Here is a 57431-nt window from a genome sequence, read left to right on the forward strand (position 1 = left end):
GGTTTGACGCCGTGATTACCGCTGAAGATATCCAGCGAGCCAAGCCCGACCCCGAGCCCTATTTGAAAACAGCTGCCAAAGTGGGCTTGGATCCTAGCTTGTGTTTGGTGGTTGAAGACTCTGCCCACGGGATCCGCGCGGCTAAGGGGGCAGGCTGCCTTGCGGTGGGCCTCACCACTGCCTTTACACCACTAGAGCTGCGTCAGGCAGGCGCCGATGCTGTGGTGGACAGCTTTGCCGAATTGGCAGAACTTCTGGAGCTGGAGTAGGAAGAATCGTGGAGGCAGGACAAGTCTTCCAGAAGCGGAAAGCTTTAGCCCATCGTCATGCCGCCGTCGATGGCAAAGACTTGGCCGGTGATGTAGGCCGCCGCCGGGTCAGCCGCCAAAAAGCGCACTAGCCCCGCCACTTCCGCCGGGGATCCCAGTCGCCCCAGAGGAATTTGGGCCAGGATGGGGCCAGGATCCAGCTTTTCCGTCATCTGGGTAGTGATAAAGCCAGGGGCGACAGCGTTGACGGTGATGTTGCGGCTGGCCAGCTCGCGGGCTGCTGTCTTGGTTAGACCAATTACCCCCGCTTTGGCAGCGCTGTAGTTGGCCTGGCCGGCGTTGCCCACCAAGCCCACCACTGAGGTGATGTTGATGATGCGTCCCTGCCGCTGCTTGACCATGATCTTGGCGGCTGCTTTCAGGCAGAGGAAGACTCCCGTAAGGTTGAGATCCAGCACTGCCTGCCAGTCTTCCGGCTTTAGGCGCAACAAGAGGGCATCGCGGGTAATGCCAGCATTGTTAACCAGCACGTCCACCCGGCCCCACCGCTCCATCACCTGCTCAAAGAGCCGCTCCACTTCTAGGGGTTGGGAGACATCGGCGGCCAGGGCCATCCCCTCCCCTCCCACGGCGGCAATCTCCTGCACTAGCGCTTCGGCCTCGGCGGCAGAGTGGGCGTAGTTGACGACTACCTTGGCACCAATGGCTCCTAGATGCAGGGCAATGGCCCGGCCAATGCCTCGGCTGGCTCCCGTAACCACGGCCACCTGGTTGTGGAGCGAGGGCAAGGGGAGGAGTTCAGACATAGGCAGCAGCCTCCTTGCAAGGGCGACAGCCGCACTAGTATAGGACGCTTTGGCTTCCTTTGGAGCCTTGCCGTCGGCCACGGCCCGTTAGCTAGCCCCGCCGGGAGGCCCCGCCCTCTACTCGCCAGGGTGTTCGCGCTAGCGGCGCGGAGCGCTTGGAGCGGGAGTATGTCACGATAGAAAGTTGGCTTCTGGCAGAGAAACCGTCCATGCAAGTGGAGTTTCGGGAGTGCGATCCAGGCAACCTCTGGATTTGGTTTGAGTTTGCCGAGCCGCCCGTGCCGGCAGAGCTGGAGTACCTCAGGGAAGTGCTGGAATCGTGGTATGTGCTAGGCAAGCTGGGAGGATTTAACGCCGAGCGCTTGGTGGTTCAGGAGGCTGAGGCGGATCTCAGCTACCTGGAGTACCCCAGTGACTTGCCTCCCGTCACCTCGCTCATGCACAACATGGGATCCCTCGAGGAGAAGGGCAACTGGGCCCGCTGCTGGTTTGACCTGGGCACTGCCGACGCAATGGCGCTGGACGTGTTGATCAATGCCCTGCGCACCCTTAGCTTAGAGTACATTGGCCTTACCCGCGTCATCATCGGCGGGCAAAACGAGGATTGGCCAGCGCCGGATCTCGAGGAGACTGACGCCTACGATCTCCACAGCTACCTCCAGGATCACTGGGGGGAAGAAGGAGAGCTGGAGTAGCTTCTACTCTAGGTAGCCCAGCTCCTGCATCCGCCGCAGCAAGTCTGCATCGCTTTCCACATCCACCTTGCGAGGAGCCAAGCTGGGGCGGCGCGATTCAGCCCACTCCAGCCACCGCCTTAGCCCTTGTTGCAGGCGAATTAGCCAAGCTTGGGGAGAAAGGGATCCCAACGCCGGATCCCCAGGCTCAGCCAAGAGCAGATCCCGCTGCTCCGCCGGATCCTGCTCTAGGTTGTAGAGGCTAGGGCTCTCCCCAGTTTGGATGAGTTTGATCCCTCCTTCGTAGAGGGCGCGGCGGGTGGCGTAGCAGGCGCGGGCCTGCAAGAGGTTGTCGTTGCGGCTTTCCATGGCCCGCAAGAGAATCTGCGGCGGGAAGGCCTCGCTAAGCACTACGCCTTGCTCGGGATCCTCCCCAGCCAGGGTACGGCTTAGGCTAAGGCGGGCAACTTCGCGGCGGAGCCGGAGGCTAACCCGAGGGGTGCCGTCGGCTAGAGAAAGGCTGGGGCCAAAGCCGGCAGCTTCCAGGAGAGTGTGGAAGAGGCGGCGGGTGGAAACGGGGGTGGCCACCCGCTTTCCTGCAGGAAAGTGGCCGGGGTAGTGCAGGATCAGGGGCACGCGGATGAGCTCTTCGTAAACCACAAAGGCGTGGCCGACGAAATCGTGCTCTCCTAAGCCTTCGCCGTGATCGGCGACGATGGCCAGCAGAGTGTTTTGCTCCAGGCCAGTGTGGCGCAAGGTGGCAAAGACAGATCCCAGCAGGTGATCCTGGTAGGCTACTTCTGCATCGTAGATGTCCCGCAGCACCCGCGCCTGCAGGGGAGAAAGCGGCTGCGGTAGGGGTGCCATCCAGCGGTAGGGCTCAGCGTTGTACTGGCGCAGGAAATCCCGGGCCTCTCGGCTGCTCTTAAAGTAGGGGGCGTATTTCTGCACAAAAGGCTCTGGCGGCCAGTAGGGCAGGTGCGTCTCCATTAGGTTGACAAAGCAAAAAAAAGGAGGCGCCCCCGCAGGGCGGCGGGCCATTTGCTGGAGGTAGCGATTGAGGTCGGCAATGGAGGCAGCGGTGTTGCCCTTAAAGTTCATCAAGCAGGTCCAGAGGGAGGCAAACCAGGGGTGCAGGGCCAACTGAAAAAGGGTGTCGGAGCGAGCAAAGGCATTTTGCACGGGGTAGGAGAGGCGGCGCCAAAACTGGGTGTAGGCGGCCAGCCAGCGGTTGAGGGGAGGCGGCAGAGGGTTGCCCTCAGGGGGGCGGGTGGGCAGAGCCCCGCCGTAGTTGTAGAAGGTGTCAAAGCCGCGCCGCAGGCCATTTTTCAAGATCCCGACTAGGGGGTTGTTGCAGAAGCCAACGGTGGTGTAGCCAACCAGCTTCAGCAGCTCTGCCAGGGTGGGTAGGGTAGGACTCAGCTCTAGGTCTGCCTGAATGGTCTGGTGGGTGCTGGGGTACTCCCCTGTAAACAGGGAGGCGTGGGAGGGGATCGTCCACTGGGCAGGGGCAATGGCCCGTTCGAAGAGAGTGGATTCTGCAGCCAGCCGATCCAGGTTGGGGCTGGTGGGGACTTGGCGGGCCCGCTCTTCCTCTGACCAGTAGCAAGAGAGACGATCCGCCCGCTGGGTATCGAGCACAATCAACAGGATATTGGGGCGCTCCCCCTTCGGGATCTCTGCCATTTCTGGAAACCTCACCACAACCCACCCCAGAGGGTTCTTAAACTATCTTGACACGCTCCCGCCGGCCTTTTGGCCCTTAGGGCAGGGTGAGATGGGTTTGGCTGTTGCCTTGGATCCGGATGGTGTTGCTCTGCCAGTCGAGCAGGCCCCTGTCGCCACTCACAGTCAAAGCCTGACCAGGTTGGCGGTAGCGCACCTGGCCCAGAGCCTGCAGTTGGGTGGAGCCGATGCGCCACCGGATCTCCTGGGCCTCGAGGGACGCTGCCCTGCTGACGCGGGCGGTTTTGGCTTTCGCATTGCCCACCAGGCGCAGCTCAGTTAGAGGCAGGGGAGCCCGCAACTCCTCGCCACTAAGGCGCACGCTTTGCCGGGGGGCATACACCTCTACTGCTCCCAGCGCCTGCACTTCCCCCGCGCCAAACTGCCATAGGAAGCGCCTAGCAGCTAGCTCCAGCTCTGGAGCCCGATATTCTGCCCGTATCGGTTGCGTGGGATCCAGGTTCTCCACCTGCATCTGACCTTGGCCAAAGTCCATCAGCAGGCGGTCCCCCTGCAGGAAGCCCTGCCCCTCCAACAGCTCCACTTTTACCTCGCCTTCAGCCTTGAGCAAGCGCTGGGCCGGCAGCCACTCCAGCCGCTGGGCCTGCAGGCGCAGGTTATCCCGCTCGGACTCTACCTCGACTTGCCCCCTCAATTCCAGTCGCCGTTGGCTGGGGTAGGCAGATCCCTGCTTGGCCCGGACGCGAACGGCGCGGTCGTCTTCGTCAAAAAACTCTCCCTCGATGGCCTCCAAATGGGCGGATCCCAACTGCACGGGGGTAGCCTCTGACGGCGGCGGCTCGTACTTGGCTAGGCGTGCCTTCAAGCGCCAGAGCAGACCACCGTCGGGTTTGGCCTGGGTAAGAGTGATGTCTTCGTAGAGTAACTGGGGGGTGGGAAGGGAGGCTGCAGGTGTGGGATCCCTGCTTGCCGGCAGCTCCGGCCCACTACAGGCAGGGCCCAGCAGAGCGAAAGCCACAAGCCACCCTAGCATCCAAAGAGAATGAGGCTGCATGGATCTCTCTTGGGCGCCCTCCCCATACCCTAGCGCTATCCTACTGAGATCCGCCTGTGGCATCATCAGGCAAGAGATGGCGGCACAGCTGTGGAGCAACTGTTGCAACTGTTCATTTACGGCCTTGTGTTGGGCAGCATCTACGCCCTGGGGGCCATTGGCGTGTCCCTGACCTTTGGCATTTTGCGCTTTGCCAACTTCGCCCACGGGGATCTGATGACCTTAGGGGCCTATTTTGCCCTGACCTTTGTCGGCTGGGGCTGGCCCTTGGGGGTCAGTTGGATCCCGGCAGCCTTGGCAACGGCAGGGTGTGCGGTGGGGATCGACCAATGGGTCTATCGTCGCCTGCGCCGGGAGGCCCCCGTTATTTTGCTCATTTCCTCCTTTGGCACGGCCCTGATTTTGCGCAGCCTGGTGCAGATTCTCTGGGGGCCCGACAACCGGGTGTACCGCCAGGGCATCCAGATCCCCTGGGAGGTGGGTGGGCTGCGCATTAAGCCAGACTGGGTGGTGATTTTGGCGGGAACGGCGCTGCTGGTGGTGGCGCTGCACCTGTTCTTGCAGCACACGCGGGTGGGGAAAGCCATGCGGGCCATGGCCGACAACTTTGACTTGGCCAAGGTGACCGGCATCGATACGGAGCAGATCATTCTCTGGACCTGGACCCTCGGGGCGGCTTTGGCCTGTCTGGCGGGCATCTTTCTCGGCCTAGATACCCGGCTGCACCCTACGATGGGCTGGCGGCTGTTGCTGCCCGTTTTCGCTGCCGCCATCCTCGGCGGCATTGGTCGTCCTTACGGAGCCATTGCTGGGGGGTTGGTGATTGGCCTAGCGGAGGAGTTCTCGACCTTGGTGATTAGCCCAGCCTACAAGACGGGGGTGGCCTTTGCTATCCTGGTCCTCCTGCTGATCTTCCGGCCTACTGGGCTAGTGGGGGGGCGAGCCTGATGCTGAGCTATGCCATTTTCTTCTTGATTTTGGTCGGGATCTACAGCGTACTGGCGCTGGGCCTCAACATCCAGTGGGGCTACGCCGGTATGTTCAACATTGGCGTGGGGGCCTTTTTTGCCCTGGGGGCCTACGCCAGCGCTATTGTTACGACGCCGCCAAGCCCTGAACATCTGGGGGGCTTTGCGCTGCCCTTTTGGGTGGGCTTTGCGGTGGCAGCGGTAGTGGCGGGAGCCATTGCTTTTTTGATTGGCTTGGTTACCCTAAACCTGCGCTCTGACTACCTGGCCATCGCCACCATTGGCATTGCCGAGATCATCAGCCAAATCCTGAAAAACGAGGGCTGGCTAACCAACGGCGTACGCGGTATCACTCGCATCCCGCGGCCCTTTCGCGGTTGGATCCCAGGGCAGGATACGCTGCTGTACCTGGGCTTGGTGCTCTTGGTTTTGGCAGGCGTTTACTGGCTAAGCGAGCGGGCCTATCGCTCCCCTTGGGGACGGGTGCTGCGGGCCATTCGGGAGGACGAGCCGGCAGCCCTAGCTGCGGGCAAAGATGTCCTCCAGTTTCGTCTCCAGGCATTTGTCCTGGGATCCACGCTCATGGGGTTGGCAGGGGCCCTCTATGCCCATTTTGTCAACTTCATCAGCCCGGAAGCCTTTCAGCCCGAGTTTGCCACCTTCATTGTCTGGGTGATGTTGATTGCCGGGGGCAGTGGCAACAACCGTGGCGCTTTGCTGGGGGCGCTGGCCATTTGGGGGGTGTGGTCGGCCAGTGAACTGTTCACCAATCGTCTGCCGCCCCAGTGGGCTACGCGGGCTGGTCCTTTGCGCATTCTGCTCATCGGGCTCCTCCTGCAGGTTATTCTCCTCACCCGCCCGCAGGGTCTGCTGCCGGAACGTCCGCCCCAGCCGGTTGGGGATGCCTCTTCTTTGTCCAGGGCGAGCAGAACCCCTGAGGGAGAGTCCGCAGGATAGGATGGGGTCGGCTGCCCCCTCGCCAATCCCGCCTTATGACGATGTTGCCTCCAGGAAACCCTCCTTCCTCTGAGCTTGGCCCAGGCAGTTGCCCTGCAGAAGTTGGGGTTGACCTGGGTGGGATCCCGACTGCCCCCATCAAAGAGGGCTATGCCCTGCCCGAGCATTACTTTAACCGCGAGCTCAGTTGGATTGAGTTCAACGCCCGGGTGTTGCACGAGGCCCTGGACGAGCGCACTCCCTTGCTGGAGCGGCTGAAGTTTCTGGCTATTTTCGAGAGCAACCTGGACGAATTCTTTATGGTGCGGGTAGCAGTGATCCGCCGCCAGTTGGAAACAGGCGTGCTGCTGCCAACCCCCGATGGCCTCACCCCCCAGCAGCAATTGCGCCAGATTTCCCAGCACCTACGGCCCCTGATTCAAAAGTTGCACGAGTGCTTTCGGCAAGAGCTGGTGCCTAAGCTGGCAGAGCAAGGCATTCGCATCCGCAACTTTAGCGACCTGACGGAGGCAGAGCGGCAGGAACTGCGGGAGTATTTCGATCGCCGCCTGTTTCCCCTGCTCACCCCCCTAGCGGTGGATCCGGGCCATCCTTTCCCCTATATTTCCAACCTCAGCCTTAACCTGGCGGTGGTGGTGCGGGATCCAGAAACGGGCAAGGAGCATTTTGCCCGCGTCAAAGTGCCCAACACCCTGCCCCGCTTTGTGCCCCTGCGGGATGGGGTGAGCTTTGTGCCGCTGGAGCAGGTGATTGCCCACCACCTGGAGGCGCTGTTTGTCGGCATGGAGGTGCTGGAGTACCATCCCTTCCGCATCACCCGCGACGCTGATCTGGCCATCCAGGAGGACGAAGCCGACGATCTGCTTGCCGCCATTCAGGAAGAGCTGCGCAAGCGCCGCTTCGGCTCGGTGGTGCGCATGGAGGTTGCCAAGTCGATGCCCCCTGCCATCCGCCAGCGGCTGTGTGAGGAGCTCCACCTGGATGCCGACTTGGTGTACGAAGTGGATGGCCTTCTTAACCTGGGCGGGCTCATGGCGTTCCTCAACCTAGACCGGCCCGACTTGAAGGATCCGCCTTGGGGGCCCGTCACACCGCCCCGCCTGCGCACTGCTTCGGTGAGCGAGGAGCCGGTGGATATTTTTGCCGTCATTCGGGAAGGGGATCTGCTGGTGCACCACCCCTACGAGTCTTTTGCCGCCAGCGTAGAGCGATTTTTGGAGGAAGCGGCCAACGATCCCCAGGTGCTCACCATTAAGCAAACCCTCTACCGCACCTCCGGGGACTCCTCAGTGGTGGGATCCCTCATCCAAGCTGCCGAAAATGGCAAGCAGGTGGCCGCTTTGGTGGAGCTGAAGGCTCGATTTGACGAAGAAAACAACATCCTCTGGGCCAAGAAGCTGGAAAAAGCCGGGGTTCACGTGGCCTATGGCCTGCCGGGGCTGAAGATCCACTGCAAACTGGCTTTGGTGGTGCGAGAAGAGGAGGGATCCCTGCGCCGCTACGTCCACATCGGCACCGGCAACTACAACCCCAAAACTGCCCGTATCTACACCGACCTAGGCCTGTTTACCTGCAACGAGACGCTCTGCCACGATGTTACCGAGTTGTTTAACGTGCTCACTGGCTACTCGCGGCAGCGGCACTTCCGCAAGCTCCTGGTAGCTCCCCACACGCTGCGCCAGGGGATGGAAGCTCTCATTCGCCGCGAGATGCGCCACGCTCAGGCAGGGGGTCAGGGGCGGATCATCGTCAAGATCAACTCCCTCACTGACCCGGAAATGATTCGGCTACTCTACGAGGCTAGCCAGGCAGGGGTGGAGATTGACCTCATTGTGCGCGGCATGTGCTGCCTAAGGCCAGGGATCCCAGGCTTGAGCGAGCGCATCCGCGTCATCAGCATCATTGGGCGCTTTTTGGAGCACTCCCGCATTTTTTACTTCTACAACAACGGCCAGGAGGAGTACTTCATTGGCAGCGCCGACTACATGACCCGCAACCTGGATCGCCGCGTCGAGGTGGTTGCCCCCGTGGAGGATCCGGTGTTGAAGCAGGAGCTGAAGGTTATTCTGGACATCTGCCTGACAGACAACCGGCAGGCTTGGGAGCTGCGTCCTGACGGCACCTACGTGCAGCGACGGCCTAAGCCGGGAGAGCCTGTGCGCTCCACCCATCAACGCCTGATGGAGCGGGCTGCCGGTCGCGCTTAGCCCTCACCCGCAGACCTGAGGGAAGGGACCAGCTCAGGAGGGAGGCGGCGGAGGGGCTTCGGCCGCTTCTTTCTCCGCTGCCCTAACCTGCTCTGTAGCCGCTTGCAAAGAAGACTGCAAGCTCTCCAGCTTTTCTCGGCTAGCGCGGTTTAGCCACGATTCGATGGCGTTCACCAAAAGCTGATCCCCCGAAAACCAGCCGCCACCATTCACAGCAAAGGCCAAGAAGATGGCCGCGTAGATAGCTGATAGCTCCAGGTAGGAAACGCTGAAACCAGCCACCTTGATGTGGTGAAACATGGCCACCGCCATTGTTGCTACCAAGCTCAACGCGGCAGGCCGGGTGAACAGGCCGAGGGCTACCAGGGGGGCCGCGATCAGTTCAGTGTAGGCAGCTACATAGGAGAAAAAGATTGGGAAGGGCAAGCCGATGACTTCTACATAAGCCGTCGCAAATCCTTCGACATCCGCCAGTTTATCGAGGCCGTTGTGGATCATGAAGAGCCCTGCCACCCCCCGCAGGATTGTCCAGCCCACCTGAGACCACCGCGGGCCAACGCTGTCGTGACGCAGGACAGAAGTCAGCAGCCCGAGAAACCGCTGAAGGAGGGCCATAGGGGAAACCTGCTCTGCTAAGGAACGTAAACTACTGTAACGATTCTGAATGGTCTGCAGCAAGACGAAGCCGGAGCGTCGCCACTCCCGCTAGGAGAGGAGATCCCCTAAGGTTTGCCGGAGCAGTTCCCAAGGGGTACTGGCGCGGCTTTCCTGGCCAGCGATCCCTGTCTTCGCTCGCTTCTTGCGACTGCAGTCCGAAGTCCCCGTTCTGGCACAGCACCTGCTGCCGCAAGGAGCTCTTCTAGCGCTTCCGGCGTCGAGAGCAGATCCTGCGCCGTCTTTGGGCTAGGGCCCTCGACCCTCCACTGCCCTACCGTCCTAGACCGGAGTGGAGCTGCGGTTCAAACTTTCCGGTAAGAGAGCAGGAGGGCTCCATCTGCAAACTGAGATCCGACTCTTCCAGTAGCAGGGGCACCCGCTCGGCTACTTCCAGGCCAAATCCCCTCAAGCCGCTGATGTGGCGGGAGGTGTTGCTGATAAGACGCATCTTTCGCACCCCCACATCCCGCAAAATCTGGGCGCCAATGCCGTAATCGCGCAGGTCCATTGCCCCTGCTGGCACCGTCTCGGCAAGACCTAGATCCTGCCGGGCATAGGACTGAATTTGCTCGATGAGGCTAAGCTCTGGGCGCCGCAGGTACACCAGCACCCCCTTGCCCTGGTGGTCGATCATCTTCAGGGCAGCAGTCAGCTGGCGACGACAGTCGCAGCGCAGGGATCCCAATGCATCCCCCAGGGGGCACTCCGCTTGCACACGCACCAGGACAGGCTCGGCGGCAAATTGGGTCGGATCCCCTTTCACGAGTGCTAAGTGTTCTACCTGGTTGAGGGTGTCGCGGTAGCCGTAGACCTGAAACTGGCCAAACTCCGTCGGCAGGGTGGCGGTAGCCCCACGATGGACCAACCGCTCCGTGCGCAGCCGGTACTCGATGAGATGGGCAATGGTGATGATCTTAAGATTGTGCTTGCGAGCAAACTCAACCAACTGGGGCAAGCGAGCCATGGAGCCATCCGGGTTTTGGATCTCGCAGAGCACGCCTGCCGGGTAAAGCCCTGCCAATAAGGCCAAATCCACCGCTGCTTCGGTGTGCCCGGCCCGCTTGAGCACCCCACCTTCTCTTGCCCGCAAGGGAAAGACATGCCCCGGTCGGCGCAGGTCTTCCGGCCGCGTATGGGGATGGATGGCCGCCTGGATGGTACGAGCGCGATCGGCAGCGGAAATGCCCGTGGAAACCCCTAACTCTGGCCCGGCATCGATGCTGACCGTAAAGGCAGTCTGGTTGCTGTCAGTGTTCTGCCCCACCATCAGCGGGATCTTCAGCTCGTCGAGGCGGGATCCCTGCATGGCTAGACAGATAAGACCCCGCCCATGGGTGGCCATGAAGTTGATCACCTCTGGCGTGGCAAACTGGGCAGCACAGATGAGATCCCCTTCGTTTTCCCGATTCTCGTCATCGACCACGATGACCATGCGGCCACCCCTAAGGTCTTCCAGGGCTTCGGGGATGGAGTGGAAGAGTGTTTCCGTCTCCGCTGGCAAAATGGCGCTCATGGGGGTAAAAAGAGCCCTCCAGTCTATCCTAGGGCGGACCACCAGGGAGGGCCAGAGCTATGGACTACTAGTATTTAGGAATGGAGGGATCGTAGGCTTCAGCCCAGGCAAGGATACCACCGCGCAGGTTTTTCCCCTCGATCCCGGCTGCCTTCAGGATCTTCAAGGCTTTGGCCGAGCGCACCCCACTTTTGCAGTGGACGACTAGCTCTGAGCCGTTGAGGAGCCGCCGCACCTGCTCCACTCCGTCCCCGTTTTCAATCTGGGGCAACGGGATCAAGTGGGCACCCGGAATCCGGCCCAGCTCCCACTCGTTGGGATTGCGCACATCGACAAGCACAAACTCCTTGCCGGCATCCATCCATGCTTTCAGCTCGTCTACCGTGATCTCGGGGATTTCTGCCTGTTCTCCAGCCCGCGCTTGCGGGATGCCGCAGAACTGCTCGTAGTCAATGAGCCGGGTAATGGGCGGGGTGTCAGGATTCTTGCGCAGCTTTAGCTCGCGGAAGCTCATCTTCAGGGCATCGTAAAGGAGTAGCCGCCCGCTTAGCGTCGTGCCGATGCCCAGCAGGATTTTCACGGTCTCAGTTGCCTGGATGAGGCCAATGATGCCCGGGAGGATCCCCAACACCCCCCCCTCAGCACAGGAGGGCACCAAGCCTGGCGGGGGTGGCTCGGGGTAGAGGTCGCGGTAGTTGGGACCGCCCTCGTAGTTGAAAACCGTTGCCTGCCCCTCGAAACGGAAGATGGAGCCGTAGACGTTGGGCTTGCCCGTTAAAACACAGGCATCGTTGACCAGGTAGCGGGTGGGGAAATTGTCAGTGCCATCGACAATCACGTCGTAGTTGGCAAACAGCTCTAGGGCATTGTCAGCCTTCAGGGCGGTGTTGTAGACATCCACCTGGCAGTAGGGGTTGATCTCCAGGATGCGGTTTTTGGCCGATTCCACCTTGGGCTTGCCCACCCAGGAGGTGCCGTGGATGACCTGCCGCTGCAGGTTGGACACGTCAACCACATCAAAGTCAACAATGCCAATCCGCCCCACGCCGGCTGCGGCCAAGTAAAGCAGCAGGGGCGAGCCAAGGCCGCCTGTGCCAATGCACAACACCTTGCCCGCCTTTAGCCGCTTCTGCCCTTCCAGGCCCACCTCCGGCAGGATCAAGTGGCGGGAAAATCGCTCCATCTCCTCGCGGGAGAGCGTGACTTGGCTGGTGTCTAGGTTCAACATGGTCACCACCCTCCGGCAATGGCAGGGACGATGCTAATGACAGCCTCTTCGCCTACAGGGGTGTCATCGCCCTGGGCCAAGTTGCGCACGTCCTCGTCATTGAGGTAAACGTTGACGAAGTTGCGCAGCTTGCCATCCTCCGTGTAGAGGTGCCGCTTGAGCTCACTGTAGCGGGTAACTAGGTTGCGCATCACCTCGCCAACGCTGCTACCTTCGATTTCGACCGCTTCCAGATTGTCGGTGTAAGGCCGCAAGGGGGCAGGGATCAAGATCTTGGTTGCCATAGGGGTTCGGGAAAAGAGTCTAGCGATCTTGAGGGAACACTTGAGGCTCTGGGATCCTCTGGCCAACTCTCCAGTCCAGACTACCGCTTTGCTCCCCAGCCAAAGAGAGGCTTAGAGCAAGGCAGGAGATGCCTCCGCCCAAACCTGGATGGGCTCCCGCTGCGGTTGTTCCTGCTCGTCCAAAACCCAGCTGGCCACCTCCTCTGCTTTGCCCTCGCGCACGCTGACGATCACGCAGGAAAAGCCCCAGGGGAAGGCATGCTGCCGGTCGAACTCGGAGGGGAGGGCAGGGTGGTTGGGATGGGAATGGTAGGTGCCTAGGATCCCTAGGCCCTTGCCACGAGCATAGTCGCTGGCTCGCTTGAAGTCAGCTGGCTCGATCAAGAAACGACGGCGGCTGGACTCCCCATCCGCCAAGGGGTTTTCAGCCTGATCCCAGCTGTTGGCCACCGGCCAAAGCTCGTGGACGAGCTTGTCAGATCCCTTGAGCTCGCCAATTAAAATGCCGCAGCCCTCGTAGGGGAAGGCCTGTTCGCCGTGTTGGCGGATGGCGTGGAGGTGCTCTGCCGAAAGGTAGAGGGCCATGAATCCCGCCTTTGCCGATGGAATTATCGTCCTTTATTCTGGCACAAATGGGCCCGGGCGTATCCTCCCCCCTCTGCTTGCGCCAGCGGTGTAGAGCACGGAAAACGCCGCTTGTCGCGCCCTGGGGTTATCCTGCAGCTACTCCGAGCCGCTGTGGCGGGAGGCCGGCGCTGGAGGGATAAGAGGCAGGTAGTGGGGGCAGCCCTGACAGGGCCCCTGGGGATTGACCGCGCAGCGCAACCATGCCGAGCGAGCGCTAAAGGCACAGGAGGGATCCCCTAGCGGTTGGCCAAACTCTCCAGCACGCTGGCGGCGCAGCAATACCACTTGTCGGCGCCAGTCCCGCAAAAATCGGCTATAGGCGTGTTCTTGCCAGCGGCGCTTGGCTGCATGTTGTAAGAGTTGGGCGGTGAGGTGATCCACCATAAAAGGCCAGAAGGCGAGGAGTTGTGTTGGATTGGCCTGGATCCTCAGGATGGCACACCTTAGTAAGGGGAGGGAAAAATTGCAAACTCTCTTTGCCCTGGGGATAAGCTGCCTATGATGGTATGGGGCAAGCTAGCTTTGATTTTAGGAAGTTGCAGCAAGCCCAAGCCGCTAGGAGATCCCGGCAAGCTGGCTTCTGAGAGGAGTATCGAGGTTGTGATGAAAGGCGCCTGCGGCTCAGAGCAATGGCAAAACCCAAAAGCCATCTCTGAAAGTCTTCCCCCCTCTCCTCCGGATTACCTAATCCGAGGTACGGCGGCAGAAGACAACATTCGCGTGGTGAGCGTTGTTTCCACTCAGGCAGTCCAGGAAGCGCGGGAGCGGCACCAGCTCTCCTATGTAGCAACAGTGGCGCTGGGGCGAGCCATGAGTGCAGCTCTACTGCTGGCGGCTGACCTGAAGGAACCCCAAGCCCGGATTGGCCTGCAAATTAGGGGCAATGGCCCCCTTGGTGGCATTCACGTCGATGCCGGCGTGGACGGTACAGTGCGCGGCTACGTGAGCAACCCGGCTATTGAACTTCCCCTCACCCCTGAGGGCAAGTTGGATGTAGGCCAGGCGGTTGGGCGCTACGGCTATTTGCACGTCGTGCGGGACTTAGGCTACGGCCAGCCCTACACCAGCACTGTAGAGCTGGTTTCAGGAGAAGTGGGAGATGACGTCAGCTACTACCTCACTTCCTCTGAGCAGATCCCCTCAGCGGTTCTGCTGGGGGTGAGCCTCGATTCCCAGCGAGTCCGTGCTGCCGGTGGAGTGCTGGTGCAGCTCCTGCCAGGCGCGCCGGCCAACTTGATCTCGGAGATAGAGTCTCGGCTAAGCCAGGTGGAGGAATTCACCCCCCAACTGGCCCGCGGCAAAGCTTTGCAGGAGCTGCTAGAAATTTGGCTAGGTGACTTGGATCTCAAGCTAGCGCCAGAGGTGCTCCCTGTCCGCTTCCATTGCCCCTGCAATTCCGAGCGGGTGAAGGGGGCACTGCGCATGCTAGAGCGGGATGAGCTCCTGGAGATGATCCAAACCGATGGGGGGGCGGAGGTGGTTTGCCAATTCTGCAACAAGGTCTACCGCCTTTCCGAAGACGAGCTGCGCTCGATTGTGGCTGAGATGTCGGCAAGCCAGTAAGGGTTGAGTTTGTCGACAAATCTTGGTGGACAAGCTTTCATCCCTGTCTTAGATTACTTACAGGCCAATGGCAAGAGCCACTTGCGTGGGTGGGTCAAAGGTTCAATCAGGCGAAAGGTCACAAAGCAACAGCAGTGACTCAAAGTCCCCCCTTGCCCAGGGCTCAACACAAGAGTTGCTAGAGAAAGAATCCCTACTTTTTTCCGATGTCTCTCTTACTCCTGAGCTCTCGGTTGTCATCCCCTGCAAGAATGAGGCAGACAACCTAGAGCACCTGTTTGAGCGCTTGCAGCTCACCTTGGATCCCCTGGGGATCCCCTACGAGGTTATCTGTGTCAACGACGGCAGCCAGGACGACACCCTAGAGAAACTCATTGCTTTCCATCGCCGCGATCCTCGCATCAAGGTGGTCAACCTTTCCCGCTGTTTTGGCAAGGAGATTGCCCTCACGGCGGGTCTGGATTACGCCTCCGGCAGGGCTGTTGTTCCCATCGACGCTGACCTGCAAGACCCACCCGAGCTGATCCCCCAGATGCTGCAGCTATGGCGGCAAGGGTACCAGGTGGTCTACGCTGTGCGCCGCAGTCGCCAAGGGGAAAGCTGGCTAAAACGCCTAACGGCCAACGGGTTTTACTGGGTGATCGAGCAGCTGAGCCAGGTGCCGATCCCGCGCAATACGGGGGATTTTCGCCTCTTGGATCGGCAGGTGGTGGAAGCTATCAAGCAACTGCGGGAGCGCACCCGCTTCATGAAGGGGATCTTCGCCTGGGTGGGCTACCGCCAGGTGGCCATTTTTTACGACCGCGCCCCCCGTTTTCGCGGCAAAAGCCAGTGGAATTACTGGCGGCTGTGGAACCTAGCCATAGAAGGCATCACCTCTTTTAGCTCTTGGCCACTGCGGGTGTGGAGCTATCTGGGCTTGGGGATCTCGCTAGCCGCTCTGCTGTATGGCCTTTTCCTCGTCGTCCGTACCTTGCTGTTTGGATCTGATGTGCCTGGCTACGCCTCTTTGGCGGTGATGATCTTGTTTTTGGGCGGGATCCAGTTGATTAGCCTAGGCGTGATTGGAGAGTACTTGGGCCGCGTTTTTGAAGAGGTCAAGGGCCGCCCTTTGTACCTAGTCAATGGCACCTTTGGGCTGGAGAGCTCCCCCCCTTTGCCTGCAGCAGAGTCCCAATCCGTCTATAGCTCCAGTTCGCTGCCTAGCCAATAGGAGCGGCCCTCACTCTTTTAGAGCAGTGCGCCTAGAGGCCGCATATTGTCGGTACTCGCGCACAAAGATCTCCTGCACTTCCTTTTGGGAGAGCTGGATCCCTCGAATTTCAGCGCGAGCAATGGCTTTCATCAGCTCAATGTAAGCCAAGCCCAGGGAAAGGGTGAGGGTGGCTGCTGTGGTGGATTGGATAATGCCGCCTGCAAGGGATCCCGCGCCAGGAATCATCTTTAGCAAGTTGGAGACAATCGCCCGCCCAGTGACCACTGCGCCCCCAATGCCCGCCAGACTCGCTATCAGAGAGTAGTAAAAGGAAGGAGAAGCTTTGTAGCCAAAGATAAAGCTAATATTGGCAATCATGCCCACTTGTGACGCTACCAGTAGAGGGGCATCCGCAAAAGGAAGGGGTGCGGCCCCGATGAACGCTGCGCTAGCCACATAGGCCGACACATACTTAAAAGCAGCATCAGCTTTGAGATCTACCCGCCACAACTGCTGCCGGATGAAAGCAAGGCGAGCGGCTTCCGGCAGTAGCTCCGACGTACAGCCAATCAGGTGCTCCAGCCCATGGGCGGGTATGGTGAGGTGTCGGTTAATGACCTTGTCCCGGGCCAAAACAGGAACGATGTAGCGAACGGGCAGATTTTGGCGCTGCAAGTACTGGAAAAACTCGCTCTCTTCGGGATTTGGGTATTCCAGACATTGGGTCAAGACCAGGATGACTGGCACATCTTTGAGTTCTAACTCTCTTAGCCACTCGCGCTCGGTTTCCTCCAGCCGCTTTAGCTCGTGGTGGATGCAATACCAAACAATGTGAATGTGATGTTTGGGATCCTTAAAGCGCAGCTCGTCGATGAGTTGGGCCACCTCGAGACGGATTTGGGTATTTTGTTCTCCCGCCAATTCCATGCCAGGTGTATCGTAGATGGTAATTGGGCAACCCTGCTTCGAGTACTTGCGAATGTGGCGGGTAACAGGGCTGCCAACTCCAGTGCGGGCCAGCTCGTCTTTAAACACCGCGTTCACTAAAGTGCTTTTGCCCACCCCGCTTTTGCCAATCACCAGGACGTTGCAATGGCCCATTTCGGCCTCCGCCTCCAGCAGGCTCTCTTGGAGCAGGTAGCCGGCCCAACCTTCTGGGTTCCCCTCTTGCCCCCGAGCACGCGCAACAGCCCGCTGGGTCACGTGAATAAGTCTTTCAATCCAGGAGGGCATTCTCGCCTCCGTCCGCGACATGATCTTTCCCCAGTGAGGGTCGGTACGGGATCCCTAATCCAGTGTGCCATCCTCTCCCCCACAGTTTCCGCCCCTGGCGCTTGTTCAAGAAGCTTTATTGAGAGCTATTCACAAGAGCTACTGGTTTGCCCTATGCTGGGGAAAAGTCAACACCAAAAACCCCTGCGTCGACTCAATCAACTCCGTTGGGTAGTCTGGGTAGATAGCTGTATCCTCACTTTGGAGAACCCTGCCCTATGTCTGAAACCTCAACCTTGCGTCAGGCCTTCAACACCGTCCGCAACAACGCTGTCCTGCTCGGCCCGGAGGTCACCCAGCCAATCTGCGAGGGGATGAACGCCCTTCTGGCCAGCTTCCAAGGGCTGTACTTGCAATACCAAAAGCACCACTTTGTGGTGGAGGGCACTGAGTTCTACCCCCTACACCAACTGTTCAAGGATCACTGCGAGCAGGTGAGGGAACACGTCCACGACCTGGGAGAGCGCCTTGCTGGTTTGGGGGGTGTGCCAGTGGCTACCTTTAGCAGCTTGGCCAAGCTCTGCTGCTTTACCCCTGAGCCCGATGGCGCTTTCGAGGCCCGGCAAATGTTGAAGAACGATCTGGCTGCGGAGCAGGCCATCATCGATCTGCTGCGGCGCCAGGCTGCTCAGGCGGAGAGCTTAGGGGATCGCGCCACCCGCTACCTCTACGAGCAGATCTTGCTGAAGACGGAGGATCGGGCCTTTCACCTCAATCACTTCCTGGCCAATGACAGCCTAGTGTTTGGCTTGATGGACGCCAGAGCCTAGCCCAGATCCAGAGCAGGCTTGCCGGTCAAGGGGGCCTGCTGCTTGCAGGCAGACCTCATTTTTGCAACGTCTTGTTGAAAACTTATGTCACTATTGCCTAGCTGCATTTAGACTTATTTGCCGAGGCTTTGCTTCTGGCCATGAACCCCCTGTCCTATGGAAGTGGCTATTGCTTGCAGATCCCGCTAGGGGAGCGCTGGCGCATTCGGCGGCGGCTGGTGGAGTTGGGGATCCCAGCAACCTGTACGGGAGAGGGCTATTTGCAGGTGCAGGTGGACTCGCCTTTGGCTGTGGTGCAGGTGCGCAGCGTGATCCGCCAATACACGGCGCGGCGGCAGGAGTTGTTGGACAGCCTAGAGGCTTGTTGGCGCCTCAACGCAGAGGCTGGCGGACAAGATGAGCAAGTTTGCTAAGCAAAGGATCCCGTTTGAGGTAGAGGGCCAGTTTCTAGGATTTCTTCCCGACAAGGATGGCAAGCTCAAGTACTTGCGCTGGCAGGCCGAAGCAGCAGTGTTTGTCGGCAAGATCCCCAAGCCGCTGCGTTCCGCCCTCTACCGTACCCTCAAGCCAGGGGATAGGGTGCAGATTGCGGGGGAGCGGGAAGTCGATCTGCTCAAGGAGCGGGAGAAATGGGTGCTCTACCGCGTGGTTCCGCTCGGAGAGAGGGCTGGGTGTATAGCTTCCGGGGCCGAGGCAGATCCTAAGCTGGTTGCTCCAAGGGTTAAAGGTAAGGTGCTGGTCTGCCAAAAATCCAACTGTTATCGGCGTGGAGCCGGAGCGGTTATGCAGGCCCTGAACTTCCACTTGGCTGCCTACTCTGGCTCAATTTGCGTGGAGGGGGTGGGCTGTCTGAAAGATTGCCAGCGGGGCCCAAACGTGGTGTTCCTGCCCGACAAAGTTCGCTACAGCGGTGTTTCTCCGCAAGCTGTCCCCGCCTTGCTAAAGCGGCACTTTCCGCTAGTTCAGCAGGCTGACCAAAGCCAGGCTGCTGCAAGCCAAGGTGTACAGCCCGAAGAGCGCAAGCGGGCCTTGGCGCTGTACTGGTAGTCCCCGTTCGCAACAGCAGCAAGTTCATTTGCCTAGGGATACGTTGAGCGAGGAGGTCATGCTCCCGCTACCCGAATCCGGCAGCCCTAAAAGCCCATCAAGCGGGCCACAGCAGCCAAGTCGGGAAGAACCCCCGCGTGGATGGGAGCAGATCCCTGTTGGGCGGCCGTGTCGGGATCCTTAAGGCCGTTGCCGGTGAGCACGCACACCACCTGGGCGCCGGCAGGCACCTGATCCCGCCATTTCAGCAATCCCGCCACTGCAGCGGCACTGGCCGGCTCGCAGAAGATCCCTTCCTCTCTTGCCAGCAGATGATAGGCGGCCAAGATCTCCTCGTCAGTTACACTGTCTACCCGCCCACCGCTGACTTGGACGGCCGCCTTGGCCTTCGCCCAACCGGCAGGGTTGCCAATGCGGATGGCCGTGGCCACCGTTTCTGGGTGCTCCACGACACGGTTGAGGACGATGGGGGCGGCGCCAGCAGCCTCAAAGCCGTAGAGCCGTGGGCGACGGCTGGCCTTGCCTCGCTGGTAGTAGTGGCAAAAGCCCATCCAATAGGCGGTGATGTTGCCGGCGTTGCCTACCGGAATACAGAGCCAATCGGGGGCATCTCCCAAGGCATCCACCACCTCAAAGGCGGCAGTTTTCTGCCCCTCCAGCCGAAAGCGGTTGACAGAATTGACCAGTGCCACCGGGTAGGCTTCCGCCAGTTGCCGCACCATGGCCAGTGCCTGGTCAAAGTTGCCCCGAATGGCAATGATCTCCGCCCCATACATCAGGGTTTGGGCCAGCTTGCCCTTGGCCACATAGCCATCAGGGATCAGCACGTAGGCCCGCAAGCCCCCTTTGGCCGCATAGGCAGCGGCTGCTGCTGAGGTATTGCCGGTGCTGGCACAGATGATGGCCTCTGCCCCCGCCTCTTTGGCTTTGGACACCGCCAGGGTCATGCCCCGATCCTTGAAGCTGCCCGTGGGATTGAGGCCTTCCAGCTTCAGGTAAACCTGGCAGTCTCGCCCCAGCCGTCGGCTCAGCGCAGGAGCGGGGATCAAAGGGGTATTGCCCTCATGCAGCGTCACTACGGGGGTGTTGGGACTGACGGGGAGCCACTCCCGGTAATGCTCGATAACGCCGGGCCAGAGACCCACTTGGGCGCGGGATCCGGCCCTGGGCAGGGAATAGGTGGGATTGAGGGTAACCATGCTGCGGACAAGGCCAGCTCTCTAACTTTAACTGTTCGAAGACCGTTGTAGCGGCTTGGCCAGCTCTCGGCTAAGGACCCAGGGGATCTGGCGGCCGGAGGGCCAGGGCCTGGACCAGCGCGTGCAGCTTGAGGCGGATCTCAGCCACCTCCTGCTCGGGCTTGGAGTCGGCTACGATGCCAGCGCCAGCATACAGGCGGGCCCGCTTCCCCTCAATCAGGGCTGAGCGGATCCCGACCACCAACTCGCCATTGCCCTGTAAGTCCACCCAGCCCAAGGGGGCGGCATAGCTTGCCCGATCAAAGGGCTCTAGCTGCGCCAGCCACTGCAGTGCTGCCTGCTGGGGGTAGCCTCCTACAGCGGCAGTGGGGTGGAGTTGGGCCAACAGGTCAAACAGGTGGACGTGGTCGGGAAGTTCCGCTTCGATAACAGTTTGCAGGTGCTGGATGTGGGCCAAACGGCGCAGCCGTGGCTGAGGGGAGATCCAGGGATCCATCCCCAGCCAGCCCAGAGCCTCCTGAATTGAGCGCACCACCCACTGGTGTTCGCGGCGGTTTTTGGGGCTGCGGAGCAGCTCCTCGGCCAAGCGGCAATCCTGGGGCCCGGTAGAGCCGCGGGCAGCCGAGCCCGCCAAGGCATCGATCTGCACCCGGCCTTGCCACACCGAAAGCAGTCGCTCTGGGCTGGCTCCCAAAAAGACTTGGGGAGGCAAATCCCCCTTGCTTTCTGAGGCAAAGGCAAAGACGCTGCAGTCGGGATGATAGGCCTCCAGGTAGGCCAGCAGCGAAGGGATGGCGGGGGGAGAGGGCAACGCCAGGTCTACCGCTTCCGCCAGCACCACTTTCTCAAGGGATCCCGCCCGAATGACTTGCAGGGCCTTTTCAATTCGCGCCAAGAGGGCCTCTTCTGCCAGGGCCACCTCCAGAGGGGGCTGGGGCCTCCAGGCGGGCAAGGGGGCCTGGGCAAGGCGCTGCATGTGGGCAAAAAAGGCGGCGATCTGGCCAGCTAAGGCTGCCAAGTCGCTGTCGGGGCCAATTTCTAGGTTGAGCCGCGCCACCGTCACCTCCCCCTGCAGCTGCCATAGCTGCCAGCGCGGCAGAACCAGCGCTGCTCCGCCGCCACTGTGGGGGGCAAAGCCAAAACGGCAGAAGCACAATAGGCGCTCCTGGGGGCTACTTGGAGCCGGAGCGGTGTGAACATGAGGCTGCAGAGCTTGCACAAAGTCTCGCGCCACCTGGAATCGCTTCTCTCCGGCAAGATCAGCCCGCCGCAGGGATCCCCACCCCAGCACTTGCACCCGTTCCCCCTGCACCGTGTGGGCAAAGTAGCAATAGCTAGGAAGGTGCTGGAGAGGAAGCAAGCTCAACTCTTGGGCCAGGGCCGCCAGGGGATTGAGCCCGGGGAAGGGCCAGGCCAAGCTGAGAATCTGAGGAACCCCCTTTGCCCGCGCTAGCTGTTGGTAGGCTTCTAGGAGGGGCTTTTCCTTCTCTGGCCAATCAGCAGGGCTTAGCGGCGGCCGCCCGGCTCTTGCCGCGCCGTGGACATTCCAGGGGAAAAGAGAGGAAGTCATGCGCAAAAAAGAGGGAGATAATCTCACCTTGGCCGAAAACAAGACAAGCGTCGATAGAGACTTGGCAGGGCGCTTGAACCTACGGTTCGCTTCCGCGAACAAGACAAGGAGAGGAGCCAGGGGCGAAACTTGAGGAGCTTCTTCACAGATTGCAAAGTTCCTTAGATCTTTGGAGATGGGAACAGGAGCCCCCTAACCTAACAAGTACGGGACCAAGCCAATACCACCATGCCTGCCCAGCCGCAGCCGCCTAAGACAAATCCAAAGGCTAGCCAAGGCCAGCTTGGGGAAGAGAGCAGCCGCGATGCTTCCTTGCGGCGACAGCTGTGGATGGCTGCCCTCAAGCCCCCCATCTACAGCGTGGCCATCATGCCCATTTGGGTGGGATCCGCCATTGCCTACGCCCAGGTGGGTGCAATGGACGTGGAGATTTTGCTGGTGTTTTTGGGGGCGGCCGTTTGCCTTCTAGCTTGGGTCAACCTCAGCAATGACGTGTTCGATGCCCAGACAGGAGTGGACAAAAACAAGCTCCACTCGCTAGTCAACCTGACGGGCAAGCCGGCGCAGGTGTTCTGGGTCGGCAACGCCTTTCTGGCCCTAGGGCTAGCCGGGATCCTCTGGCTGAGCTGGCGGCAGGGGGATCCCACGGTGTTGCTGTTGGTACTGCTAGCCTGCGGGCTAGGCTATGCCTACCAGGGGCCGCCGCTGCGCCTGGGCTACCAAGGGCTTGGGGAGATCCTCTGCTTTTTGAGCTTTGGGCCACTGGCGGTTTTGGCTGCCCACTACAGCCAAAGTCGGACTTGGTCGTTGCCGGCCTTGGCAGCCTCGCTGGTGGTGGGAATGGCAACCAGCTTGATCTTGTTTTGCTCCCATTTCCATCAAGTGGAAGATGATCGCGCTGCCGGCAAGCGCTCGCCAGTGGTTCGCCTGGGCACCCGCCGCTCCGCCCGCCTCGTCCCCTGGATCTGCGGCAGTATTTTTGGCCTGCTGCTGCTGTTTGTGGGGCTGGGGATTTTCCCAGCTTGGACGCTTCTGGGTTGTGCCGGGATCCCGTCTGCCGTGCGGCTTTCCCGGCTGCTGGGCACCTATCACGATCAGCCGCAGCGGATTAGTCATTCCAAGTTCATTGCTGTTGGCCTCCACTTTTGGCTGGGGCTGTTTCTGGGGCTGGGCTTTATCCTCAGCCGCTTGGGTTAGTTAAGGGGAAGACGGGGGTTGTGATCTAGATCCTCCTGCTGCTGGCAAACTGCGCTAAGCTACAGCCTAACTGCCGGGTTGAGGAGCTGGGGATCAAAGCGGAGAAGTCGTAAGGATGCGGCAATTTTTCCATTCCAATCTAGGGGTAGCGCTCTTGGGGAGCGGGCTCTTGGCGGCTTTGGTTGCCTGGGCCTTGGCTCTTGAAATTGAAGAAGTGAAAGTGGAGCCTTTTCCCCCAGATCAGCCCCTTTCGGTCAGCCGCAAGGTGGACATTGTCGGACAGCAGGGGGGACGCCGTCGTTGGCGACTCATCGCCGAACAGGTAAAGCTGGCTGCCGGGCAACAGGTGTTCGAGCAGGGAGCGCGGGGCTACTTCTATGGAGACGGTGTCGATGCCGGGGAAGGCGCGCCGAGTCCGTTTTTTGCCAGCAGCAAGCAGGTGACTTGGCGGGCCAAGCGAGCCCGCTACGATGCCACTGCCGACGAGCTGTACCTGGAGGAAGAAGTGGAGGTTAGAAGTGACGACGGCAGCTTGCTCCTGACTAGCGCCTTGAGGATTACCCCTGCAGAGCGCATAGAAGTGCCAGCAGCGTTTACCGTCAAAGGGCAAGAAATGGTGCTGCAAGGCCGCTCCGGCTCGTTTAACTTTCCCTTTGCCCTCCTCAGGGCCGAGCAGGGCAAGCTCGTTGTCCTGCCGGGGGAGGGTCTGGACGGCGCCACCTCCACCACCATTACCGCTGACCAGCTCACCTACGACCGCAGCCAGCAGGTGGCCGAGGGGAAGGGCAACCTGCGCATCCGCGAAGGGGGTCTTGAGATTCGCGCCCCCCAAGGCACCTACCTACGCCAACAGGCGCAAAGCATTCTCTCGGGTGGCGTGGTGTTGCAGGAGGTGGCTGCTAAAAGCAGCCGGGATCCCCTCCTGGCCGACCTGCGCTTGGCCCAGGCTGCTCCCGCTTCCGCGGCAACTCCAAACCCCCAGAACCAGGAAGTTACCATCATTGCCGACCGCCTCACCTACGACCGCAACACGCAAGTTGCCCGCGGGGAAGGCAACCTGGAAGTTCAACAGGGGGAAACCACCATCCAGGCAGCTCAGGGCATCTACCGCCGTCGCGAGTCCCAAAGCCTGTTGACAGGGGGAGTTACCCTGCGCGAGCCTGGGCGGGTGCTCACGGCTGCTCGTTTGGAGGGCAACCACCGCGACAAGATCTTCGTCTTTGAAGAGAATGTGCTCTACCGGCAGATGGCCACCTCCACGCCGGCTGGCGGCAGCGGATCCCTGACGGAGGAGCTGCGCCAGGCTGAAACGGAGGTGCGGGCTGCCCGCCTGGTTTACAACTCCCGCACCGGCACCTCGGAGTTCAGTGGGGCCGTCGAGTTTATCCAGCGGGGGCGGAAAGCCAAGGCCAACCAGGCCATCATCACCCCTGAGAAGGTGGAGCTGCGGGGAGAGGTGGTGATCGAGCAGATCGAGGGAGACTGGCTGGCGCGGCGCCTCCAAAACCCCCAGACTCAAGCGGATGTGGATCAACCGACGGTGATCTACGCCAACCACGTGGAAATTGAGCAAGCCAGCGGCAACGCCCGTTTCTTTGGTCAGGTGGTCATTGTGCAAGCCAACCGCGCTGTCGAAGGGGATCGGGCGGAGTACTCCGACCAAGAGCAGATTTTCAGAATTACCGCTGAGCGGGCTCCTGTTCTGCTTTGCGATCGCGGCGAGCTCAATCCAATTCCCCGCAAAACGACCGAGGGGCTGCCCGGCCGCGATGCTCTGGATCACCTGTGCCGAGGCGCCAACCGCCTCAGCGGCAAGCTGGTCACCCTGAATATAAAGCAGGATGAGTACACCGTCGAAGGGGACGGAGAGCGGCAGGGGATGGTTCAATTTCGCCTCACCGATGCCCTCTGAAGGGATCCAGCTCTTGCCTTCCGTCGTCTATGCCGGCTGGGGCGGCCAAAGTTGCACTCCAGTCCGAGGTGGTCAAGGCAAATGCCCACCCAATTGACCAAGGGTAAACGGCGCAAAGCTACTGCGGGGGAGGGGAGCTTTTGGGGATCCCTGAGGCTTGGAGGCTTTTTTTTGGAGTTTTATCTTTTTAAGGAGATGATCCGCCCCTTCTTCCTGGGAGTGGCGGGGGGCGCAGTGATGATGCTGGGCAACCAGCTTTTTATCTATGCCGATTTGCTAGTGAAAAAAGGAGCTCCCCCTCTAACAATTTTGCACATTCTCCTCCTCAACTTGCCGGCTATTTTGGTGGTTACCTTTCCCATTGCTGCCCTCTTTGCCACCCTGCTTACCCTGGGCAGGATGGGAGCTGATAGCGAGATGACGGCGCTGCGGGCGGCTGGGATCCCCTACCGCAAAGTGTTAATTCCCCTGCTCGGCATTGGCCTGCTGATTAGCGGCCTAGCGCTCTTTACCCATGAGGTGATTGTGCCCCAGACCAACCAAAAGGTGAAGACCCTCAACACCAACCTCATCCTGGCCCAGGATGCTCTTCCCTTCAACCCCGGAGAGGTGGTCCGGGTGGACAGCGACCTCTGGTTTCACGTTGGCTCGATGGACCCAAAGACAGGCTTGATGCAGGACTTGTTGATTTTGGATCGCAAGGCTGAGACGGGCCATCTGCGCTACCCGCAAGTGATCTCAGCCCAAAGGGCCCAACGGGTGGGCCAGGTGTGGCATTTGCAAGGGGTGGTGATCCGTCGCTATGACGAGCAGGGGCGCACCTACTACGAAGGCCACGTGGCAGAGATGGAGCTCAACATTGTCAACCAGTTGGTGGGCCTGGTGTATGCCGAAAAGGTGCCCCAGGAGCAACGGGCAGCAGAGCTGTGGGAGCAATGTCAGCGATACCGGAAGGAGCAACGTCCTGCTGCCGATGTGGCCCGCTGCCTGACGGAATACCACCTCAAGTTCGCCATTCCTTTGGCCAGCTTTTTTGCCATCTTGGTAGCGGCGCCCCTGGGCTTGCAGACGGTGCGGCAGACTGGCCGCTACGGCAGTGTGGCGCTAGCGATTGTTCTGGTGTTTGTTTACTATGTACTGATGAGCCTGGGACGTGCGATGGGTCGAGTTGGGTATATCGATCCCTGGCTAGCTGCCTGGCTGCCGAACATGATTTTCGGTGGGGTGGGCCTCGGTCTGCTGTGGCGGTTTTTGCGGTGAGATCTGGTAGCTTCTCGCAGGGCTTCAGCCCATGGGCAAGGTGGCTAGCCCTTTGCTGGGGCAGCTCCCTGTGGGTGGGAACGGGGAGGGCGGTCTTTGCCCAGCCGGATCCCCTGCCTACCAACCTAGAGGGCTATCAGCGCTTTTGGGCAGCGCAAACCTCGGCCCAGCAGCTACAACTGGCTCACCGAGCTGCCAGCCCAGAACCGGTTGCTCCCACCGGCGCCAGCCTGTTGGGGGATCCCATCGCTCCATCCTCCCCGCCGTCTAGCACCCCTCCTGAAAAGGCCCTCACGCCAGAAGAGCTCAGCCGGCAGCGGCTACAGCGGCTCTTGGCCGAGGGGGCAGCAGCCCATGCCCGGCAGCAGGCGCAACAGGCCCAGGCAACACCGTTTTCCCGGCCTACTACAGCTATTCCTACTCTGGACTCCCTTCGCTCCTTTTGGCCTATAACTTCCCGAGCTGCTGACTTGCAGGTAGAAGAGCAGCCCAACGAAGCAAGGGGCTTCTCCCCTGTCGAGGGCCTGGCCACTGCTCAAGGGCAAAAGACGGCATTGACCTCGCCAGCCGGTGGGAACTTGAATACTAGCCCTCAGAGAACCGCTCAAAGCGGGACGGAGGTATTCACCCCCACCGCCGGATCTCTCCTGGCTCCCCAGTTGTTGGAGCGGTTCCCCCTGCTGCGGGACCTAAGCCCAGAAGCTGCTCCCCCTGCCGGCCAGGGATCCCAAATTCGCCAGCAACTGGCCACCACTGTCCAACGGCAGATCCCTCTTGACCCGGATCAAGTCAATGTCAGCGGGGATGTGCTCAGCTACCTTGCTGAACAAGATGTGGGCATTGCCGAGGGGAACGCCCAGATCCAGCTGGCCGACGGCACCCGCATCAGCGGCGAGCGGCTGGTGTTTTACCGGCGGGAACGGCGCCTGCGCAGCGAGGGCCCTTTTCGCATGGAGTGGCCTCCTGGGCCGCAGGGGCGCGGGATCCGGCAAATTGAAGGGCAAAACCTGGACTTGGATATTCCCGGTCGCAGGGCTCAATTTGAAAACTCGCTGGTGATCCTGCCTGGGGAGGAGCCGGGCACCAAGATCTTTGTGCGCAGCCAAAAGACCACCGCCCTGTTGGGGGATCAGATCTTCCTTGAGAAGGCAACCCTCACCACCTCACCAGAGCCGCCCATCACCCACTACGTGCAAGGGGATCGGGTGGAGGTGTTTCCCGACAACCAGGTTATCGTTTACAATGCCCGCGTCTTTGCTGGCGGCGAGCTGGGCAAGGAGGGCGAACTGCGGGCGGGGCTGCAGATTGCCTACCTGCCCCTTTTCATTTACAGCCTGCGAGATCACCAGTGGGTGCTGCCAGGGCGGAGCAAGGCGGAAGGAGTGTTTGTCAAGTCCAGTTGGGCCTACCGCTTCAACGAGTACAACTTTGGCGGCCTGCGGCTGGATGTCTTGCAGAAGAAAGGCCTGGGCCTTGGCTTTGTCCACGACTACATCCTCCCCATCCCCGACAGCGTCAACTATGGGCGGGCCCAGTTTTACCTGGTAACCGAGGCCGACGAGCAGCGCTTTTCTAGCCGCCTCCGCCTTGACCACAATTTCGACTTCTACGCCGCCAACATCTTCGGCCAAGAAGGCCAACTGCGGGGACAGCTTAACCTCAACCTGGACAACACCTACCGCCCTGCCGGCGGGCGCAACGACAATGCCGATCTCCGCCTCAATGCCACCTTCCAGGGGGATCTCTCGACCACCACCCTCAACATCAACCGCAGCGGATCCCAGGAGAACGGCACCTACACCTTTCCCCTCACTCTTAGTCACGTGCAGCGCTATGGGGGCGTGCCTTGGCTGCAGTCGGATCTGCGCTTGGACTACAACCAGCGGGTAAGCGTCAAAGACGGGCCAGATTTTGCCGACGCACGGCTGACGCTGGGCACCCAGCTCACCCCCCCTGGCTGGGGTGGCACCTACCGCCTGGCCTACCGCGCCTACAGCAGCTCCAACGGCGACACCGAGCCGCGCCGCAATTTCGAGCTGGCCTTCAACCCCGATCTCCTCCGCCTCAGTCCCGATATCTTCCTCAGCAGCGCCCTCACCCTGACCCAAGAGCAACAGCCGAATCGAGAAGGGGGATCTGGCCTCAACTTTTTCAATCGCTACGAGCTGCGCTCCAGCCTTCAGTTCAACGACATTCAACCGGCTCCTTGGATCACCTTCGTGCCCGGCTCCATTGACTACACTCAAGTCCTGTACTCCACTCCCAACCAGGAGTCCACCGTCAGCCTCAACCCCCGCCTTAGCTTCAAGCCTGCTGAATGGAACACCATCGACCTGCGCTACAGCCGCACCTTCTACGGCAACAATTCCGCTCCCTTTCAAACCCTTTCCGCCAGCCCCCGAGATGTGGATCGCCTCAACGCCAGCATTAGCTTCTTCACCCCGCGCAATTTCTTGCCCAACGTGCCTCCCGGCTACCTTGCCTTTGAAGATGACCTGCCCGGCGAGCTGCCCATAGCCCTGACTTTTCCCGACGACACGCCGGAGGACTTGGAAGCAATTGCCTCCCGTAACCTGCAGGAGCTGCAGGCGCAAGTGAGGAACCTGCTGCGCTTTGACACCACCCTTGGCTATGATTTCGTTGCCCAAAGGTGGGATACCCTCAACGCCAACTTTACCTGGAACACCGTGCCCGAGCTGTTCAACGTCCAGGTGCAAACTTCCTACGACCTCAACAAGGGGCAATGGCAACCCATTCGGCTGGAGTATCGGGGGCGCAGCAGCACCACCTTCAACCGGGATCAACGCTCGGGTCTAGACAGCTATGAGCCGGGGATTAGCTACGCGCTGCAGGCAGTTTACGATCCCCGGTCGGGAGGAATTTCCACCTACGGCCTTGACCTGGATGCCACCCTTGGCACGCAGTGGCAAAACCACTGGCGGCTCCGCCTGGGCCTGACGGAGGCAGGGATCCGCCGCCTTGAGGTGCGCCGCGACCTGCGGGACTTGGAGCTGCGCTTGGCCTACGATCCCCTGGCGGGGTCACTGCGCCTGGAAGGGATCCTGGTGGCCTTCCCCAGTCGCCCGGTGGGCCTGACGCAAGAGCGGGGGGAGTTTCAACTGACCTCGCCAGTGGGCGCCTTCAGCCTGGAGAGGCTAGGGCTGTGAGCTGGTAAGCAGCGGGGAATTGGCTTCGGCTACACTGGAGGGCCGACGGTTCTTTGCAGCGCTCAACTCCTATGGCCAGGATCAACGACCATTTCCTCAAGCTCAAGGCTGGCTATCTCTTTCCCGAAATTGCCCGGCGCGTGCAGGCCTTCGCCGCCGCCCATCCCGAAGCTCAGATCATCAAGATGGGCATTGGCGATGTCACCGAGCCGCTGCCGGTAGCCTGTCGAGCCGCCATGATCCGGGCCGTGGAGGAGATGGGGGATCGGGCTACCTTCCGCGGCTATGGACCGGAACAGGGCTACGAGTGGCTGCGCCAGGCCATTGCCCAGCACGACTTTCAGGCCCGCGGCTGCGACATCGACGCTTCCGAGATCTTCATCTCCGATGGCTCCAAGTGCGACTGCGGCAACATTCTGGATATTCTCGGCCACGACAACACCATTGCCATCACGGATCCTGTCTATCCGGTTTACGTGGACACCAATGTGATGGCGGGCCATACGGGGCCAGCCAACGAGCGGGGCGGATACGAGGGCCTGGTCTATCTGCCGCTGACGGCGGAAAACCACTTCACCGCCAGCCTGCCCGAGGAAAAGGTGGACGTCATCTACCTCTGCTTTCCCAACAACCCCACTGGTGCAGTCGCCACGCGGGAGCATCTGCAGGCCTGGGTGGACTATGCCCGCGCCCACAACTCGCTCATCCTCTTTGATGCCGCCTACGAGGCCTACATTACCGAGCCCGGGATCCCGCACTCCATCTACGAGATCCCAGGGGCCAGGGAATGTGCCATCGAGTTTCGCTCCTTCTCCAAAACGGCTGGCTTTACCGGCACCCGCTGCGCCTTTACGGTGGTGCCCAAGTCGCTGCGAGGCCAGGCTGCCGACGGCTCCTGGGTGGATCTGTGGAGCCTGTGGTATCGCCGCCAGTCCACCAAGTTCAACGGTGTGGCCTACATTGTGCAGCGAGGGGCCGAGGCTGTCTACTCTGAGGAGGGGCAGGCGCAGGTGCGGGCTCTGGTGCAGTTTTACCTGGAGAATGCCCGCATCATTCGTGAGCAGTTGGCCAAAGCCGGCCTCCAGGCCTACGGCGGCGTCAACGCTCCCTACGTTTGGGTAAAAGCCCCGGAGGGGCTAAGTAGTTGGGAGTTTTTCGACAAGCTGCTGCACACCTGCCATGTGGTGGGCACCCCCGGATCTGGCTTTGGCAGCGCTGGCGAGGGCTATCTGCGCCTGTCGGCTTTTAACAGCCGCGCCAACGTGGAGGAGGCGATGCGCCGCATTGTCAGCGTGTTTGGAAGCTAAGGGGCCAGGGCTTTGGCGGGGGAGCAGGGATCTTCCCGGACAAGCTGGAGAGGGCAAGATCCCTGTTGTGGGGCTCCATGGGATGCTACAGACAGCAACAGGCTACGAGAGGAGACAGACCTTGCGGGTGGGGATCATCGGCACTGGCTACGCAGCTCGCTCACGGGCAGAGGCCTTGCGCAAAGATGAGCAGGTGCAAGTTGTGGCTGTTGCTGGCCGAACGCCCCAGCGAAGTGCCGCCTTTGCTGCTGAGTTTGGGGCTACTGCCTATTCCGACTGGTCTTCCCTGTTTTGCGAGCAGCGGCTGGATTTGGTGTTTGTCAGCACCATCAATCGGGATCATGCGGCCATCGCCCGTGCCGCTCTGGAAGCCGGGATCCACACTGTTGTGGAATATCCCCTGGCCTTCAGCGCTGCCGAAGCTCGTTCGCTGGTGCAATTGGCTGCGGAACGGCGGCTGCTGTTGCATGTGGAGCACATCGAGCTCCTCAGCGGCGTTCACCAGTTGCTGAGACGGGAGCTGGCAGGGCTGGGCAAGTTGCTTGCCGTTCGCTACATTACCCTCACTGCCACCCACCCTGCCCCTGACCGCTGGACTTATCGGCCCGACCTCTTCGGCTTTCCTCTCACGGGGGCTGTCTCCCGCATCCACCGCCTGGTGGACCTGTTGGGGAAAGTAGAGCGGGTGAGCTGTCAACTGCGCTACGACGGTCCAGACCTGCCCCACCGCTACAGCAGTTGCTACTGCACGGCCCAACTGAGTTTTGCCAACGGGCTGCTGGCGGTGTTGACCTACGGCAAAGGGGATTCGCTGTGGTGTTCCCAGCGCCTACTGGAGTTCCATGGCCAGCGCGGTGGCCTGTTAATCAACGGCGAAGAGGCGACGCTGTTGCGTCCCGGCAGCGCCCACCCCCTCGAGACTGGCTCCCGCCGCGGCCTGTTTGAGCAAGATACCCGCCTGGTGTTGGATCACCTACGGCAGGGCAGCCCTCTTTACGTGGATACTGAGAAAATGCTCCACGCCCTTGCTGTGGCCGAAGCTGCTGAGCAATCTGCCCAGACGCAGCAGGTCGTCTGCGTCCAGGATTAGTATTCTTGTGGCGACCTGGCTTTGGTTAGCGCCATGTCTAGGGATCGCGCTTGGCTGCTGGTGGGACAGGTGGTGGCGGCCCACGGTCTACGGGGCTGGCTGCGAGTTAAGTGTTGGTCGGATTTTCCGGAGCGCTTCACCCAGCCAGGGCCCCGCTGGCTGCAGCGGGATAGCGACCCCGAGCCCCTCCTGCATTCTCTAGTTGAGGGGCGGTTTTTTCCGAACAAGGGCCTGTACTTGGTGCGGCTAGAAGGGATCCCGGATCGCACAGCGGCAGAGGCTTGGGTGGGCGCTAAGGTGCTGGTGCCTGCTTCCCAGCGCCCCTCCCTGGGGCCGGAGGAGTACCACTACCGCGATCTCATTGGTCTAGCCGTCTACCATCAAGGGCGGCTGCTGGGGCATGTTTCGGCCATCTGGGCTGGTGGCCAAGATGTCTTGGAGGTCTCTACTCCCGACAAGCGGCAGGTGTTGATCCCCTTCGTGAAAGCTCTGGTGCCGGTGGTGGATCTGGAAAAAGGCCAACTGCAGGTGCAGCCGCCACCGGGCCTGGTGGAGAGCTTTCTTGGCCCAGACAGCTAGCCCTCCTGCACCCCCTGGCTAAGTCGGCCCTCGAAGGCCGCTGTTTTGCCCTTCTAGGCTTTTGTGCTATCATGGCGGCAGTGTTTTGGGTAATGGCCTCTTCTCTGGCCTCAAGAGTCAATTTTTCCGGACTTGTGCTAGCGAGGCTGCGATTGCAATGACAGAAAACTACGGTGCGGAGCAGATCCAAGTTCTAGAGGGCTTGGAGGCTGTGCGCAGGCGGCCTGGTATGTACATTGGCTCCACGGGGCCAAAGGGATTGCACCACTTGGTGCATGAGGTGGTGGACAACTCGGTCGACGAGGCCCTGGCCGGCTACTGCAACGAGATCCAGGTTACCCTCTACCCCGACGGTTCGGTGGCGGTGCTGGACAATGGCCGCGGCATCCCGGTAGACATCCACCCAAAAACAGGGCAGCCGGCGCTGGTGACGGTCATGACCGTGTTGCATGCCGGCGGCAAGTTCGGGGGGGGCGGCTACAAGGTCTCCGGGGGGCTGCACGGCGTTGGCGTCTCAGTAGTAAATGCCCTCTCGGAGTGGCTAGAGGCCAGAGTCTGGCGGGATGGCAAGGTTTATTTTCAGCGCTTTGAGCGGGGGGCAGTCGTGGGATCCCTAAAGGCTGAGCCGCAGCCTCCGGGATCTCACCAGCGAGGCACAGAGGTACGCTTTAAGCCAGATGCCCTGATTTTCCCCGAGCGGGAGTTTGACTACGATCTGCTAGCAAGCCGTTTTCGGGAGCTGGCCTATCTCAATGCCGGCTTGAAGATTACCTTTAGCGATCTGCGGCGGGATCCCGTTCACTGCGAAGTCTATCAATTTACGGGTGGCATTAAGGAATACGTGGCTTTTATTAACCACGAGAAAACCCCCCTCCACGCCGACGTTATCTACATCCACGGGGAGCGGGATGGGGTTGAGGTAGAAGCCGCCCTACAGTGGTGTGGAGATGTCTACACCGATACGGTCATTGGCTTTGCCAACAACATCCGCACCACCGAAGGGGGCACCCACCTGGAGGGATTGAAGACTGCCCTCACCCTCACCATCAACAGCCAAGCCCGCAAGCTCAACAAACTCAAAGATTCTGATCCCAACCTGGCGGGCGAAAACGTGCGGGAGGGGTTGACGGCCATTGTCTCGGTCAAGGTGCCCAACCCCGAGTTTGAGGGGCAGACCAAAACCAAGTTGGGCAACACCGAGGTGCGGGGCATTGTCCAGACCATTGTCTCGGAGGCCCTCACGGAGTACCTCGAGTTCAACCCCAACGTGGCTAGGGGGATTGTCGACAAGGCCATCCAGTCCTTCAACGCCGCCGAGGCGGCCCGCCGGGCCCGGGAATTGGTGCGCCGCAAGTCGGCTTTGGAGTCCTCCACGCTGCCGGGGAAACTGGCCGACTGCAGTTGCCGCGACCCCGCAGAGTCGGAGGTGTATTTGGTCGAGGGCGACTCGGCAGGGGGCAGCGCCAAGCAGGGCCGGGATCGCCAGTTCCAGGCAGTGCTGCCCTTGCGCGGCAAGATCCTCAACATCGAGAAGGCCGATCCCGCCAAGATCTACAAAAACGCTGAGATTCAGGCCATGATCACGGCGCTGGGCTTGGGGGTCAAGGGGGAAGAGTTTGATCCCAGCCAGCTGCGCTACCACCGCATCATCCTCATGACCGACGCCGACGTGGACGGCAGCCACATTCGCACCCTGCTGCTTACCTTCTTTTACCGCTATCAGAAGGCGCTCTTGGAGCAGGGCTACGTCTACATTGCCTGTCCGCCCCTCTACAAGATTGAGTGGGGCCGCAACAATGTGCGCTACTGCTACAACGAGGCGGAAAAGGAGCAAGTTCTGCGCAGCCTGCCGGCCAACGCCAAGTACACCATCCAGCGCTTCAAGGGCTTGGGGGAAATGATGCCGGAGCAGCTCTGGGAAACCACCATGAACCCGGCAACGCGCGTCCTCAAGCAAATCACCATCGAGGATGCCGCCGAGGCGGATCGCATCTTCACCATCTTGATGGGCGATGCCGTCGGCCCCAGGCGGGAATTTATTGAAGCCCACAGCGGCCAGTTGGATCTGGCGGCTCTGGATATTTAGTCCACGTGGGAGATGTGGTAGCTGCCATCAGCCTGCACCCAGGCAATCTCGGGGATCCGGCACTGGCGGGCGTAGGCCTCGATCTCTTCGGGCGTCCGATCCAGCAACTCCAGCTCCACCGCCTCTGATTCCCGCCAGCGGGCAGCCAAGGCTAGGGCTGCCGGGATCCCTGCCGGCACCAGCGGCACCACCAACCGCTTGCAGGTCGCGGCCTCGGCCTGAGCATCGGGGGGCAAAAGCCGCAGCAGGGTATCCGGCAGGAGGGTAAAACCAATCCCTGGCTGCTCGAGTTGCTGCGGGCTATAGAGGGCATAGAGCCGGTCGTAGCGCCCGCCCAGGGCGATGACCTCTCCCCCCACCACTGCCTGGAAGACAATGCCGGTGTAGTAGGCTAGAGTCTGCAGCAAGCTAAGGTCTAGCACCACCCGCACCTGATGGGCCTCTAGGATCTGGCACAACTGCCGCAGATCCCGCAGCCGCTCCGACGGCACCGGAAGCTGGGCAAGCTGGGGTAGAACCTGGTCAGGCTGGCCGCGCAGCCCCAGAATCTGCAAGCCAATTTGGCGGGCTGCTTCTGGCAAAGGGGCGGACTCCAGGTAGACGTAGTCAAGCTGGGCTATGGCGCGGCGCACTGCCGCCTGGGCCTTGGGAGCAACAGGGTTGAGCAGGCTCTCGGTCAAGCCCACATCTCCCAAAAGTAACGTCCAGTTGCTGAGGCCGACAGCGCGCACGCAATCGGCCAAAAGCAGCAAGATCTCGGCATCTGCTAGCCACCCGCCTGCACCGATGAGCTCCACTCCAGACTGGAAAAACTCTTGGCTAGTGTAGGATCCCTCCTCCCGCCGGCTATTGCGGAAGACGTTGCCGTGATAGTAAAGCCGCAGGGGCAGGGGCCCGCCCGCCAGCCGAGTAGCCGCCGCCCGCACAATAGAAGCGGTAAACTCAGGGCGCAGCCCCAGCATCGTTCCTTCCCCATCCCGCAGTTGCAGCACGGCCTCGCCGCGGATGGATCCTCCAGCCAGCAGCGTCTCCAGCCGCTCCAGGGTGGGCGTGATGATGCGTTGATAGCCGTAGCGGCGAAAAACCTGAGTTAGCTGCGCCTCCAGCCTTTCCCGCCGCTGAACCTCCCGCGGTAGGAAGTCGCGAGCGCCAGTGGGGGGGCGCAGGGAACTGGCTTCGGGGCGGGGATCACCGCCGACGCGATCGTACAGGCTGTCCTGCCGCATCCTAAAGAGGCCGGGGAAAGTCAGGCCAACTCCAGAGGGGCTCGGTAGAGCGCACTCGCCGCATCCCCGCTGCAGCAAAGCGGGCAAAGGCTGCCTCCGCCTGTTCACTAAAATCGACCAAGCCAGGGATCACTACCGGCGAGGTGCAATCTTCCAGAAGGTAGACCTTCTTGGCCAGGCTGGGATCCCTAGCTTGGATCTCCTGCAGCAAGTCGCTCACCGTCCAGGCGACGCAGTGGCTTTTGGCTTGGCCAGCGACAATCAGGGCGTCAAATTCCAGGAGGTGGCGGATAAGGGATGCATTTTTCTCATCGATGGGATCCCCCTCCGGCCCTGTCAAGACCTCCGGGCTGAGAGCAGAGTAATTTTCCGTCAAAGGGTTGGATCCCTTGAGCTCCAAGCGAGGCTGGCTGCAGCGGGCAATGGCGTGGAAAAAGATTGCCTCTTCTACTGCCGGCACCAGCGCATGGCCAATCCCGCCAAGCATGGAATGGTAGGGCCAGACCACGAGGGGATATTTTCCCCCTTTCTCCAGTTGCTCAGCATAGTGGAGGACATAGGCCTGCAGCCGCCTCAGATCCCCCTGGGTGAGGTTGGCGGCCATGGCAGGGTTGACTTGCCAGCGGCCCGAGCGGATCTCATCTGCCGAGATGGCTGTAGCTGGCTCGGGGTGGGATCCCTGGGCATCCACCCAAAAGATGGGGTGGAAGATCTGCATAGCGGTGTGGGTGTCCAAGGTGGCCACGATCTGAGTGATGTGGGCCAGGTTGCGATAGATAAACTCGCACAGGCGGCGATTGTCCTCCACGGCCCCCAGGCCGCTGGGCCCCCCCACAAACAGCTCAAAGCCAGGAATGCAGAAGGTGTTTTGCACATCAATCAGCAACAGGCCCACCCGTACTCGATCTGCTGCCGCTGGTGGGATGCGGTACTCCCGGGCCCACTGCTCCGCTTCCAGCGCCCGCTGTTGGTAGGACACCCGCCAAATTTCCCCCACCCGCCTGGGATCAAAGTGGGAGGGGAGAGGCAGAGGTGGCGGCACCGGAGTTGTCAACTGCGGCGCAGAGGTGTCCATGGCGCTTCCCGTTTCTAGGGATCCCTGGCAGGCTGAACTTGCTACCATGGTAGCTCCAACTTGGGCAGCCGATCTTTGCATGCTGCCTCCCTGGCTTGCTTGAGGATTCCATGGTCAGCCCAGACTTTTCCTCCCTACAGCCTCAAGACTATGGCCTGCTGACAGATCTCTACCAGTTCACCATGGCCGCCTGCTACGTGGGGGAGGGCCTGGAGAATCAGCCAGCGGCCTTTGAGCTATTTGTGCGGCGCTTGCCCACGGACTATGGCTACCTCATCGCCATGGGGCTAGCCCAAGCGGTGGAATACCTGCAGCAGTTGCACTTTCCGCCGGAAGCCCTGCAGGCACTACGGGAGACGGGCATTTTTGCCGAGGCACCGCAACGCTTTTGGGAGCTGCTGGCTAGCTGCCGCTTTGAGGGGGATGTGTGGGCGGTACCCGAGGGAACAGCCGTCTTTGCCAACGAGCCTCTGCTGCGGGTGGAGGCTCCTCTCTGGCAAGCGCAACTGGTGGAAACCTATCTGCTGACGACCTTCAACTACCAAACCCTGATTGCCACCAAGGCGGCCCGCATGCGCGATGCTGCTGGAGATGAGGCCATTTTGTTGGAGTTTGGCACACGGCGGGCCTTCAGCCCCCAAGCAGGGCTGTGGGCAGCGCGGGCAGCTCTGGCGGCGGGGTTCAATGCCACCTCCAATGTCTTGGCAGCCCTAAAATTGAGACGCAAGCCGGCGGGCACGATGGCCCATTCTCTCGTGATGGCCATTGCCGCCCTCTCGGGGGATGAGACCCGTGCTTTTCAAGCTTTCCGGCGCTACTTTCCCCAAGCGGTTCTGCTGATTGACACCTACGATCCCATCCAAGGGGCGCGCACCGCCGCCCAGCTCTTTGCAGCCACCCAGCCGGATCAACTGGGATCCCGAGGCGAAATTGGTGGCGTGCGTATCGACTCCGGAGATCTGGAAGTCCTCTCCCGCCAGGTCAAGGCCATCCTGCCCCAGGGGGCGCCGGTGTTTGTCAGTGGCGATCTGGATGAATACGAGATCGAGCGGTTGCACCGCTCCCAGGCACCGATTAGCGGCTATGGGGTTGGCACCCGCCTGGTTACCGGCGAGGGGGTGAACGGAGTGTACAAATTGGTGGAGATCAACGGGATTCCCGTGGCTAAGGCCTCCTTTGCCAAAGCCACCCTGCCAGGACGTAAGCAAATCTTCCGCGGCCCAGAGGGAGACTTGCTCGGCCACGCTGACGAGACCTCACCCCCTGGCTACGAACCGCTGCTGCGCCAGATCATGCGCCGGGGCGTGCTGCTGGAGCCTCTGCCTGATCTAGAAGCCATCGCCCGCACTAGCCGCGCCTCGGTGCTGCGCTTACCGCTAGGGGTGCGGCAACTGCGCCAGCCGGATCCGTGGCCGGTGGCCCTGAGCCCAGCCCTGCAGCGGGTTAAAGAGCGTCAGCTTGGCTCTTCCTAGGCGTTAGTTCCCCTACAGAAGGCGTGCCTTATAATTTTTGCCTTAGGAGCTGCAGCTCTAGGTTTTGAGCTGGGCAATTTGCTGTCCTACGGGTGCTAACCCCATGACCCAACGTGCCTTGATTACTGGCATTACTGGCCAGGATGGCTCTTACCTGGCCGAGCTGTTGTTGCAAAAAGGCTACGAAGTCCACGGCATTATCCGCCGGGCCAGCACCTTCAACACCGACCGTATTGACCACCTCTACGTGGACGCCCACGATCCCACGGCTAGGCTGTTTCTCCACTACGGGGATCTCACCGATGGCACCACCCTGCGCAGGATCTTGGAGCAGGTGCAGCCGACGGAGGTGTACAACCTGGGGGCCCAATCCCACGTGCGGGTGAGTTTCGATGCCCCGGAATATACTGTTGATTCAGTAGCCATGGGCACCCTACGCCTCCTGGAGGCCATCCGCGACTACCAACAGCGCACTGGGATCCGGGTGAAGTTTTACCAGGCCGGCTCCTCGGAGATGTTTGGTCTGGTGCAGGAGATCCCGCAAAAAGAGACCACCCCCTTCTATCCCCGCAGCCCCTACGCCTGTGCTAAGGTCTACGCCTACTGGCAGACGGTCAACTACCGCGAAGCCTACAACCTCTTTGCTTGCAACGGCATTTTGTTTAACCACGAAAGCCCGCGGCGAGGCGAGACCTTTGTTACCCGCAAGATCACTCGTGCCGTCAGCCGTATTGTAGCCGGCAAGCAGGACAAGCTTTATCTAGGCAACCTGGATGCCAAGCGGGACTGGGGCTACGCCAAAGACTACGTCGAGGGAATGTGGATGATGCTGCAGCAGCCCCAGCCAGACGACTACGTGCTGGCTACTGGCGAAACCCACAGCGTGCGGGAGTTTGCAGAACGGGCTTTTGCTCTGGTGGGCATGCCCATTACCTGGCGGGGATCCGGACTGGAAGAACAGGGAGTCTACAAGGATCGCGTGCTCATTGAGATCGATCCCCGCTACTACCGCCCAACGGAGGTGGATCTGCTCTTGGGGGACGCCTCCAAGGCCAAGCGGGTGCTGGGGTGGCAGCCCAAGGTAACCTTTGCCCAACTGGTGGAGCTGATGGTGCTGGCAGATCTAGAGGCCATTGGCTTGGATCCGGATCCCATCTTGGGGGAGCGGCGCACCCTCAACGGCCTGCTCAGCGAGGATCGCGCCTTCATCCGCACCCAATTGAAGCTTCGCCGCGACTGATGGCAGCGGCTCCCTTGCCCTAAAAAGGGGCTGAGAGCTTAACATAGGAGATCGCCAATTTTTTGGCGCTTCACTTAACTTTTATCTGCTGCTTTTGGAGAAAGCCTGCATGTCTCGCTATACAGGACCCCGCTTGAGGATCATTCGCCGTTTCGGAGGGCTTGACCTGCCTGGCCTGACTCGCAAGCGCCCCAAAAACACCAACCCCCCAGGTGTGCATGGGGCAGAGCGCAAGAAAAAGTCTGAATACGCCATCCGCCTAGAAGAAAAGCAAAAAGTCCGCTTTAACTACGGGGTAAGCGAGCGGCAGATGATCCGCTACATGCGCAAGGCACGCCGCTCCAAGGGATCTACGGGGCTAGCTCTGCTGCAGCTTCTAGAGATGCGTCTGGACTGCATTGTGTTTCGCCTTGGCATGGCCCCGACGATTCCGGCGGCGCGGCAGTTGGTGACCCACGGCCACATTGAAGTTAACGGCCGCAAGGTAACCATTCCCAGCTATGAGTGCAAGGTGGGCGATGTGATTACAGTGAGGAACAAGGAGTCCTCCCGCAGGCTGGTGGCTGCCTACGCCGAGTACCCAGGGCTGTTTTTGCCGGATTACCTGGAGTTTGACAAGGAGAAGCTGCGCGGCCGCATTAAGGATCTGCCTTCGCGCGAGCAAATCTGCGCGCCCGTCAACGAGCTGTTGGTAGTTGAGTACTACTCCCGCAAGATCTAGGGATCCCTAGAGGCTGCCGATGGCCCGCCGCAGCTGGGTCAGAGCACGGTTGTAGGCAATCACCGCATTGGCAAGATTGCCCCGAGCAGTCGTGAGGGCGGCCTCGGCGTTGATCACCTCTGTCTGCGTGCCTACACCAGCCTGAAGGCGCAGCCGTGCTAGCCGCAAACTTTCTTCTGCCGAGGCGATTGCCACTTTGGCCGTCTCAATCCGTTCCCGGCTAGAGCTGAGGGTGAGGAAGGCCTCTTCTACGCTGCGTTGAATTTCATTCCGAGTGCCAACGAAATTGCTCACAGCCGCCTGCCTGTCGATCTCGGCTTGGCGAGCCTGGGCCTCCGCCCTTCCCCCATCAAACCAGGTCAAGTTAAAGTTAGCGCCAACCGAATAGCCGACATCGAAACTGTTGCGGTCGGCCCTAAAATCGTTTGCCGCGTCGAGACTGGCGAACAAACTAATTTGGGGACCGTTGCTAGCTTGGGCTAGGCGCAGCCGAGCTTGGGCTTGCTCCAGCTCTCGGCGCTGGCGCTCCAGCTCTTGACGCTTGGCAAAGGCAGCAACAATGGTTTCCTCTAGGCTCAGATCCCACTCTCCCATCGGCTCGACAGGCTCTTCAGCCAGCACATCGGTGGGACTGGGAAAGTTCAGCAGTTCGGCCAGGCGGCGACGACTCAGTTGTTGGTCGTTTTGGGCTGCCAGCAGGGCTTGTCGGTTGTTGGCCAATTCAGTCTCTGCCTGGAGGATCTCGAAGCGGGTACCCACACCGGCCCGTTCGCGGGCTTGGGCATCCCGCAGGGTGGCCTCAGAACTGGCAACCGCAGCCTGGCTAATGGCCACGCGGGCATCAGCGCTCTGCAGGTCGTAGTAGGCGTTGGCCACAGCTTGTTTCACTGTCTGCAGGGTTTGCTCGAGCTGCAGTTGGGCAACGCGCAGAGCTTCCTCAGCAAGCTTCAGGTTTTGCGCCCTGACCCCGTTGTCGAAGGCTGTGTAGTCTAGCCGCAACACGCTGGCCGAGAGGGTATGGGATGGGCGCCTGGGCCCGCTGCCGGGGGCAGGAGGTTCGCTGTACTGGTAGTTGACGCGCGTGGAGAGGGTAGGGGCAAAGGCTGCTTGCGCCAAGGCCACGCCGGCTTCAGCCCGTTTGACGGCCAGCCTTGCTTGCTGTACTGCCGGGTTTTGGGCAACGGCAATCTCCAGCGCCTCTTGGAGAGATAGGCCCTCCCTCCGCTCAATACGCACCTCCAAAGGGGATTGAGGCGCCACTAATTCTTCCGCTCTGGTGGCCCCCTGCGGGACTGGGGGGGGAGTAGCAGGGCGGGCTCCGGGAGGAACAGAGAGGGTGGGAGGCAGGTTGGGAGTGCGGATGGCTCGGCTATCTAAGAGGAGGGAGGGGGCAGAGTCAGGCACTTCTGCTTGGGCAAGGGCAGGCAGAGCCCAGAGCAAGTTGACTAGGAGGCCCCAGGAGAGGCGGAACCCTGCTAAGCTTGGCTGGCCGCGAAGACGTTGAGGCCGCCCTTTGACCAGAGGCTGCATCGCTATCGTGCTGTTGCTCTCAAACATACCCACCCGTAGCAAGCAGTATCGCAAAACAAGGGTGGGCCATAGAACAGTTTTTCGCAAGCCCCACAATGCTGCCGGCTGAGCCAACTAGGGTAATCGGTGAGTTGTCAACCCAGGGATCCCCCTTCTACAAGCTGGCCGGCCAGCGCCACTAGAGGGGCATAGATCCCCTGGAGGGAGGCAAGGGCTTGCTCCCAGAGGGCGTGGGTCAACGACCACCTGTCCAAGCCCATGGCGCCGCACAACAGCAGCAAGTAGAGGTTGGCAAAGGTGAAGAGAGAGGCTGCCCGCTCCCGATCCTGCGGCCTCCGCAACAGCTGCATGGCTTTCCAAACCAAAAGGGATCCCAGCAGCACTGCCGCGCTTAGGTACAAGGATCCCAGCACGTGCAAGGGGTAGACCAACAACAAGCTAACCGGAACCACCAGCAGCGCGTAGAGAAGAATTTGAGCGGCAGTTGGCCTTTCTCCTGCTACCACCGGCAGCATGGGCACGCCGGCGCGGGCATAGTCTTCTTGCTTTAGAATCGCCAAAGCCCAGAAGTGGGGCGGGGTCCACAGAAAGATGATGGCAAACATCACCCAGGCGGCCCAGCTCAGCTTGCCCGTAGCTGCTGCCCAGCCCACCAAAGGCGGGATCGCCCCCGCAGCTCCGCCGATCACGATGTTCTGGGGGCTGGAGCGCTTCAGCCAGTGGGTATAGACCCCTACGTACACTAGGATCCCTGCCATGGCCAGACCAGCGGCCAGGAGGTTGGTGAAATAGGCCAGTAAGCTGAAGGAGACCAGGGTAAGGATCCCGGCAAACACCAGAGCGTGGCGCGCCTGAATGCGGCCAGCAGGCAGAGGACGGTGGCAGGTTCGCTCCATCAGCCGGTCGATATCGGCGTCGTACACCATGTTGAGGACATTGGCTGCTGCTGCCGCCATCCCACCCCCTAGGAGGGTGACGCCAAACTTGAACGGATCCGTATTGCCTGCCATCCACATGGCGCCAGCCGTGGTCACCAACAGCAAGGCGATGATCTTCGGCTTCACCAACTGGCTATAGCTGCGCAAAAGTTGGCCTAGGCTTGGGCACTGACTAGCCCCTGGCGTGGCGTTAAGGCCTCCGGCCCGCTGGCGCGAATGGCAAGCGGCTGGGCGGTAGCTTTGAAGGATCTCTGCCATGGAACTACTCAAAGGCCTCCGTCCCGCTGGCGCGAACAGTGATTGCTACAGCCGCGGCCCCTGGCTGAGTGCCAGCCCTGTCTTCTCCCTGCCTAGGGGCACTGTTGCGCAGGCGCCAGGCCAGCACCGTAAAGCCCAGCAAACACCCCAGCAAAGCTGCCCCAACCATCTGGTGGGCTACTGTCAAGGGCTCCACCTGCAGTCGGTAGCGATAGGTGAGAACACCAACTCCCACCTGGGCGAGCAAAAGCCCCACCGACCCATAGCCCAGCAGCTTGAGAATCTTTGGGACCCGCCGCCGACCTGTGGCCGCCGCCACCCCCACCACCGCTAGCGTGGCTGGAGCTACTCCCAGCAAGTGGCTGTTCATGACCCCACACAACTCGCCCGCAGCCAAGCACTGGTGCAAAGCCCATCGCGAGGCTACCAAGGCCCCCAGCAGACTCTGGACATACACCAGCAACACCGCCACCAAACCCAGCCAAGGCAAATAGCCAACTGCAGCTCTCCCCTCCAAGGCCTCCGTCCGAGTAGCGCGTTCGCGATAGCGGCGCGGAGCGCGTATGGAAGAAGCAAAGCGCGGCAAAACGAGCAACCCGAGGGTGAGCAGCGTAGCAAAAAATAGCAGGCCCGTGCCCAGGTGAGCCGTCACAATGTCAAAACGCAACAGCTCCGTCACTGTCAGCCCGCCCAGGATCCCTTGGGCCACGACCAAGACAAAAGCCCAGCTCAGACCCCAGGGCAGCCAATTGGGCAAGGCCTTGCGCTTCAGCCAGGCAAACCCCACTAGCACCAGCGTGGCCAAGCCCACACCGGCAGCCACCAGGCGGTGAAACCACTCCAGAAACACTTGCAGGTTCATCTGCTCGGTGGGCAGCAGCTCCCCATAGCAGAGAGGCCAGTCTGGACAGGCAAGTCCAGCATTCATAACTCGAGTCGCACTGCCTAGCCCCATCAACAGCCAAGTGGCCGCTGCTAGACCCAGCAGAGCTCGCCCCATGCGCAGAGAAAGCTCCCTCCCTGGCAAGGGAAAGGCCTCCGGCCCGCTGGCGCGAACGGGACAAGAAGAGAGGAGGCGAGATCGAGGAATTGAGGGGTCCATTGCAGTTGAAAAAATACTTCAATCAAGCCTGCCTATGGAAAGAGGCCAACACTCTGCACTAAGTAAAAGGCAGGTCTTTCTGCAACGGATTCTAAATGCGGCTTTGCGGTTGGCAAAGGCTTTTTAAGAATTTCTTTGTGCTGAGCTACGCTTCCTCAGTAGACGGCCGCTGTGAAGCTAGGGATCCGGCGCTCCGACCGAGATCCCGAAAAGATCCCTAAGGACAGACACTTCTCTCCAGCTCCTGCAAGTTGAATGGAAATGAGTACGAGCCTGCTCTGGCTCTGTTGGCAGAATCTGCTGGAGTGGGCAGGCAGTAGCAGGGGGAAAAGCAGCTGTGAGTGCCCTCAAAAATATCCTTTTGGTGGGGATTGGGGTTCTGTTAGCCCTAGCCAGCCTCTGGTATGGCCAGAATCACCATCTCCTCCCCGAAGCGGCAGCCAACTCAGCTCCCCTCTTCGATAGCCTCTTCAACAGCACCATCACCATCGCCACCGGCATCTTTCTGGTGGTGGAAGGGGTGCTCCTCTACTGTGTCATCCGCTACCGCAAGCGACGGGGGGAGCACGGCGACGGGGATCCCAGTCACGGCAATGTGCTGTTGGAGATCGTGTGGACAGCAGTGCCGGCTCTGATCATCCTTTGGTTGGGCCTAGCCAGCATAGATGTCTACCAGGCTATTTACGGAGGCACCAATGTGGGCGGGCATATGCACGCGGCCATGGGGATGGGCTCTTCCGAGGAAGCCAAGGCAGGGGAGCCGGGCTATGCCTATACCCCTGTGGTGCTACCTGGGAAAGAGATGGGCCAGCCGGATCTGGTGGTTCAGGTGCAGGGCATGCAATACGGTTGGCTGTTTACCTATGAATCGGGCTTGGTGACTAGTGAGCTCCACCTTCCCCTCAACAGGCGGGTGCGCCTGAATATGACGGCCCTTGATGTCAACCATGCCTTCTGGGTGCCGCAATTTCGCCTAAAGCAGGATCTCATTCCAGGCCGAGAGACCCACCTAGAGTTTGTGCCTACCCAGTTGGGGACTTACCCCATCATCTGCGCGGAGCTGTGCGGCCCCTACCACGGGGTAATGGCTACGCAATTGATTGTGGAAAGACCAGAAGACTTCGAGCGCTGGCAGCAGGAGCAACTTTTAGCCGCTCGCGGCGATAGCAGTGCCCTAGCTCTTGCTGCAGACTCTCCTACCACCCATCATCACCCTCCGGCTGATTCCCCTGCGGCTGCTTCGGCTTTTGCCCAAGTCCACCACCAGCGTTTGGGGGTCTCGCCTGCGGATTTGACCTCTCTCAAACTCCACAAGGACTCCGTCCCGCTGACGCGAACGGGAACAGGCTGAAACTAGGAGCTTTTTTGCAATGACTCAGCTACAGGACAATCCTAGCCTCGTTGCTGCCCCCAGGAGCAGCCTGGATCCGCCTGCAGAACCTTGGTGGCGCTTCTTGACCTTCTCCACGGATCACAAGGTCATCGGGATCCAGTATTTGGTGACCACCTTTTTCTTCTACTTGGTGGGGGGAGCGCTGGCTGTAGCAGTACGAGCCGAGCTGGCTACCCCAGAGGCGGACTTTCTTGGCTTTGAGCGGTACAATGGCGCCTTTACCCTGCACGCCACGATCATGATCTTTTTGTGGATCGTGCCGGCTTTGGTGGGGGGCTTCGGCAATTACCTCGTGCCGCTGATGATTGGGGCGCGGGACATGGCCTTTCCCAAGCTCAATGCAGTGGCCTTTTGGCTGGTTCCGCCTACTGGGATCTTGCTCTTGGCTAGCTTGTTTCTAGAACCCCCATCTGCTGGCTGGACTTCCTACCCGCCTCTGAGTTTAGTTAGCGGCAAGGTGGGGGAAGAGCTCTGGATCCTGAGTATCTTGCTGGCGGGGACGTCTTCAATCCTAGGCGCAGTTAACTTCATCACCACCATCCTGAAAATGCGCATGCCCGGCATGAGGATGCAGGACATGCCGCTGTTTTGCTGGGCCATGCTAGCAGCGTCTGTTCTCACCCTCATTGCAACACCGGTTTTGGCCGGCGCGTTGATCTTGCTGAGTTTTGACCTGTTGGCGGGCACGTCCTTTTTTAACCCCAGCGGTGGCGGGGATCCGGTGGTGTACCAGCACATGTTCTGGTTTTACTCCCACCCGGCGGTTTACATCATGATCTTGCCGGTCTTCGGTATCATCTCCGAGATTTTGCCGGTGCATGCTCGCAAGCCTATCTTTGCCTACAAGGCCATCGCCTATTCCAGCTTGGCCATTTGCTTTTTGGGGTTGATCGTCTGGGCGCACCACATGTTTACCAGCGGCACCCCGGACTGGATGCGGGTGTTCTTCATGATTGCTACTATGTCCGTTGCTGTTCCCACGGGGATCAAGGTGTTTAGTTGGCTAGCTACTTTGTGGGGCGGCAAAATCCACTTCCGGTCGGCCATGCTGTTTAGCCTTGGCTTTATCTCGATGTTTGTCATCGGGGGGTTGAGCGGCATTATCCTCGCTTCAGTTCCCCTGGATATCCACGTCCACGACACCTACTTTGTGGTGGCCCACCTGCACTATGTGTTGTTCGGCGGCAGCGTGTTCGGGATCTATGCCGGCATCTACCACTGGTTCCCCAAGATGACCGGGCGGCTGCTGAACGAGTTTTGGGGGCGGGTGCATTTTGCGCTAACCTTTGTCGGCTTCAACATGTGCTTTTTGCCAATGCACAAGCTGGGCCTGATGGGGATGCCCCGCCGCGTGGCCCAGTACGATCCCCAATTTGCCGACCTCAACTGGATTAGCTCCGTGGGGGCCTTTATTCTTGCCATTTCCACGCTGCCCTTCTTGGTTAACGCCATCTACTCCTGGGTGGCCGGTCCCAAGGCCGGAGACAACCCCTGGCAGGCCTTGACGCTGGAGTGGACGACCTCTTCCCCACCGCCCCCCCACAACTTCTACGGGGATCCCATTCTGCTGACTGGTCCCTACGACTACGGCCTGCACAGCAAGGAAACCTTGGATTACTTTGCTGCCCAGTTGAAGAGCTTGCGGGAGCTGGCGTTGGCAGAAGCGGAGACTACCTCTTCTTAGCAAGTGGCTTGCTGGGTGGGTATTCTCGGCTGGCCTGCCCCCATGGTCTTGGGAGGAATTCAAGAAAAGGACTACGTCCCGCTAACGCGAACGGTTTGATTGGGCAAGAATATGCAAGGATCCCTCAGTTCTGATGCTGTGATGCTCGGTCACCCTCAGGCTCACGCCGCTCATGCTGAGCACCCAGATCATCGCGTTTTTGGTCTATTGATGTTCCTGGTAGCGGAAGGCTGTCTATTCTTGGGCCTGTTCATGGCCTACTTGGCCTACAGCCTTACCGCCCCAGTCTGGCCACCGGAAGGGACGCCGGAGTTGGAGTTGCTTTTGCCCAGCATCAACACGGTGATTTTGCTATCCAGCAGCTTGGTTATTCACAAAGCCGGGTTGGCCATCAAGGCCGATGATGTCAAGGGCCTGAGACTGTGGTTTGCTCTCACTGCCCTGATGGGTGCCATCTTCCTGGCTGGGCAGCTCTACGAGTACAGCCACCTGGAGTTTGGCCTCACCACCAATTTGTTTGCCAGCACCTTCTATGTCTTGACCGGGTTTCACGGGCTGCACGTGGCAGCAGGGTTGCTGTTTATTTTGGCGGTGCTTTGGCGCTCCCTGAAGCCAGGGCACTACAGTGCCCAACATCACTTTGGCGTCGAGGCCGCTGAGATCTATTGGCACTTTGTGGATGGGGTGTGGATTGTGCTATTTATCCTGCTCTATCTGCTTTGAGTACCGAAGCTCAGAGAATTGTCAGAACTGTCCCTAGACTGAGCAGCAAGGGCGGAGAAGTTCAAGATTTCTGGAGAATAGCCACGATCTGAATCAGAGCCTCTTGAAACACTTCTCGCTCTGGCTGACCTTGCTTGAGCTGATATTCCAGTTGTAAAAGTTGCTCCATCACCCCCAGCAGCGCCGAGCTTTTTAGGGATCCCACCTCTTTCTGTAAGAAGTAAACCCGGCTGGGATTGGCGATCTCTGCTTTTTGGGCGATGACTTTGGGATCCCGTTCTCCTTCTTCAAGCAGCAGCCGCACCCACAGCCAGGTGCGGAATTGGCCCACCAAAACCGCTAGAATCTTCAGGGCTGGCTCGTTGGAATCCAGCAGATGGGTCAGGATCTGCAGGGCCCGATCCAAGTTGCCCTGGCGCAGGGAGGCGGCCAGTTGAAAGCTGTTGTAGGCGCTAGCAGGAACCAGGGCCTCGATTTGCTCAGGGGAGATGGGATCCCGTTGGCCCGCCGTAAACAAAGCCAGCTTTTCCAATTCCATTGCCAATCGGCGACTATCGTTGCCCACCGCCTCAGCTAACTTCTGGGCTGCCTCTGGGCTGAGCTTGAGATCCCGCTGCTGGGCCTCGCTGTGTACCTGCTTGAGAATGCCCTCTTCATCCCAGGGGGCCAGTTGGGAAAACTCGCGGACAATGGCCACTTTTTTTAGGAGCTGGGTAGATTTGAGCCGCCCATCCGGCTTGCTGCTAGTGGTCAAGAGCAAATGGGTGGTGGGAGGCAAATAGGCTAACGTCCGCTCCAGTTCTTTGGATAGCTCTTCCGGGCAATGCTGGGTAAGCGTTGTCTCTTCCAGCCAAACCAAGCGGGCATTGGATCCCAGAGGCGGCGTCATGGCTTGGTTGAGACCAGCAAGCGTGGCTTCCGGAGGCAGGCGATCGTAGTTAAAGGCTGACCAGTTGGGATCCAGCACTTGATCGCGCAGCTCTTGCACCGCCTGCATCAAGCGATAGCTGTCATCCCCCCAGTAAAGGTAAACGGGCATACTGCCCTTTTCCGTAGTTTCTCTAGGCGTTATTTTACCTAAATCATGCTTTGTCCGAAACCTCCCAGAGAAAGCCTGGCCAAGTTCAAGCTTCTTCCCTCTCTGGAACAAGGTGTCAGCTTTGCAGATCTTTACCTTTTCCCTAGGTGGGCGAATTCTGTATTCCCACTGAAGAACCGTCATCAATCTTTTCCTAAATTAATCCTGAGAGATGGGATCCGAGGGAGGATTGCCAGCAATGGACAGCAGGGGAGAACTGGAGTTCAAAGTCCAAGTTTTGGCCCGCTGCCTGGGATCCGCTCTGGCTTTAGGACGGCCCACCCGCGTGCAAATTCACTACTGCAATTCCCAAGCCTTCAACGCAGGTCAGTCGGGAGCGGCACCTCTAAACTCTGAAGAGGTGGAGAGATCCCAACCAAGCACAAGAAGCTAGCCTTTGGCCTTTGGTTTCCTGCCCCTGGCCGTTGGGGATATAGACTTTGGAAAAGAAGAGGAGGCGCCTAGCGGGCAGGAGAAGCGCTGTGGAACAAGCAAGGCAACCGTGGCAAGCTCTGCTGCTGCGGGATTTTCCCATCGAGTCCTGGTGGCAGGGCAGCTTTCTGGGCGGCCTGTTGGGATCCTTAAGAAACTGGGGCCAAGGTAGCTTACTTGTCCAAGCTGGCGACTGGCTTGGCTTGGGGCTGGTGCTGCTCTACTGGGTCTTTTCTGCGCAGAGCTCCACTGGCATCCTAGGGCTGATTCTGCTGGCCATGGCCGCTCTGGTGGGCCTGGGCGCTTTGGTGGAAATGCCGATGGGTCTGCCGCTGCACCTGCCCCTGGGCCTTTTCTGGGGAATTGCCACCTTGGCAACCATTCTCTCCCCGGTTTCCTACGCAGCACGGGAGGGCTGGCTGAAACTGACACTTTACCTAGCCGGCTATTTGTTGTTGCATCGTCTGCTGCGCAAGCCCCAGTTCCGGGATTGGACCGTCGGATCCCTGCTTTTGGTCAGCTTGGCGATGGGGGTCTATGGCCTGCGGCAATACTTTTACGGGGCTGCCGAGCTGGCCACCTGGGTGGATCCGGAATCGGGCTTGGCAGGCCTGACGCGGGTGTACAGCTATCTGCGCAACCCCAATTTGTATGGGGGCTACCTGGTTCCGCTCCTCCCCCTGGGGCTGGCTGCCATCTTCCTCTGGCCGGGCTGGGGGATCAAGCTCCTGGTGGGGTTTACAACCGCCGTCAACTTCATCTGCCTGGTGCTGACCTACAGCCGCGGCGCCTGGATTGGCGGCCTAGCAGCGCTGGGAATGATGGCGGTGCTGCTGGCGCAATGGCACACCCCCCACTTGCCGGCCCGTTGGCGGCGTTGGACGCTGCCGGCTCTGTTGGGAGGGGGAGCAGCCGCGCTGTTGCTTGCCATCCTAACAGTACGTCCCCTGCGGCTGCGGGCTCAGAGTCTCTTTTGGGGACGGCTAGATACCAGCAACAATTTTCGTCTCAACGTCTGGGCGGCAGTGTTGGACATGATCCGCGACTTTCCCATCTTGGGGATCGGCCCGGGCAATGTTGCCTTTAGCCGCGTCTATCCCCTCTACCAGCGGGGCAACTTCAGCGCCCTCGGGGCCTATTCCGTGCCGCTGCAACTTACCGTGGAGACTGGCTTTCTTGGATCCCTGGCTTTTGCCTGGTTTTTGCTGGTGCTCTGGGATCACGGCTGGAGATGCTGGAACCGGTTGCTTAGCTCCCGGGATCCCGAGGGCCTGTGGGTGGCCGCAGGCTTAGCGGCTTGCACTGGCATGATGGCCCACGGGCTGGTGGACACCATCTGGTACCGCCCTCAGGTGCAGATGCTGTGGTGGCTGGCGGTGGCTCTCGTTACAGCCAAGCTGGCTTCCTCCAGGACTCAGCCTTCGTCTAATAGTCCCAGAGGGAAGCTCCTCTCGCCGTCACAAGACTGTATCTGAAGTTACAACTTGCGGGGGATAGCGATGCTAAAAGTGAGCCGAGCTATCTGGGGCAGAGAAAGCAAATGAAGAAGATTGAAGCTATCATTCGGCCCTTCAAGCTTGATGAGGTGAAGGTAGCCCTGGTTAATGCCGGAATTGTCGGCATGACCGTAACCGAGGTGCGGGGGTTTGGTCGGCAGAAAGGACAGACTGAGCGCTATCGGGGATCCGAGTACACCGTCGAGTTCCTGCAGAAGCTAAAGGTGGAGATCGTGGTCGAGGATGACCTGGTGGATACAGTGGTGGAGAAGCTAATTGCAGCAGCTCGCACTGGCGAAATTGGGGACGGCAAGATTTTCATCAGCCCCGTCGAGAAAACCATCCGCATCCGCACCGGTGAACTGAACCAAGACGCCCTGTGAAGGAGCTGTTTTTGCAGTCTCTCACCTCAGCCTCATCTTGGCTTGGGAGGTGGCAGGGCGTATCTTTTCGTTGTAATGGCGTTGCCAAAAGTACCGTCTTGCTAGGTGAGTCGAAAAACATGTCTACAATGATGATCCAAAGGCTCAAAGGCCAAGTAGTGCAGCGGCTCTGGCGACCAGCCCAGTGGGGCTTAGCTGCTGCGCTGACGATTTCCCTGGTTTTTCTACTTGGTCAGGAGAGCGCCTTCGCTCAGGATGCCGAAGCTGTCCAGGAAAACGCCAACACCATCTGGACACTGGTGGCGGCAGCCTTAGTGTTCTTCATGCAAGCTGGCTTTGCCATGGTGGAGACGGGCTTTACCCGCTCCAAAAATGCTGCCAACATCATGATGAAAAACCTAATGGACTTCTGCATGGGCTGCTGCGCCTTCTGGTTCATTGGGTTTGGCCTGATGTTTGGCCAGAATGGCGGCTTCTTCGGCAGGAGCTGGTTTGCTTTTAGCTGGCAGCAAGCCCACGAAGCAGGGGACTGGCCTTTTACGTTCTTCGTCTTTCAGATGGTCTTTGCCGCCACCGCTACCACCATCGTTTCCGGGGCCATGGCGGAGCGCACCAAGTTCGTGGCCTACCTCATCTACTCTGTCGTCATCTCTGGGCTGATCTACCCCATCTCGGGGAGCTGGGCCTGGAATGGCCTGTTCGGCGACTACAACGGCGGCACCAAGGGCTGGTTGGAAAACCTGGGCTTTATCGACTTTGCCGGGTCAGGGGTGGTGCACCTGGTGGGAGGCGCTGCCGCATTGGCCGGGGCAATGGTGGTTGGCCCTCGCATTGGCAAGTATGGCCCTGACGGGGAGCCGCGGGCAATTCCTGGGCACAACCTGCCCCTGGGGATGCTGGGGGTGTTCATCCTCACCTTGGGTTGGATTGGATTCAACGCTGGCTCGACCACTGCTGCCAGCCCTGATGTTGGCTGGATCGCTATGAACACGCTGCTGGCAGCTTCGGCAGGAGCCATTGGCGCGATGATCACCTGCTGGGCGCATTTTGGCAAGCCAGACATGACCTTTGCTGCTAACGGGGTACTGGCCGGCTTGGTAGGGATCACCGCTCCTTGCAACACCGTCCACCCGCTGGGAGCTTTGATCATTGGGTCGGTTGCCGGGATTCTGGTGGTGATCTCGGTGGTGATCTTGGATACGGTGCTGAAAGTTGACGACCCGGTGGGCGCCATTTCAGTACACGGTACCTGTGGCATCTGGGGGCTGTTGGCGGCAGGGATCCCTTGGTTTGCCCATGCCGAGTCAGGAGTGACCTGGGCGCAATTTGGGGTGCAGGTCGTGGGGGCTCTAGCCTATTTCTTCTGGCCCTTTATCACCTGCTTGATCCTGTTTTTGATCCTCAAGGCAACCGTTGGCCTGCGCACCAGTGCCGAAGAGGAGCTGGCCGGCTTGGATGTGGGCGAGCACGGTAACGTGGCCTACCCGGATTTTGTCAGCGCTGCAGCCAACTTGGAGCAGTCTTGAGGCGGGGCCGAGGGTTGCTGTGCCGGCAATCCTGAAGGGGGCCAAGCGGGCCCCCCCTTACTTTAAACTGGAAAGCGGCTGGATGTTCTTGCAGCTTCATGCACCTCTTGATCCCGGCGGCCGGCAGTGGCAAGCGGATGGGGGCGACAGTCAACAAGCTGCTGTTGCCGCTTTTGGGCCGGCCAATTTTGGCTTGGACGCTGGAAGCTGCAGCTCGGGCCTGCTCCATTGAGTGGATTGGCATTCTCTGCCAGCCCCACGACTGGCCAGCCATCGAGGCCATCGTAGCGGCAGTTGCTCCGGCCAAGCCAGTACAGCTTCTGGTGGGAGGAGCCACGCGGCAGGAGTCGGTTTACAGGGGAGTTGAGTATCTCTATAGCCTGGGAACGGTAGAACGGGTGCTGATCCACGATGGGGCCCGCTGCCTGGCTACGCCGGCGCTCTTTGATCGCTGCAGCGCTGCCCTACAGCAGGTGGATGGCTTGATTGCGGCGATCCCTGTCAAAGACACGATTAAAGTGACCGAGAGCGGCCCCAAGGGGATCCGAATCCAAGCGACGCCAGAGCGCAGCCGACTGTGGGCAGCACAAACGCCCCAGGGCTTTCGCCTGTCGTTGCTGTGGCAAGCCCATCGGGAGGCCCTGGCCCAAGGTTGGCAGGTAACTGATGATGCGGCCCTATTCGAGAAGCTGGGTTGGCCGGTTTACATCGTGGAAGGGGAGGAGTCCAATCTCAAGCTGACCACTCCCTTGGATATGCTGCTGGCAGCCCAAATCCTCCAGCAGCGTCTCGTCCCAGCCCCCTAGCTCCTCCTGTTAGGAGGCACGCTGCGAGAGTAAAGAAAGAGAGTCAATGCCCAAGTCACCTTCGCCCTACTGGCCTGTTTGCATTGTTGGCGCTGGCCCTGGGGATCCAGAGCTCATAACCCTGCGCGGCCAGAGAGTCCTCTCGCAAGCAGATGTAGTCTTCTACGCCGGATCTTTGGTGCCAGAGGGAATGCTGGCCCACTGTCGCCCTGGGGTTGAGGCCATCGACACGCGCTCCCTTACCCTAGAGACGTTGCTGCCGCAAATTGTGGAACGGGTCAAGGCAGGGCTGCGGGTGGTGCGGCTGCAGGATGGGGATCCCTGTCTTTACGGCGCTCTACACGAGCTGCTGGTTCGGTTGGCTGAGGCAGGGATCCCCTTTGAGATCGTGCCGGGGGTGAGCGCCTTTCAGCTGGCAGCGGCTCGTTTAGGGGTAGAGCTGACGGTGCCGGAAGTGGTGCAGACCATCATCCTCACCCGTGCCAGCGGTCGAACGCGCGTGCCGGAAGCAGAAGCTTTAGCCAGTCTAGCGGCTCACCGCGCCTCTTTGTGTCTGTACCTGAGCGCTCGCCACGTGGAACAGGCCCAGGCGGATCTCCTAGCCCACTATCCCGCTGATACCCCCGTTGCCATTTGCTACCGTTTGGGGTGGCCGGACGAGCAGATCTGGCTGGGATCCCTGGCGGAGATGGCTGCCCTTAGCCGGCAAGCTGGCCTAGAGCGCACGGTGCTCTATCTCATCAGCCCAGTGCTGCGGGGTCTGGCAGGAGGTGGCTTGGCTCGCTCGCGGCTCTACAGCCCTGACCACGCCCATCTCTTCCGCCCCAAGCTTCGCCACTAGACTCCCAGTCAGGTAGCTTCCCGCTCTGGCTAGGCGGGAAGGTGTACACTGGGTGCTGGCGTAGGCTGCCTCGAGGGAGATGCGGACTTTTCCTTCGCCGGAGGTGCTTCGACGGCTGCCAGCAGGGGCTGCCGATGGAGCCATCATTCTCGGCACGTTGGTTCTCCTGGCGGTAGTGGCCCAGGTGGGGGCAGGGGCTTTTGAGCAGTTTCAGCCGCCAGCCGTGGTGCCCCGAATCGACTTGGATCCGCGCAAGCTGCCCTACTATGCCGCCCGCTCCACCTTGCGCATGTTCATTGCCCTCGCCTTCTCCACTCTTTTCACCCTGATCTACGGGTACGTGGCTGCGAAAAGTCGCTGGGCAGAGCGAATTTTGATCCCCTTGCTAGACATCCTGCAATCAGTGCCGGTGTTGGGGTTCCTCTCCATTACTGTCACTGGCTTCATTGCCCTTTTTCCTGGCAGCTTGCTGGGACTGGAGGCGGCTTCTATCTTTGCCATCTTCACCAGCCAGGTCTGGAACATGACCTTTTCCTTCTACCAGTCCCTGCGCACTTTGCCGCAAGAGCTCGTGGAAGCTGCTACCCTGTATCGCCTCTCAGGCTGGCAGCGCTTTACCCAGTTGGAGCTGCCGGCGGCAATGGTCGGTCTCATCTGGAACGCCATGATGAGCTTTGGCGGGGGGTGGTTCTTTGTGGCCGCTAGCGAGGCCATTAGCGTGCTCAACCAGGAGTATACGCTGCCGGGCCTGGGATCCTACGTGGAAGCCGCCATTCAAGCCGAGGACTTGCCCAAGCTGGGGTGGGCGATCCTAACCATGGCAGTGGTGATCCTGCTGGTGGATCAGCTCTTCTGGCGGCCTCTGGTTGCTTGGTCAGACAAGTTTCGCCTGGAACAGAGCGCTGGGGCGGCTGTGCCGGAGTCCTGGCTGTATGATCTGCTCACCACCGCCCGGATCCCGCGGCTCATTGGCAGGGGGTTTTCCCCTTTGGCAGAGGGGGTGGATCGGCTGTTGGCTTACCTGACCCGCCCCCGCTGGGGAGATCCCCTCAGCCCCGAGGCTGAGCGGCGCCGTGAGCAGCTATTGACCCGGCTCTCCTGGTTGGCTATTGGCGGCCTTGGGGTTTGGATTGTCTATTTCGTATCCACCACCGTCGGCTTTGGGGAGGTGATGCTAGTCTTTGGCCTGGGGATCCTCACGCTGCTGCGGGTTAGCGTGCTCTTGGCTTTAGCCACTGTGGTCTGGACGCCAATTGGGGTGGCCATTGGCTTTAATCCACGCCTAGCGAAGCTGCTGCAGCCAGTGGTGCAGTTTCTAGCAGCTTTTCCGGCCAATTTTCTTTTTCCCTTTGCCACATTGCTTTTCATCCGCGCCCAGATCAGCATTGAGTGGGGCAGCATTTTGCTGATGTCTCTGGGAGCGCAGTGGTACATTCTCTTCAACTCCATTGCCGGCGCCCAGAGCATCCCCACCGATTTGCGAGAAATGGCTATGAATTTGGGTCTGCGGGGATGGAAGCTCTGGCAAAAGCTGATCATCCCAGGGATCTTCTCCGCCTGGGTCACTGGAGGAATAACAGCTAGCGGCGGTGCTTGGAATGCCAGCATTGTCTCCGAGATCGTAACCTGGGGAGCGACAACTCTAAAAGCTACGGGCCTAGGCACCTACATTGCCGAAGCAACCGCAGGGGGAGATTGGCCCCGCATTACCTTGGGCATTGGCATGATGAGTCTGTTTGTGGTAGGCATCAATCGCCTCTTCTGGCGGCGGTTGTATCAATTGGCAGAGGAAAAATATCACCTTTAGTCTTTATCAATCTCTTTATCAATCTATGAGCTCGGCAACTTCCCCTGTTTTGATTAAGGTTGAGAACGTCTACAAGCGCTTTCCTTTGCCCGAGGGCAAGGGAGAGTTTACAGTCTTAAGCCAGATTGATTTGGAGGTGCGGGCAGGGGAAGTCTTGGCTCTGCTGGGCCGCAGCGGCAGCGGCAAGAGTACCCTGCTGCGCATCATGGCAGGCTTGATCCCCCCTAGCCAAGGGCAGGTGTGGAGCAATGGCCGACCCCTGCGCGGCCCCAACCCCGACGTGGCCATGGTGTTTCAAAGCTTTGCCCTTCTGCCGTGGCTGACAGTACAAGAAAATGTGGAGCTGGGGCTAAAAGCGCAAGGGATCCCGCGCGAGATCCGGCGGCAAAAGGCTCTCAAGGCCATCGACCTGGTGGGGCTGGATGGATTTGAGAATGCCTACCCCAAGGAACTCTCGGGGGGCATGAAGCAGCGAGTGGGCTTTGCCCGCGCCTTTGTCTTGGAGCCGAAGGTGCTTTTCATGGACGAGCCCTTCAGCGCCCTGGACGTGCTGACAGCGGAGAACCTGCGGGGGGAGATCGACGAGCTGTGGAACACCCACGCCTTCCCTTCCCAGAGCATTCTCATCGTGACCCACAACATCGAAGAGGCGGTGTTTTTGGCGGATCGGGTAGTGATCCTGGGCTCCAAACCAGGGCGGATCCGGGGAGAGGTGAAAATCGACCTGCCGCGACCCCATGAACGTACGGATCCCCGATTTAAGTCCCTGGTGGACTACATCTACGAGATCATGACCAATCCGGAGATCCCGGTAACCAGTGAGGTGGCTGTCCCCAGGGCCCCCTCCCCCTACGCCTTGCCTCTACCCCACGCGCGGGTGGGCGGCATCAGCGGTCTGCTGGAGCTCATTGTGGAATGGCCGCAGGCACGGGTGGAAATTGCCGAGCTGGCTGAACGGCTGCAACTGGCCGTAGACGACCTGCTGCCGATTCTGGATGCAGCAGTGCTGTTGGGCTTTGCCGAGGTAACCGGCAGGGTGGTCCAACTCACCGAGATTGGCCAAGACTTTGCCAACACCACCATCCTGCGCAGCAAGGATCTCTTCCGGCAACAGCTACTGGCACGGGTGCCCGTGTTCCGCAGCATCCTGCAGACTCTGGAAGAAAAAAACAGCCGCTCCATGCGGGCGGACTTCTTCTTGGATCTCTGGGACGAGCATTTCCCGCATGAAGAGGCCGAGCGGCAGTTTGCCACTGCCATTGACTGGGGCCGCTATGCAGAGCTCTTTGAATACGATGCCTCAGAAGACCGACTCTACCTGCCGGAGCCAAGCGAGAGTTCCTCTGCGCAATAGCCCGTTGGCCTCAACGTTCCCTCTGAGCCTTTGTTAGATTTCGGAAAGTCCCAAAATTCGGTGATAGGATCACAGCACGCTAGAGGTATCTGGGGGCTCCCCTCCTCAGAACCTGATCTGATTCGTACCAGCGTAGGCAAGCAAGCACCGGAGTTAGGCCATGAGCAGCGAATGGGTGGCCCGCCGTCGTGGGCAAGCAAAC

General features: G+C 60.2%; 49 protein-coding genes and 1 pseudogene (2 of these 50 cut by a window edge). 32 read left to right on the top strand and 18 right to left on the bottom strand.

The features are described from left to right. Positions 1-269, top strand: the 3' portion of a protein-coding gene (locus tag NW833_RS03675; protein ID WP_414411581.1) for an HAD family hydrolase. It extends 430 nt beyond the left edge of the window; 269 of the gene's 699 nt are visible here — the last part of the coding sequence; its start codon lies beyond the left edge, outside the window; it ends in the stop codon at positions 267-269. Between the two features lie 44 nt (positions 270-313). On the opposite strand, the gene fabG is transcribed toward NW833_RS03675, so the two are convergent. Continuing rightward, complete coding sequence (gene fabG, locus NW833_RS03680; protein ID WP_414395568.1) at positions 314-1057, bottom strand: 3-oxoacyl-[acyl-carrier-protein] reductase; 744 nt, start codon at positions 1055-1057, stop codon at positions 314-316. 227 nt (positions 1058-1284) lie between these two features. Between fabG and NW833_RS03685 the strand changes: the two genes are divergently transcribed. Then, a complete protein-coding gene (locus NW833_RS03685; RefSeq protein WP_414395441.1) occupies positions 1285-1770 on the top strand; it encodes a DUF3531 family protein in 486 nt (161 codons plus the stop codon). Between the two features lie 3 nt (positions 1771-1773). Here NW833_RS03685 and NW833_RS03690 read toward each other — a convergent pair whose 3' ends face one another. Beyond that, complete coding sequence (locus tag NW833_RS03690) at positions 1774-3435, bottom strand: sulfatase (protein ID WP_414411582.1); 1662 nt, start codon at positions 3433-3435, stop codon at positions 1774-1776. 76 nt (positions 3436-3511) lie between these two features. Then, positions 3512-4489 carry an LPS export ABC transporter periplasmic protein LptC gene (lptC, locus tag NW833_RS03695; RefSeq protein WP_414411583.1) on the bottom strand — a complete coding sequence of 326 codons (978 nt, stop codon included), beginning with the start codon at positions 4487-4489 and terminating at the stop codon, positions 3512-3514. Positions 4490-4591: 102 nt separating this feature from the next. Here lptC and NW833_RS03700 point away from each other — a divergent pair, with 102 nt between their 5' ends. Genes NW833_RS03700 through NW833_RS03710 form a run of 3 tightly spaced genes read left to right on the top strand, consistent with a single transcriptional unit; the run spans position 4592 to position 8621 of the window. Then, positions 4592-5437 (top strand): branched-chain amino acid ABC transporter permease, encoded by an 846-nt coding sequence (locus NW833_RS03700; RefSeq protein ID WP_414411584.1) that lies wholly within the window; start codon positions 4592-4594, stop codon positions 5435-5437. Continuing rightward, complete coding sequence (locus NW833_RS03705) at positions 5437-6414, top strand: branched-chain amino acid ABC transporter permease (protein WP_414411585.1); 978 nt, start codon at positions 5437-5439, stop codon at positions 6412-6414. Before NW833_RS03700 ends, NW833_RS03705 begins: the two co-directional genes overlap by 1 nt. Positions 6415-6455: 41 nt before the next feature. Next, positions 6456-8621 carry an RNA degradosome polyphosphate kinase gene (locus tag NW833_RS03710; RefSeq protein WP_414411586.1) on the top strand — a complete coding sequence of 722 codons (2166 nt, stop codon included), beginning with the start codon at positions 6456-6458 and terminating at the stop codon, positions 8619-8621. Between the two features lie 33 nt (positions 8622-8654). Here the strand turns inward: NW833_RS03710 and NW833_RS03715 are convergent, their stop codons facing one another. From NW833_RS03715 to NW833_RS03740, 6 genes and pseudogenes are all read right to left on the bottom strand, one after another. Further along, a complete protein-coding gene (locus NW833_RS03715) occupies positions 8655-9236 on the bottom strand; it encodes a DoxX family protein (RefSeq protein WP_414411587.1) in 582 nt (193 codons plus the stop codon). A gap of 391 nt (positions 9237-9627) precedes the next feature. Next, positions 9628-10791 (bottom strand): annotated as a pseudogene (gene ribB, locus NW833_RS03720) (3,4-dihydroxy-2-butanone-4-phosphate synthase); the annotation flags it as partial. A gap of 67 nt (positions 10792-10858) precedes the next feature. Next, a complete protein-coding gene (gene moeB, locus NW833_RS03725) occupies positions 10859-12019 on the bottom strand; it encodes a molybdopterin-synthase adenylyltransferase MoeB (protein ID WP_414405129.1) in 1161 nt (386 codons plus the stop codon). Positions 12020-12021: 2 nt separating this feature from the next. Then, a complete protein-coding gene (locus NW833_RS03730) occupies positions 12022-12303 on the bottom strand; it encodes a MoaD/ThiS family protein (protein WP_414395455.1) in 282 nt (93 codons plus the stop codon). Between the two features lie 111 nt (positions 12304-12414). Beyond that, positions 12415-12888, bottom strand: coding sequence for a M67 family metallopeptidase (locus tag NW833_RS03735; RefSeq protein ID WP_414395457.1), 474 nt, complete (start codon positions 12886-12888; stop codon positions 12415-12417). A 138-nt stretch (positions 12889-13026) separates the two neighbouring features. Then, positions 13027-13314 carry a DUF6464 family protein gene (locus NW833_RS03740; protein ID WP_414395459.1) on the bottom strand — a complete coding sequence of 96 codons (288 nt, stop codon included), beginning with the start codon at positions 13312-13314 and terminating at the stop codon, positions 13027-13029. 219 nt (positions 13315-13533) lie between these two features. Here NW833_RS03740 and hslO point away from each other — a divergent pair, with 219 nt between their 5' ends. Together hslO and NW833_RS03750 are read left to right on the top strand one after the other, a co-directional pair. Continuing rightward, positions 13534-14493 carry an Hsp33 family molecular chaperone HslO gene (hslO, locus tag NW833_RS03745; protein WP_414411588.1) on the top strand — a complete coding sequence of 320 codons (960 nt, stop codon included), beginning with the start codon at positions 13534-13536 and terminating at the stop codon, positions 14491-14493. A gap of 175 nt (positions 14494-14668) precedes the next feature. Further along, positions 14669-15706 carry a glycosyltransferase family 2 protein gene (locus tag NW833_RS03750; RefSeq protein WP_414411589.1) on the top strand — a complete coding sequence of 346 codons (1038 nt, stop codon included), beginning with the start codon at positions 14669-14671 and terminating at the stop codon, positions 15704-15706. Between the two features lie 9 nt (positions 15707-15715). On the opposite strand, the gene NW833_RS03755 is transcribed toward NW833_RS03750, so the two are convergent. Continuing rightward, on the bottom strand, positions 15716-16942 hold the full coding sequence (locus tag NW833_RS03755; protein WP_414411590.1) for a YcjF family protein: 1227 nt from the start codon (positions 16940-16942) through the stop codon (positions 15716-15718). 236 nt (positions 16943-17178) lie between these two features. Between NW833_RS03755 and NW833_RS03760 the strand changes: the two genes are divergently transcribed. The 3 genes from NW833_RS03760 to NW833_RS03770 all read left to right on the top strand — a co-directional run bounded on the left by NW833_RS03760 (position 17179) and on the right by NW833_RS03770 (position 18777). Next, on the top strand, positions 17179-17730 hold the full coding sequence (locus NW833_RS03760) for a Dps family protein (RefSeq protein ID WP_414410795.1): 552 nt from the start codon (positions 17179-17181) through the stop codon (positions 17728-17730). A 140-nt stretch (positions 17731-17870) separates the two neighbouring features. Continuing rightward, complete coding sequence (locus NW833_RS03765) at positions 17871-18143, top strand: Asr1405/Asl0597 family protein (protein WP_414395469.1); 273 nt, start codon at positions 17871-17873, stop codon at positions 18141-18143. Beyond that, positions 18127-18777 (top strand): (2Fe-2S) ferredoxin domain-containing protein, encoded by a 651-nt coding sequence (locus NW833_RS03770; RefSeq protein WP_414411591.1) that lies wholly within the window; start codon positions 18127-18129, stop codon positions 18775-18777. The genes NW833_RS03765 and NW833_RS03770 overlap by 17 nt, the downstream gene beginning before the upstream one ends. Positions 18778-18863: 86 nt before the next feature. Here the strand turns inward: NW833_RS03770 and thrC are convergent, their stop codons facing one another. Both thrC and NW833_RS03780 read right to left on the bottom strand, forming a co-directional pair. Further along, positions 18864-19976: a threonine synthase gene (gene thrC / locus NW833_RS03775; RefSeq protein WP_414411592.1), complete on the bottom strand. Its 1113-nt coding sequence runs from the start codon at positions 19974-19976 to the stop codon at positions 18864-18866. A 70-nt stretch (positions 19977-20046) separates the two neighbouring features. Then, the gene (locus NW833_RS03780; protein WP_414411593.1) at positions 20047-21546 is read right to left on the bottom strand and encodes an isochorismate synthase; all 1500 of its coding nucleotides are present in this window, start codon (positions 21544-21546) and stop codon (positions 20047-20049) included. A gap of 330 nt (positions 21547-21876) precedes the next feature. Between NW833_RS03780 and menA the strand changes: the two genes are divergently transcribed. The 8 genes from menA (at position 21877) to gyrB (ending at position 34144) form a co-directional block, all read left to right on the top strand. Beyond that, entirely contained in the window at positions 21877-22743 is an 867-nt protein-coding gene (gene menA / locus NW833_RS03785) for a 2-carboxy-1,4-naphthoquinone phytyltransferase (RefSeq protein WP_414411623.1), read from the top strand. Positions 22744-22912: 169 nt separating this feature from the next. Next, complete coding sequence (locus NW833_RS03790; RefSeq protein WP_414411594.1) at positions 22913-24655, top strand: hypothetical protein; 1743 nt, start codon at positions 22913-22915, stop codon at positions 24653-24655. Positions 24656-24736: 81 nt separating this feature from the next. After that, positions 24737-25915 (top strand): LptF/LptG family permease, encoded by a 1179-nt coding sequence (locus NW833_RS03795; RefSeq protein WP_414411595.1) that lies wholly within the window; start codon positions 24737-24739, stop codon positions 25913-25915. 74 nt (positions 25916-25989) lie between these two features. Further along, the gene (locus tag NW833_RS03800; protein WP_414411596.1) at positions 25990-29082 is read left to right on the top strand and encodes a hypothetical protein; all 3093 of its coding nucleotides are present in this window, start codon (positions 25990-25992) and stop codon (positions 29080-29082) included. Between the two features lie 71 nt (positions 29083-29153). Next, positions 29154-30389, top strand: a complete 1236-nt coding sequence (locus NW833_RS03805; protein WP_414411597.1) for an LL-diaminopimelate aminotransferase — start codon at positions 29154-29156, stop codon at positions 30387-30389. An 82-nt stretch (positions 30390-30471) separates the two neighbouring features. Further along, positions 30472-31479, top strand: coding sequence for a Gfo/Idh/MocA family protein (locus NW833_RS03810; protein ID WP_414411598.1), 1008 nt, complete (start codon positions 30472-30474; stop codon positions 31477-31479). A 33-nt stretch (positions 31480-31512) separates the two neighbouring features. After that, positions 31513-32058, top strand: coding sequence for a ribosome maturation factor RimM (gene rimM / locus NW833_RS03815; RefSeq protein WP_414411599.1), 546 nt, complete (start codon positions 31513-31515; stop codon positions 32056-32058). Between the two features lie 157 nt (positions 32059-32215). Then, entirely contained in the window at positions 32216-34144 is a 1929-nt protein-coding gene (gene gyrB / locus NW833_RS03820) for a DNA topoisomerase (ATP-hydrolyzing) subunit B (RefSeq protein ID WP_414411600.1), read from the top strand. Here the strand turns inward: gyrB and NW833_RS03825 are convergent. Both NW833_RS03825 and NW833_RS03830 read right to left on the bottom strand, forming a co-directional pair. After that, entirely contained in the window at positions 34141-35370 is a 1230-nt protein-coding gene (locus NW833_RS03825) for an ATP phosphoribosyltransferase regulatory subunit (protein WP_414395489.1), read from the bottom strand. The two genes, gyrB and NW833_RS03825, sit on opposite strands and share 4 nt — an antisense overlap. Before the next feature lies 1 nt (position 35371). Next, positions 35372-36445 carry an isochorismatase gene (locus NW833_RS03830; protein ID WP_414411624.1) on the bottom strand — a complete coding sequence of 358 codons (1074 nt, stop codon included), beginning with the start codon at positions 36443-36445 and terminating at the stop codon, positions 35372-35374. Positions 36446-36555: 110 nt separating this feature from the next. On the opposite strand from NW833_RS03830, the gene NW833_RS03835 reads away from it, so the two are divergent. The 3 genes from NW833_RS03835 (at position 36556) to rpsD (ending at position 39878) form a co-directional block, all read left to right on the top strand. After that, positions 36556-37917, top strand: a complete 1362-nt coding sequence (locus NW833_RS03835; protein ID WP_414411601.1) for a nicotinate phosphoribosyltransferase — start codon at positions 36556-36558, stop codon at positions 37915-37917. A gap of 103 nt (positions 37918-38020) precedes the next feature. Next, positions 38021-39157 (top strand): GDP-mannose 4,6-dehydratase, encoded by a 1137-nt coding sequence (gmd, locus tag NW833_RS03840; RefSeq protein WP_414395493.1) that lies wholly within the window; start codon positions 38021-38023, stop codon positions 39155-39157. A 109-nt stretch (positions 39158-39266) separates the two neighbouring features. Then, positions 39267-39878: a 30S ribosomal protein S4 gene (rpsD, locus tag NW833_RS03845; RefSeq protein WP_414411602.1), complete on the top strand. Its 612-nt coding sequence runs from the start codon at positions 39267-39269 to the stop codon at positions 39876-39878. A gap of 6 nt (positions 39879-39884) precedes the next feature. Here rpsD and NW833_RS03850 read toward each other — a convergent pair whose 3' ends face one another. The 3 genes from NW833_RS03850 to NW833_RS03860 form a co-directional block, all read right to left on the bottom strand. Continuing rightward, on the bottom strand, positions 39885-41435 hold the full coding sequence (locus NW833_RS03850; protein WP_414411603.1) for a TolC family protein: 1551 nt from the start codon (positions 41433-41435) through the stop codon (positions 39885-39887). A 107-nt stretch (positions 41436-41542) separates the two neighbouring features. Beyond that, positions 41543-42604, bottom strand: coding sequence for a heme o synthase (locus tag NW833_RS03855; RefSeq protein ID WP_414395498.1), 1062 nt, complete (start codon positions 42602-42604; stop codon positions 41543-41545). A gap of 4 nt (positions 42605-42608) precedes the next feature. Beyond that, positions 42609-43604, bottom strand: coding sequence for a COX15/CtaA family protein (locus NW833_RS03860; protein ID WP_414411625.1), 996 nt, complete (start codon positions 43602-43604; stop codon positions 42609-42611). Positions 43605-44043: 439 nt separating this feature from the next. On the opposite strand from NW833_RS03860, the gene NW833_RS03865 reads away from it, so the two are divergent. From NW833_RS03865 to NW833_RS03875, 3 genes are all read left to right on the top strand, one after another. After that, on the top strand, positions 44044-45057 hold the full coding sequence (locus NW833_RS03865; RefSeq protein ID WP_414411604.1) for a cytochrome c oxidase subunit II: 1014 nt from the start codon (positions 44044-44046) through the stop codon (positions 45055-45057). A 19-nt stretch (positions 45058-45076) separates the two neighbouring features. Then, positions 45077-46783, top strand: coding sequence for a cytochrome c oxidase subunit I (gene ctaD, locus NW833_RS03870; RefSeq protein ID WP_414411605.1), 1707 nt, complete (start codon positions 45077-45079; stop codon positions 46781-46783). A gap of 111 nt (positions 46784-46894) precedes the next feature. Further along, positions 46895-47506 carry a cytochrome c oxidase subunit 3 gene (locus NW833_RS03875; RefSeq protein ID WP_414411606.1) on the top strand — a complete coding sequence of 204 codons (612 nt, stop codon included), beginning with the start codon at positions 46895-46897 and terminating at the stop codon, positions 47504-47506. 61 nt (positions 47507-47567) lie between these two features. Here NW833_RS03875 and holA read toward each other — a convergent pair whose 3' ends face one another. After that, positions 47568-48545 carry a DNA polymerase III subunit delta gene (gene holA, locus NW833_RS03880; protein WP_414411607.1) on the bottom strand — a complete coding sequence of 326 codons (978 nt, stop codon included), beginning with the start codon at positions 48543-48545 and terminating at the stop codon, positions 47568-47570. A 521-nt stretch (positions 48546-49066) separates the two neighbouring features. Here holA and NW833_RS03885 point away from each other — a divergent pair. From NW833_RS03885 to thiC, 8 genes are all read left to right on the top strand, one after another. Next, positions 49067-50491: an IctB family putative bicarbonate transporter gene (locus NW833_RS03885; protein WP_414411608.1), complete on the top strand. Its 1425-nt coding sequence runs from the start codon at positions 49067-49069 to the stop codon at positions 50489-50491. Positions 50492-50556: 65 nt separating this feature from the next. Next, positions 50557-50895, top strand: a complete 339-nt coding sequence (locus NW833_RS03890; protein ID WP_414395514.1) for a P-II family nitrogen regulator — start codon at positions 50557-50559, stop codon at positions 50893-50895. Between the two features lie 119 nt (positions 50896-51014). Next, positions 51015-52421 (top strand): ammonium transporter, encoded by a 1407-nt coding sequence (locus tag NW833_RS03895; protein WP_414411609.1) that lies wholly within the window; start codon positions 51015-51017, stop codon positions 52419-52421. 98 nt (positions 52422-52519) lie between these two features. After that, positions 52520-53227, top strand: coding sequence for a 2-C-methyl-D-erythritol 4-phosphate cytidylyltransferase (ispD, locus tag NW833_RS03900; protein ID WP_414411610.1), 708 nt, complete (start codon positions 52520-52522; stop codon positions 53225-53227). Between the two features lie 46 nt (positions 53228-53273). Beyond that, positions 53274-54068 carry a precorrin-4 C(11)-methyltransferase gene (cobM, locus tag NW833_RS03905; RefSeq protein WP_414411611.1) on the top strand — a complete coding sequence of 265 codons (795 nt, stop codon included), beginning with the start codon at positions 53274-53276 and terminating at the stop codon, positions 54066-54068. A 79-nt stretch (positions 54069-54147) separates the two neighbouring features. Further along, entirely contained in the window at positions 54148-55875 is a 1728-nt protein-coding gene (locus NW833_RS03910) for an ABC transporter permease (protein WP_414411612.1), read from the top strand. A gap of 25 nt (positions 55876-55900) precedes the next feature. Next, complete coding sequence (locus NW833_RS03915) at positions 55901-57229, top strand: nitrate/sulfonate/bicarbonate ABC transporter ATP-binding protein (protein ID WP_414395524.1); 1329 nt, start codon at positions 55901-55903, stop codon at positions 57227-57229. Between the two features lie 160 nt (positions 57230-57389). Further along, positions 57390-57431: the 5' end (the start) of a phosphomethylpyrimidine synthase gene (gene thiC / locus NW833_RS03920; protein WP_414411613.1), read on the top strand. It continues 1326 nt past the right edge of the window; the window shows 42 of its 1368 coding nt (coding positions 1-42); the start codon lies at positions 57390-57392; its stop codon lies beyond the right edge, outside the window.

Source organism: Synechococcus sp. O70.1, assembly GCF_047462215.1.
In the GTDB taxonomy this organism is placed as follows: domain Bacteria; phylum Cyanobacteriota; class Cyanobacteriia; order Thermostichales; family Thermostichaceae; genus Thermostichus.

Excerpts from the sequence above, each read along its gene's own strand:
- NW833_RS03685 (WP_414395441.1), top strand. The coding sequence starts at position 1,285 with ATGCAAGTGGAGTTTCGGGAGTGCGATCCAGGCAACCTCTGGATTTGG.
- NW833_RS03690 (WP_414411582.1), bottom strand. The coding sequence starts at position 3,435 with ATGGCAGAGATCCCGAAGGGGGAGCGCCCCAATATCCTGTTGATTGTG.
- lptC (WP_414411583.1), bottom strand. The coding sequence starts at position 4,489 with ATGCAGCCTCATTCTCTTTGGATGCTAGGGTGGCTTGTGGCTTTCGCT.
- NW833_RS03705 (WP_414411585.1), top strand. The coding sequence starts at position 5,437 with ATGCTGAGCTATGCCATTTTCTTCTTGATTTTGGTCGGGATCTACAGC.
- NW833_RS03710 (WP_414411586.1), top strand. The coding sequence starts at position 6,456 with ATGTTGCCTCCAGGAAACCCTCCTTCCTCTGAGCTTGGCCCAGGCAGT.
- NW833_RS03715 (WP_414411587.1), bottom strand. The coding sequence starts at position 9,236 with ATGGCCCTCCTTCAGCGGTTTCTCGGGCTGCTGACTTCTGTCCTGCGT.
- moeB (WP_414405129.1), bottom strand. The coding sequence starts at position 12,019 with ATGTTGAACCTAGACACCAGCCAAGTCACGCTCTCCCGCGAGGAGATG.
- NW833_RS03730 (WP_414395455.1), bottom strand. The coding sequence starts at position 12,303 with ATGGCAACCAAGATCTTGATCCCTGCCCCCTTGCGGCCTTACACCGAC.
- NW833_RS03735 (WP_414395457.1), bottom strand. The coding sequence starts at position 12,888 with ATGGCCCTCTACCTTTCGGCAGAGCACCTCCACGCCATCCGCCAACAC.
- NW833_RS03740 (WP_414395459.1), bottom strand. The coding sequence starts at position 13,314 with ATGGTGGATCACCTCACCGCCCAACTCTTACAACATGCAGCCAAGCGC.
- hslO (WP_414411588.1), top strand. The coding sequence starts at position 13,534 with ATGAAAGGCGCCTGCGGCTCAGAGCAATGGCAAAACCCAAAAGCCATC.
- NW833_RS03755 (WP_414411590.1), bottom strand. The coding sequence starts at position 16,942 with ATGTCGCGGACGGAGGCGAGAATGCCCTCCTGGATTGAAAGACTTATT.
- NW833_RS03760 (WP_414410795.1), top strand. The coding sequence starts at position 17,179 with ATGTCTGAAACCTCAACCTTGCGTCAGGCCTTCAACACCGTCCGCAAC.
- NW833_RS03765 (WP_414395469.1), top strand. The coding sequence starts at position 17,871 with ATGAACCCCCTGTCCTATGGAAGTGGCTATTGCTTGCAGATCCCGCTA.
- NW833_RS03770 (WP_414411591.1), top strand. The coding sequence starts at position 18,127 with ATGAGCAAGTTTGCTAAGCAAAGGATCCCGTTTGAGGTAGAGGGCCAG.
- thrC (WP_414411592.1), bottom strand. The coding sequence starts at position 19,976 with ATGGTTACCCTCAATCCCACCTATTCCCTGCCCAGGGCCGGATCCCGC.
- NW833_RS03780 (WP_414411593.1), bottom strand. The coding sequence starts at position 21,546 with ATGACTTCCTCTCTTTTCCCCTGGAATGTCCACGGCGCGGCAAGAGCC.
- menA (WP_414411623.1), top strand. The coding sequence starts at position 21,877 with ATGGCTGCCCTCAAGCCCCCCATCTACAGCGTGGCCATCATGCCCATT.
- NW833_RS03795 (WP_414411595.1), top strand. The coding sequence starts at position 24,737 with ATGCCCACCCAATTGACCAAGGGTAAACGGCGCAAAGCTACTGCGGGG.
- NW833_RS03805 (WP_414411597.1), top strand. The coding sequence starts at position 29,154 with ATGGCCAGGATCAACGACCATTTCCTCAAGCTCAAGGCTGGCTATCTC.
- NW833_RS03810 (WP_414411598.1), top strand. The coding sequence starts at position 30,472 with ATGCTACAGACAGCAACAGGCTACGAGAGGAGACAGACCTTGCGGGTG.
- rimM (WP_414411599.1), top strand. The coding sequence starts at position 31,513 with ATGTCTAGGGATCGCGCTTGGCTGCTGGTGGGACAGGTGGTGGCGGCC.
- gyrB (WP_414411600.1), top strand. The coding sequence starts at position 32,216 with ATGACAGAAAACTACGGTGCGGAGCAGATCCAAGTTCTAGAGGGCTTG.
- NW833_RS03825 (WP_414395489.1), bottom strand. The coding sequence starts at position 35,370 with ATGCGGCAGGACAGCCTGTACGATCGCGTCGGCGGTGATCCCCGCCCC.
- NW833_RS03830 (WP_414411624.1), bottom strand. The coding sequence starts at position 36,445 with ATGGACACCTCTGCGCCGCAGTTGACAACTCCGGTGCCGCCACCTCTG.
- NW833_RS03835 (WP_414411601.1), top strand. The coding sequence starts at position 36,556 with ATGGTCAGCCCAGACTTTTCCTCCCTACAGCCTCAAGACTATGGCCTG.
- gmd (WP_414395493.1), top strand. The coding sequence starts at position 38,021 with ATGACCCAACGTGCCTTGATTACTGGCATTACTGGCCAGGATGGCTCT.
- rpsD (WP_414411602.1), top strand. The coding sequence starts at position 39,267 with ATGTCTCGCTATACAGGACCCCGCTTGAGGATCATTCGCCGTTTCGGA.
- NW833_RS03850 (WP_414411603.1), bottom strand. The coding sequence starts at position 41,435 with ATGTTTGAGAGCAACAGCACGATAGCGATGCAGCCTCTGGTCAAAGGG.
- NW833_RS03855 (WP_414395498.1), bottom strand. The coding sequence starts at position 42,604 with ATGGCAGAGATCCTTCAAAGCTACCGCCCAGCCGCTTGCCATTCGCGC.
- NW833_RS03860 (WP_414411625.1), bottom strand. The coding sequence starts at position 43,604 with ATGGGGCGAGCTCTGCTGGGTCTAGCAGCGGCCACTTGGCTGTTGATG.
- ctaD (WP_414411605.1), top strand. The coding sequence starts at position 45,077 with ATGACTCAGCTACAGGACAATCCTAGCCTCGTTGCTGCCCCCAGGAGC.
- NW833_RS03875 (WP_414411606.1), top strand. The coding sequence starts at position 46,895 with ATGCAAGGATCCCTCAGTTCTGATGCTGTGATGCTCGGTCACCCTCAG.
- holA (WP_414411607.1), bottom strand. The coding sequence starts at position 48,545 with ATGCCCGTTTACCTTTACTGGGGGGATGACAGCTATCGCTTGATGCAG.
- NW833_RS03890 (WP_414395514.1), top strand. The coding sequence starts at position 50,557 with ATGAAGAAGATTGAAGCTATCATTCGGCCCTTCAAGCTTGATGAGGTG.
- NW833_RS03895 (WP_414411609.1), top strand. The coding sequence starts at position 51,015 with ATGTCTACAATGATGATCCAAAGGCTCAAAGGCCAAGTAGTGCAGCGG.
- ispD (WP_414411610.1), top strand. The coding sequence starts at position 52,520 with ATGCACCTCTTGATCCCGGCGGCCGGCAGTGGCAAGCGGATGGGGGCG.
- cobM (WP_414411611.1), top strand. The coding sequence starts at position 53,274 with ATGCCCAAGTCACCTTCGCCCTACTGGCCTGTTTGCATTGTTGGCGCT.
- NW833_RS03910 (WP_414411612.1), top strand. The coding sequence starts at position 54,148 with ATGCGGACTTTTCCTTCGCCGGAGGTGCTTCGACGGCTGCCAGCAGGG.
- NW833_RS03915 (WP_414395524.1), top strand. The coding sequence starts at position 55,901 with ATGAGCTCGGCAACTTCCCCTGTTTTGATTAAGGTTGAGAACGTCTAC.